We start from the raw sequence: 57,671 nt of genomic DNA on the forward strand, positions 1-57,671 counted from the left end.
GCGCGGCCGCTGAAGCGGGCGATCCAGCAGGAAATCGAGAACCCGCTGTCCAAGGCCATCCTGCAGGGCAAGTTCGGGCCGAAGGACGTGATTGCGGTCGATGTCCGCAATGGTGAACTGGTGTTCGAGAAGGGGCATTGACGTCGACTGATATCGGCAGTCACGTAGCTTGACGAGGCCGGAAGCGCGGCCAGCCATGCGGTCGGCTTGGCCGGTGCCAGGCCTTGTCATCGGCGTCCTTGCGGCAACCATGAGCGTGTCTGGTCCGCCATCGGCTTATGCTGATCGCCCGCTCACGCGCGGACAGGACCTACGACGTGGGCAGCCTGACGCTCAACAGCCTTTTCTAGACAAAGCACATGCGTGGCCAACGCATGCCTCCCAGGATTGCTCTTACTCTGTTGCTTATCGCTCTCATGACAGTCAACGCAAGGCTTTAAAAATTATGATCCAACAAGCTTGAACGATATAACCGCGATTGCAGCAGTCTGGCCGATTGATGCGCGCCGCTGCATGCTTCCATGCCAACTCCACCGCCGGCCTCGATCTGTCGCATAGCGTTTCGGTTCAGTCGCTCCGGAGCAGCCTTTGTCGCCGCATCAGGTTCCCTGGCCTGTCGACGCCGGAACCTGCAGGCCTGGCTTCGCCAAGCGGATTCACTGCAGATATGCTTCACGATAAATTCCTTTTCTTGACGCAAGAGTGTGGAAGCACTAGTGTGGGATTGCCGCGCCCTCGGAAAGATGCCGGGTTCATCCCATTACGTTGCTTCGAGCTACGACTGTCCATTCGGGAATCTGACGCTTTCCCTTGACGAGGATCGAAGAGAGCGGAAGAGAACAGCCTCGCCATAATTCGCAACGTTATAATCGCACTGCAAGATACCCAGTATCTTCCTAACCCTGATTCCTTTTTCCCCGGAACCAACCGTGCGCGGACCCGCGATATCCATTGACAAGATTAAGGATATCCTGCGCCTGAAAACGGACGTACGAAATTCGCACGAGCATATCGCGCAGTCCCTGGGTCTTTCGAAAGGGGCGGTCGGAAAATACGTCGGATTGGCGAGGAGCGCGGGACTTGATTGGGCCGTGGCGCGACGCATGAGTGAAGCCGAACTCAAGCAGCGCTTGCATGTTCGCCGCCAACAGCCGTTTCCCTATGTGCAGCCCGACTACGGGCATATCCATCTTTGTCTATGCCGCAGCGGCGCCACCCTCTTGAGCGAATGGCGGCGGTACAAGGACGATCATGCCGAACAAAAAATTTATCGTTACACCCAGTTCTGCGAGCATTATCATTCCTTCGTCCTGCGGCTCGGCTGCTCGTTGCGGCAAGTATTCAGGAGCGGCGAAAAGATGTTCGGCCATTTCGCCGAATTGGCCATTCCATTGTGCGATGGCGGGTACGCGCATATTTTCCTGGTGACGATGGGTGCGTCCAGGTTATCTTTCGCCTGCGCTGCCTCCAAAGACACGGCCCAGGAATGGGTCAGCTGCGCAATCCGGGCCTTGCATTTCTATGGCGGCGTGCCAAGGCTCATCATACCCGACGGCTCGATTGGGACGATGGCCAACGATGCAGCGCGCGATCATGAGATGGTGCTCAGCTTCGCCCGCCACTACGGCACCTCGGTCTTACCGCCTATCCCCAGGGAAGCGAGGCAGACGACGCGGCCTTTTCTGCCGGTCAAACTCGTCGAACGCTGGATCATGCGAAAGCTGTATCACCGGCAGTTTGCTACGCTTGCGCAAGTCGAAGCGACGCTCCAGCTTTGCCTTGCGCGGTTGAACTATCATCCGTTTCGCCAGTTGCCTGGCAGTCGCGCCAGCGCGTTTGCCGAGTGGGACCAGCCCGCCCTGGCCCCATTGCCGGCGCAAGCTTATGAGTTTCCGGAGCCAGGACCCGGGCCGCTGTCGGCGGAAGCATTGCATTCCGCGGTTCAAGACAAGCCGAAGATCAAGGTGCTTGTGGCAGATTCCAGTGCTGGCATGCGCTCCTACCTGGAACAGCTGTTCGGCAATGAATACCAGGTTATTTCAGCACCCAACGGCCCGCTGGCATTGCAGGCAGCGCTGGAACATCGGCCAGGGCTCGTGCTTAGCGGGCTGATCAGGCCAGAACTGGATGGTTTCGATCTGCTTGAGGCTCTGCGCGCCCAACCCTTTACCTCAACGATCGCGTTCATCCTGCTATTCTCTCGGTCGAACGACGATGCCGTTCAGGAAGAGATGCGCGCCGGTGCCGACGACTGGCTCACCAAGCCTTTCAGCGGACGCGAGCTGTTGAGCAAGGCACGAGGGATGCTCGCCCTGACGAGATCCCGCCGCGAAACGCAACGCAGCAATGCGCAATTGCATGCGGTTCCCCTGACTATTCTCGACGGCTTGAGTGAAGGTCTCATGGGGGTCGACGCCGAATGGCGGATCACCTACGTCAACTCCTCGGCCGAAAAGCTTGTTCGCCTGCCACGAGCCTGCCTGATCAACAGAAACTATTGGGAAGCCTTTCCTGCGCTGCGGAGAACGCTGGTGGAACTGGAATACCGCCGTGCCATGTCAGGCCGCATGACAGTGCGCTTTGAGTATTACGACGAGCATGACCAGGCATGGACCGAGATGCATGCATCTCCGATGGAAGATGGCGGGATTCTGCTGTGTGCCAACGACATAACCGACCGCAAGCGGGCGCAGGAAGTCTTGCAGGGCGCCGAAGCGCGGCTGAATGGCGAATTACAGGCGATGAACCGGTTGCAGCTTCTCGGAACCCGCCTGCTGGACATTTCGGACCTTGAATCCGCGCTTCAGGAAGTGCTGGGCGCAGCGACTTCAATGCTCGGTGCGGAAATGGGAACAATCCAGCTTTACAGACCGCAGACCCAAACGCTGGAAATCGTCGCCCAACAAGGGTTTTGCGAGGAATTTCTAACGCACTTCCATTCCAGGAAATGCGACGACACCACCGCCAGCGGCAGGGCTGCTAAACATGGCAAGCGCGTCATACTTCAGAATGCATACCTTGATCCCGCTTTTGTGCCACACAGGCCTGTACTTGCCTTAGCGGGCGTCCGCGCCTGGCAATCTACGCCCCTGTTCGGCCGTGACGGCCGCTTGCTGGGAGTGCTTTCCACCCATTTCCGCGAGCCGCACTATCCGCTGGACCGTGAATTGCGCATGCTTGACCTGTATGCGCGCCAGGCGGTCAGCCTGATCGAGCGCCTGCTCATAGAGGCGGCGCAGCGCGAACTGTAATTCTGTTCGCGATGGTCGTGAGTCGCACTATCGAGGGAGTGATGGCCCTGGATGCAGACTCCCGTTTCGTCTGTTTCAAACCGGCCGCAAGAAACGTGCTTGCCGAGGAAGGATCAACACGAACAGGTTGAACGGCAAACCGTAGCTTGCCGAAGCGTTTTGGGAGACGAGCGACGATATTCCGGAACGTGGCTTTCGGCGCGCGGCGCGAGCGAATACCAGGCCATCGCATCAAACTATTTCTTCACGCCGCGACGCCAAGGTCAAATTATCAATAAGGATTCTCCCTAGACAAAGTTGCGCGTTTAGGGAAAGCTCCGATTGCTTCCCACTTGGAAGCTGATACCATGGCGCGACGTAGTTCGCAGGATAGGTAGTTCGCAGGATATTTACAGGCACATACCTCCTTCATTCCCGGGCCGTATGCATCCACGTTATCGTTTTCTCGAAGCGGCGGCAGTGCAAGGAGGTTAACGGCAAGCATCAGGGCCTTCGATGTACGAATGGGCGATCCGTTAACTGTTTTCCTTTTATTTAAATCATGCCGGATCGGCACCTGAGCTCTTTTCTGAGACGCGTCTTCGGTGAAAAAATAAGGAGTGTTGCACTGCTACCTATGCGAGGACTTTGATTTTTTCTCCATGGATCGGAAACCGCGACTGTGTCAGTCTTGAACCAAAAGCTTGAGTTGAATACGCGCGTTGGTGACGTATTTGAAGTCTGGTCCAGAATATGCGGCTGGGTGGTGATCGCGGCCGGATCCGCCTCCCTGTTGGCCTGCGGCGCCAGGCTGCTTACATTATGCTGCCCCGTTTCCCGCCAACCGGCTTTCGTTTTTTATACGGCAGCCGTCAACATCCTGAGCGGCACCGCGCTGCTTCTGCTGGCCACGCCTTCCACATTCGTGGCTCGCCGCACCATCGGAAGGTTTTGCGCAGCTGTCGTTGCGATCGCCAGCGCGTTCCTGCTTTGCACCGATTTTTTAGCGGCAGCGGGCTTAAGCAAATATGTTGTCGCTGTGATGAACGAGATAGTTACTTCGCCGTTTCAAATCGGCGTACCCGATTCCGTCAGCTTTTTCCTCCTGGGCAGCGCGATGCTCCTCATCGACATCGAATGGAAAGGTATCGCACTTGGCCAGGCGCTTTCCTTGCCGGTAGCTGCCCTTTCCTTATTCACGCTCCTTCAGTATGTCTATGATCCGAGTACGGGACAATCGCCAGAGATATATGCCACCGCGATTCAATCCGGATGGGTTCTATTTCTGGTATCGACTGGCGTGCTGTTTCTGCGACCCGAATCGGAGCCAGTGCTGAGCGTTGCCAGCCAAAGCCCGGGCGGGACCATGTTGCGCAGGGCATTGCCCACGGGCGCGGTCCTCCTGGTCATCGGAGGATGGATCAGGATCAACGGCGAAAGAGCGGGCTTGTTCGACACGGAAACTGGAACCGCTCTCTTCGCCATCCTGATCGCAGCAATAACGATGCCTCTCTTATGGCTGCGCGCTCGCCTGATCAATCGCGTGGAAGTGGAACGCTTGTATGCGGTGAACAAAATCCGGGGAATGAATGCCGAACTGGAGAGGCGCGTCGACGAACGCACCTCGCAGCTCGCCTCGGCCAATCAGGCGCTCAGAGAAGAAATCGCGGGGCGCAAGCTTGCGATTGACGCACTTCAAGCCAGCGAGCAAGGCTACCAGTTCTTATTCGAATCCAACCCGCTGCCATTGTTCGTCTTCGACTCTGCAACCTACGGTTATACCGCAGTCAATCAGGCCGCGCTGGAGATGTACGGCTATACGCGCGAAGAGTTTTTCCAGGCGACTGCGCACGATCTGCTGCTGCCTCAGGAAGTCGCACGCCTGCCCGCCTATCTAAAAGAAACAACGGAGGGACAAAACAATGCCGGCATCTGGCGCTCGATGAAAAAGAACGGCACCGTGATCGAAACCGAAGTCTATCATCACATCGTGCTGCATGAAGGCAGGCCGAGCAGCTTGCTGCTCGTCCTGGACGTCACCGAGCGACGCAGAACGGAGATGGCCCTCCAGGAACACGCGACGCGGTTGCGCCTCCTATCCCAGCAGTTGCTCAACGTTCAGGAAGCGGAGAGAACCAGAATCGCACGGGAGCTTCACGATCAGATCGGACAAACTCTGACGGCTGTCAGATTCCAGCTGCAGAGCCTGCGCAAATCTGTCGACCAGGCGGTGCTGCAACGGCGCCTTGAAGACTGCATTCAGCTCTCGGGACAGGCTCTGGAACAGGTCAGGACGCTCTCGCTCGATTTGCGTCCGCCGGTTCTGGATGAACTGGGACTGACCGCGGCCCTGGATGCGCATGTCAGATCCTTTGCATACCGCACCGGCGTACATGCCGAATTTGCGGCCAGCGATGTAGCCAGACGTTTTGAAAAGGAAACCGAAATCGCCTGCTTTCGGGTGACACAGGAAGCGCTGACAAATGTCATGCGCCATGCGAAAGCACGCAACGTTCTGGTCCGGCTGCATCAATCCGACCGCGTGCTCAGCCTGGAAATAAAAGACGACGGCATCGGTTTCGATCCCGAAGCGACGCGGCGCCAAGCCTTGGCAGGCAAGAGCATGGGTCTGCTGAGCATGGCCGAGCGCGTGACGTTGGTGGGCGGACAATTCAATATTTGCGCCTGCCCTGACATGGGCACGACTCTGCGTGCAGATTTTCCTCTCGGCGAACGAGATGTCAATGCGGACGCCATAAAAGGCAAGAAGTGATTCGCGTATTGCTGGTCGACGATCATGTGCTGGTTCGTGCCGGCATCAACTCACTGTTGCAGACGATCGATGGCGTCGAAGTGGTGGCGCAGGCGAGCAACGGCGCCGAGGCGCTCCAACTGGTTGCGGAGCACCGCCCTGACGTGATTCTCATGGACATCGCCATGGACATCATGAACGGACTGGAAGCCACGGCGGAAATACAGCGCGGCTTCCCGCAGACAAAGATCGTTATCCTGTCCATGTATCTGAACGAAGCGTATGTGGAACAGGCGTTACGTGCTGGCGCCTCGGGGTATCTGTTGAAGGATTCCGAAACCGAGGAAATAGAACTTGCACTTGCGACCGTGGCGAGCGGAGAACTCTATCTCGGCCCGCGCGTACGCAAGCAATTGGTGGAGAGCTACCTGAGGCGTTCGCCCGATGTGCCCAATGGCCTCTCCAAGATGCCGGCGAAAGCTTCGATCGAACTGACGGCCCGCCAGCGTGAAGTGCTGAAGCACATTGCGGAAGGCTGGTCCACCAAGGAGATTGCGCAGCGGCTCGGCATCAGCCCCAAAACCGTCGAAGCGCATCGGACGCAATTGATGGAACGGCTCGGCATACGCGATATCCCGGGCCTTGTGCGCTATGCAATACGCGTGGGTCTGGTCACTCTCGAAAAATAAAAATTCCAATCGCTCCTTTTCCCTAGCGTTAACGCCCGGCAGTTGATCGGGGCCTTCCTGATAATGCTAGGGAAAAGCCTGATTGCGCCCGGCGGTGAAACAGGTAGCATCACTGCGTCCAAATCATCCCCGCAATCAGCAGGCAGCGTATTGAAATCAATCAAATCCGCTTCAAAAAGTGCAAGCAATGACGTCCATCCTGCATGCCGTAGTCACATAATCCATTAGTAAATGAGTCGTGCAATGATTATCAGCACCCCGCAACTACGTCGCTCTACTGGCATCCCCTATTGCGAAGGAATCCCGGGCGGCGGCTTGGTGCCGAACTGCGGGTATCCCCTGGCAGACGCTCCGGACGGCGAGACTCGGCTGGACTGCAGGATCGCGGCGGATTTGGGCTTGGGCATACGCAGCTTACAAATCGACAAGCTGCGCGGGCCGAGTTTTAAGTCGGGCCGCCATCGCATGCGCATCAAGGCGAACGGCATCAGCGTTTTCACGCATCGCATCGAACATATCACCAGCAAGAGCCTGAAGGCGACGGACCTTGGCGTGACCCCTCTTGCTGACACCAGCATGCTGCTGCGTCATGCTGAAATAGCGGGCCGGGCTACCAGGATCGTCGGCTGCCTGAAAAAAGTCATCGGCAACTTCGAATCAGCACTCCGCGCATTGAAGGTCGGCCCATCCGGCATAAACATCAGTGAACAACTCCGTCGCCTGCAACAAACGTTGACTCGCATGCCGGTCTTTGCCTGTGATTGATCTCCCATGATTCGTCCCTCCCCCCAAGAAGCGTCAATCGGCATTTGGATCGCGCGCGAAGCGGATCGAATTCTGCTCGCCCAACTTCTCACGAAAATGGGATATGGCGTGCAAATATTGACAGCGGCGGATATGGCACAGTTAAGTGCAGCCATCTCGCTGATTGTTATCGACGAGTCGAGCGCGCGCCGCAACGGCGAGCTTCTCCAGGACATGAAGAAGCGTGCGCGCCCCCACTATCTGCCGGTGCTGATGACATTGACGGGCAGTGCGCGCGCCATCCCTGCGCTGCATGCGGGCTGGGACGACGTGCTGCGCTTGCCCTTGGACAAAGAAGAGCTTCTGACAAGGCTGGAGGCGTTTTTGCGCCTGCGCCGGCATTCGGAAGAGGTCTTTCGGGAAAACACGCGGCGATTCCATGCCACTTTCGACATCGCGCCGGTAGGCATCGTGCACGTCGGCCTCGATGGCAAGATACTGCTGGCAAATCAGCGCTGGTGCCAGATGACGGGCTATACCGAAAGCGAGATGTCGTCACTGATGGCGCAGCATCTGTTGGCGCCGGACGAGGAATACGCCATCCCATCGATCATCAAGTTCCTGTCTGAAGCGGGTCCGTCCGCAACGCATTACTACGACAAACGCTATCGCCGCAAGGACGGTTCGATCTTCTGGAGCGCCGTCGCGATCTGCATGCTGCGCTGCGCTGACGAAAAGCCGAAGTATCTGATCGCCGCGGTGGAAGATATTACGGAGCGCAAGCAGATGGAGCAGGCTTTGCGGGAATCGGAACGCTTCATCCGGTCCACTCTCGACGCCCTGACCAAGCATATCTGCGTGATCGACGAACAAGGCAGGATCCTCGCTGTCAACAAGTCCTGGCGCGAATTCGCGCTGGCGAACGGCGCGCCACCGAACATGGCATGGGAGAACGTCAACTACCTGGCTGTATGCGATCAGGCCATCGGCATCGGCGCCAACGAAGCCCGTGCCTTCGCGGATGGCATCCGCGCGGTGAGCCGCGGCGAACGGAAGGAATTCAGCATCGAGTACACCTGCGACTCGCCGACGGAGAAGCGCTGGTTCATCGCTAGGGTCACGCGCTTTCCGGAAGACGGGCCGACCCGCCTGGTCATCGCGCATCACAACGTCACCAAGGCTAAGCGGACCGAACAGCATCTGGCCTACCTTGCCCACTACGACAACCTGACGGGTCTGCCGAACCGCGAGTTGCTACGGGACCGCTTGCATCAAACGATTGCGCACGCCGACCGCTACAAGCACAGCGTATGGGTAATCTCCGTCGACATCGACCGCTTCAAGCGGGTCAACGACACGATAGGCCTGAAAGGCGGCGATACGGTGCTGGAGCTTCTCGCGCGCAGGCTGCGCGCGTCCTTGCGCGAAACCGATACCGTCGCCCGATTCGGCGGCAACGAATTTGTCATGGTCCTGGCCTCAGAAGCAGACCAGAGCGTCGTGTCCGTCAGCCTGCAGCGCATCGTGGCGGCAGTGACCCAGTCCCTCAGCGTGGACGGCAACGAATTCTTTCTCAGCTGCAGCGCCGGGATCGCAGTGTATCCAACCGATGGCACGGTACCGGAAAAACTGCTTGAACATGCCAATACGGCCATGCATCGCGCCAAGGAACTGGGACGAAACAACTGCCAGTTCTATACGCCTTCGATGAACGAGTCGGCGCTGGAGCGGCTGCGCATGGAGCGGCACTTGCGCCACGCGCTCGAGCATGACGAATTCGTGCTGCATTACCAGCCGCAAGTCGATTTGCGCACCGGCCGTATCGTCGGCATGGAAGCGCTGCTGCGCTGGCGGCATCCCGAACGAGGTCTGATCCCGCCAAATGAATTCATCGGCCTGGCGGAGGAAACCGGGTTGATTGTGCCAATCGGTGCCTGGATCCTGCGCACGGCATGCATGCAGAACATGGCATGGCAAGCCGCGGGCCTGGACGAACTGCGCATCGGTGTGAACCTGTCGGCGCGCCAGTTCTCGCAAAAGAACCTGGTCGACATGGTCGCTACGGTATTGCAGGACACCGGTTTGCCGCCGCACCGTCTTGATCTTGAACTGACCGAAAGCCTGGTGATGACCGATGTCGACCATGCGATCGCGGTGCTGAACGACTTGCGCAGCCTCGGTGTGCAATTGTCGATCGACGATTTCGGCACCGGATATTCCAGCCTTTCCTATCTCAAGCGCTTTCCGATCAATGTGCTCAAGATCGACCGGTCCTTCGTTCAGGAAATCGCGCCGAAGTCCAACGACGCGGCAATTTCGGACGCGATCATTTCAATGGCGCACCGCCTTGGCATCAAGGTCATCGCCGAAGGGGTGGAAACAGAAGCGCAATGCGAATTCCTGTCGCGCAACATGTGCGATGAAATCCAGGGCTTCCTGTTTTCCAAACCGCTGCCCGCGAAGGAAATCGAAGAGCTCCTGCGCGAGGGGCAGCGCCTGCCGGACCACCTGCTACGTCTGCATAAGCCGCCGCGAACGCTGCTTCTGGTGGACGATGAGCCCAATATCCTCGCTGCATTGAGGCGGCTGGTGCGGCGCGACGGCTACCAGGTGTTCTCCGCATCCGGCGGCAAGGAAGGCCTGGAGTTACTGGCACAGCATGAGATCGATGTGATCGTCTCGGACCAGCGCATGCCAGGCATGACCGGCGTGGAATTCCTGCGCACGGTCAAGACGATGTATCCGGACACGGTGCGCATCGTGCTGTCGGGATTTACGGAACTCCAGTCCGTCACCGATGCCGTCAACGAAGGCGCAATCTACAAGTTTCTGACCAAGCCCTGGGACGACCAGCAGTTGCGCGAACATATCGCGGAAGCGTTTCAGCACAAGGAAATGGCAGGCGAAAATCACCGTCTCAACCTCGCGGTGCGCACCGCGAACCAGGAGCTGGCGAAGGCCAACCGCCAGCTGGAAGATTTGCTCGCGCAAAAACAGCAGCAGATCAAACGCGGTGAAGTCAGCCTCGATATCGTGCGCGAAGCGCTGCTGCATGTCGGCCAGCCGGTCATCGGCCTGGACGACGACGAGCTCGTGGCCTTTGTCAACATCGCCGCGCAAAATCTGTTCAGCGAGGCCGGCCCGGTGCTCGGCGCCGACGCCGCGCTTCTGATACCGCAGGTGCTGGAAGCAATACGCGGCACGACCGAGGGCGATAAATGCAGGGTGGTATTGAATGGCATGCGCTTCAATGTCGTCTCGCGCAGCATGGGGCACGGCACCGAATCGCGCGGGAAGCTGCTCACCTTGACACCTTGCGAGGAGACGGTTCATGGCTGAACTGGACGGCAAGAAGAATAAGCTCACCGTGAAACTGGTCTATTACGGGCCGGCCTTATCGGGCAAGACGACCAACCTGTCCCGTCTGCACGACCTGCTGGCGCCGGAATTAAAGGGCGACATGATGATGTTGGACACTGACGGCGACCGTACCCTGTTCTTTGATCTTCTGCCACTCGGATTCACTGCGCCCTCCGGCTTGCTGGTGAAGTTCAAGGTATTCACGGTGCCCGGACAGGTCGCGCATGATGGCACCCGAAAAGCGGTGCTGTCGCGCGCCGACGGCGTTGTCTTCGTCGCCGACTCGCAGCGCAACCAGGCAGTCAATAACGGCGCAGCGTTCGAGAACCTGATGTCAAACGCCGCCACGGTTGGTCTGGACACTGCCGCCCTGCCGCTGGTTGTTCAATTCAACAAACGCGATATGCAGGACATCCTGAGCGAGCAGGAGATCCATGCGCGCTGGTCGGCCGCGACATGGCCCCTGGTATTGGCATCGGCGATGGAAGGGTCGGGCGTCATTGAGACATTCGTCGCCTTGCTGAGCCGCATGTACGACCGTCTCGACGGCATGTTCTCGCTTGCTTTGCAACATGGCCTATTGCGCGAGCAATTCATCGCTGCCGCGACGAGAACGTCATGAACGTCTGCCTGGATCACCTTGACCGCGACTTCACGCTTGCCGAGCTGCTGCGCGCGCTGCCTCTTGCCAGACTGGAAGCCTCGCTCAACGGCTCGCTCGGCGAACACTGGGTCATCGAGGAAGCTGACGGCACGCCGGTCATGGGCCCGGGCCTGAAGCCCGGTATGGTCGCCATTGATGCGCCCCTGCGAATCGACATCGAAACCAGCGGCCGGCTTGTGGCGTCCGAATCGGCTCACAATCAAGTCGAATCCTGCGCGGCCTGGCTGCAGATGGTGCTGGCCGGCGCATATCGCTATCGGATGGCCTCCCACGTGCACCTCCATGCGGTTCACGCAGACTATGAAGAATTGCAGCACAAACATGCCGAACTGCAGGCTTCGGAAGCACGCTACCGCGATCTTTCCGCGCAGCTCGAACAGCGCGTGAAAGCGCAGGTAGCGCAGATCGAACGCGCGCAGCGCCAGGTCTACCAATCCGAGAAAATGGCGTCCGTCGGCAGCCTGGCTGCCGGCATGGCGCACGAGATCAATAACCCGATCGGCTTCATACGCAGTAATCTCACCAGCGCCTCCGCCTATTTCGACCAGATGCGCCAAGCGCTAGAGGAGCTCAGGTGCAGCCATGATGGCCGGGTCGACCCGGTGTGGAAACGCTGCGATCTCGATTTCACCCTCGAGGATTTTCCCGTCCTGCTGGCCGAGTCGATCACCGGCGCCGACCGCATTGCGCGCATTGTGGCCAATCTCAAGGCTTATGCCAGTGTCGATTGCCAAGCCTCCGCAAAAACCGATCTCAACGCTGCGGTACGCGCGGCGGCTGCAGTGCTGGCCGATCAATGGCCAGGCAAGGTTGCGCTTGAATTGGACCTGGCGCCCCTGCCGCCGATCGACTGCGATCAGAGCCGCATGAACCAGGTGCTGTTTTCGCTGATTCAGAACGCCTACCTTGCCCTGGGCAAACAGGGTGGCGCCATCCGGATTGCCAGCCGCGCAGCAGCTGGCGAAATCCGCCTTGATGTACGAGACAACGGGAGCGGCATTGCGCCCGATATCCTGCCGCGCATATTCGACCCTTTCTTTACGACACGCGAAGTCGGCAAGGGTATGGGGCTGGGGTTGACGGTCAGCCGCGATATCGTGGCGGCCCACGGCGGGCACATCGATGTCGTAAGCAAAGTCGGCGCCGGCAGTTCGTTCACAATCCGCCTGCCGATCGCGGATGGTGCAGCGTGAGCTATGCCCAGCTTTTCACCGGCATGCAAGCGCCGGCAGGCGGCAGCGTACCGCAGGCCCGGCGGAATCGCCTTTTACTGGTCGACGACGAACCCAATGTGCTTTCCGCTTTGCGCCGCGTGTTCCATTACGAGAACTATGAGGTGGTTTGCTGCGAGGATCCTGCGCAGGCCCTGGAACGGCTCAAACAAGAAAACTTTCAGGTCGTGATCAGCGATTACATGATGCCGGGCCTTAACGGCGGTGACCTTCTCAAACAGGTGCGTGCGATCCAGCCCGACATGATCCGCATCATGCTGACCGGCCACGCCGACGTCAACGCGGTGGTCGGTGCGATGAAGGCGGGCGCGGTTTATAAATTCATACTCAAGCCGTGGAACGACGACGATTTGCGTGTCACGGTTGCGCTGGCGCTCGAGCAGCACGCGCTGCAGCAGAAAAACCGGGCTCTCGCGACCGAGAACCAGGCAAAGACCAAGGAAATCGAGCAGCTCGCCAGGTACGGCGTGTCCAACCGCAGCCAGCTCGCCGTCATGCTCAACAAGCGCGGCCTGCTTAATACGCAACAGGTGCAGGAACTGATGCGCACGCGTCAGCAGCAGCGCACGGAGCCGGTCGTGAAACTGATCGTCGACCGCGGTTGGGCAAGCGAAAAAGAGATATACGACCTGCTCAGCAAGGACCTGATGCTGCAGCAGGCTGCGCTTGATGAGTTCACCGTCGACGTCGCAGTAGCGGCGCTGATTCCTGCCCTGCTTTGCCAGCAGCAGTTTGTCATGCCGCTGCAGATCGAGGGAAAGCGGCTGACGCTGGCCATGGCCGATCCGCTGGATGCAGGTCTCGTGGCCGACCTGCGCTTCGTCACGGGCCTGGAAATCGCGCCCGTGCTGGCAACAATGGCAAGCATCCGCGCCAAAATCGCCGAAGTCTACATGCTGAGCGCAAACGATATCACTGAGCTGGCAAGCAACTTCGGTTCGCCCGATCCCTACGAAGGATTGGAGATCGTCATCGAAGACGACGGCGATGCCCAGTCGATCGAGGAATTGTTGCAGGCGACGGACGAACCGCCCGCCATCCGTCTGGTTAATTCGATCCTTCTGGAAGCCATCCGGCTCGGCGCATCCGACATTCACATTCAGCCGCGCGCGAAGAACGTGGTCGTACGACTGCGCATTGACGGCGTGCTGGTCGACAAGATCCATATTCCGCATGGCATGCACCAATCCCTCGTGTCGCGCATCAAGGTCATGGCTGAGCTCGACATTTCCGAGCGGCGCCGCCCGCAGGACGGGCGCCTGGCGGTGAAGACGCCGACCCGCGTGGTCGACCTGCGGATTTCCACCTTGCCGACCATCAACGGGGAAAAGGTAGTAATGCGCATTCTCGACCGCAATTCCGCGGTCCAGAGTCTCGACGCGCTTGGCTTCAGCGCGGAGAATCTGGCGAATATCCGCCACGCCAACGACAAGCCGCAGGGGATCGTGCTGACCACGGGACCGACCGGCAGCGGGAAAACCACGACGCTCTACAGCCTGCTCCAGAGTAACGCGACCTCGCACAAGAACTACATCACAATCGAAGATCCGGTCGAATACTATCTCGATGCCGCCGGCCAAGTGCTGGTCCGCGAGAAGATCGGCCTGACCTTTCCATTGATTCTGCGCGCCATCCTGCGCCAGGACCCCGACGTGCTCCTGATCGGCGAGATCCGCGATGTCGAAACCGCCGAAGTCGCCTTCCACGCCGCATTGACCGGGCACCAAGTGTTTTCGACCTTGCATACCAATTCCGCAGTCGCGACCATTTCGCGCCTGTTTGACCTCGGCCTGAAGCCCTTCGTCGTGGCGAGCGCCCTCGAAGCGATCGTTGCCCAGCGCCTGGTGCGGCGCATTTGCGACGAATGCCGCGCGCCGGCAAATGCCGACACCGAACTGCTGCAGCGACTGGGCGGCAAGTTTGCAGAAAGCATGGAACAGGTCTTTGCCGGTAGCGGCTGCCCGACCTGCTACCACTCCGGCTACAAGGGGCGCGTCGGCCTCTACGAAGTACTTCTGCCGGACCGGCACCTACGACATCTGATCGCCTCGCAGGCCGCCGTCACGGAAATCACCGAATATGCGCGCGAACATGGATTCATCACCTTGCGCGACGACGCCTTCAACAAGGTCAGCCTGGGATTGACCACGCTCGATGAAGTGTTCCGGGTGCTCGGACCGGAATGAAACTAAGCGAATTCGACAATAGAGGAAGCGGCCATGATGAAGATCTACAAGGAACTGGACCTGGATGCTGCCATCGCAGGCATGGTGCTATCCCAGGCAATAGTCGACCGCCAGGGCGGGACGCTGCTACCGGCGGGCACCGTCCTAACCGACGCGCTTCTCGCGTCCTTGCGCCGCCGGGGCATCGATACGATCTGCGTCGTCAACGACGACCTGTCGAACGCGGACCTGCAAGCGGAACGGGAACGCGTGCAGCGGCGTCTGGCCAATCTGTTTAGAAAAAGCGGCGCCGGCAGCGCCTTGTGGCAGCACGTTAACGACTATCGATTAGGAAGCACGAAATGACTGCGATCTCGCACGACGATCTGGGAAAAAATATCCGCAGTCTGCCTTCACTGCCGGTAATCGTCATTGATCTGCTCAACAGCTTCGAGCAGGAGGATATCAACCTGAACGCTCTCGCGGAGAAGGTATCGCGCGACCAGGCGCTGGCAGCAAAAACGCTGCGCCTGGCCAATTCCTCGTTCTACGGCCTGTCGCGCAAGGTTGCCACGATCCAGCAGGCAATCACCGTGCTGGGCTTCGACAGTGTCCGCGCGTTGATTACCGCGGCCGCGGCGACCGATGTTTTTTCTTCGAGCGTTCATCCCGCCTTCGACTTCAAATCGTTCTGGCAGCATGCCGCCAGCACGGCAGTCTGTTCCAAACTGCTGGCACGCTCAATGAATCTCAACCAGAACTACGCCTTCATCACCGGCCTGTTGCACGACGTCGGCACGCTGGTGCTGGTGACGCGCTTCCCCGAGCAATATGCGGCAGCGGTAGCCTACCGCATATCGCATGACTGCCACCAGGACGAGGCGGAACGGGTGACGCTCGGCCTTGACCACACGGTCGCCGGACAGGCACTCGCGACGCACTGGAAGTTTCCCGTGCTGATGCAAATGGTCATCGCCAACCATCATGCGCCAAGATCGCAGGACTTGGGCGATATCGCAAGCGTGATTCACGCAGCCGATGCCATTGTGCATGCCCTCGATCTGCCGCGTAAGGAAGACGCAATGGTGCCGACGATCGTCGAAAACGCCTGGAACAGCCTTCGCATCCCTTCTGCGACGCTGCACGCAGTGTTCCGGCAGACCGAGCTGGAATTTGAAGAAGTGTGCCAGCTGCTTCTCGCTTGATCAGGCCGGAGATGACGATGAAAACGATCCTATCCAATAAAAACCAGCATGGCGGCGCCGGGGATTCCGCCCGCGTGGACGAACTGGAGGAACTCGTCGCGAGGCGGACTTATCAGCTGGAGCAGGCCAATAGCCTCCTGGAAGAAGACATCAGGAGAAGGGAAACGGTGGAGGCCGAACTCACGCGCCGCAACAGGGAATTAACCGAATTGAACGCCAAGCTCTCAATGGCACAGGAACAGTTGGTGCAGTCGGAAAAGCTGGCCTCGATCGGTCAGCTCGCCGCCGGGGTCGCCCACGAAATCAACAATCCGATCGGATACATATTTTCCAATTTCAGCTCCCTCGAAAATTATATTGCCGATCTGATGAAGATGCTGACAGCGTACGAAGAGGCGGAGCAAAACATCCAGCAGCCCCTGGTGGTCTCCGCGCTCACCCATCTGCGCGAGCAAATCGAACTGGATTTCCTGAAGGAGGACATCCCGGTGCTGATGAAGGAATCGAAAGAAGGCATCGTGCGTGTGCGCAAGATCGTGCAGGATCTGAAAGACTTTTCCCGCACCGACGCCAACCAGGAATGGCAGTGGGCCAATCTGCATCAGGGCATCGATTCGACGTTGAATATCGTCAACAACGAAGTGAAATACAAGGCGGACCTGGTCAAGCAATACGGCGATATCCCGGATATCGAATGCTTGCCGTCGCAGATCAATCAGGTGGTGATGAATATGGTGGTCAATGCTGCACATGCGATCAAGGACAAGCGCGGCGCCATCACGCTCAGCACCGGCGCCGACGGTGAAAACGTCTGGATCAAAATCGCGGACAACGGCTGCGGCATTCCGAAGGAAAACCTGTTACGCATCTTCGACCCATTCTTCACCACCAAGCCGATCGGTACCGGCACCGGCCTGGGTCTCTCGCTTTCATACGGCATCGTTCAAAAGCATCGTGGGAGTATCAAGGTCGAAAGCACGGTCGGCATGGGGACGACGTTTTGCATCACGCTTCCGATCCGGCACAGCGCACCGGAGGGTAGCCGATGAATGCAGCCCCGGCCATGACCCTAGCGACGCGTCAGGCTGCGCGCATTCTATGCGTGGACGATGAGCCGAACATCCTGTCCTCGCTGCGCCGCCTGTTTCGCAGCCAGGGATACGAGGTGCTGACTGCCGACAGCGGCGCTTCCGGGCTGGCATTGCTGGAAAGGGAAGACGTGGATCTGATCATCTCCGACATGCGCATGCCGGAAATGGACGGCGCGCATTTTCTGGAGCGTGCCCGCTGCCTGTGCCCTGGCGCCCTGCGCCTGCTCCTGACCGGCTATGCCGACGTGCAGTCGATCCTGAACGCAATTAATCGCGGCGAAATCTACCGCTATATCACCAAGCCGTGGGACGATACCGATATCCTCCTGGTCGTGCGGCACGCACTGGAGCGTCAGGCGCTGGAAGAGGAAAGACGGCGCCTGGAAGGCCTGACGCGCAGTCAGAACGAAGAACTCAAGGCAGTCAACGCCGAACTCGAATCCCGCGTGAAGCAGCGCACGGCCGACCTGACGCAGGCGAATGAAAAGCTCAAGACCAGCTTTCTCACGTCGATCAAGGTATTTTCCAACCTGATCGAAACCCGCGGCGGCAATCTTGCCGGCCATTCGCGCCGCGTCGCCGACCTGGCGCGCAAGATTGCATTGCGGATGGGACTCGGGACACAAGAGACGCAAGATGTCTTTGTCGCCGGCCTATTGCACAACATTGGGAAGATCGGCTTTTCCGACGAAATGCTTGCCATGCCGGAGTGGCGGATGAAGGGAGACTGTCTCGCGCTCTACCGGAAGCACCCGGCGCGCGGCGAAGAAATGTTGATGCCATTGGAGGATTTACGCGATGCGGCCAGGATCATACGTTCGCAACACGAGCGCTTCGACGGCGAAGGTTTCCCCGATGGCCTGTCCGGCTTCAACATACCCGTCGGCGCACGCATACTCGCGCTTGCAAGCGACTACGATAATCTGCAAATAGGCGGGCTGGTGCAGCGCGAGCTGCGGCCGGAAGAGGCGGCGCCGCTCATCCTACAAAGCAAAGGCAAGCGCTACGATCCGGTCGTGGTCGAAGCCTTCCAGGAAATCGTCAGCGGCGCAAGCACCGTCATCGCCGAGACCTTGCTGGACGAGGCGGCAAGCCCGGCTGAACTGCGTGCCGGAATGATCGTCGCGCGCGACCTGCTCAATCGCGATGGTTCGCTGCTCCTGTCGGCTGGCAACAAACTGACCGACCGCTTGATCGAGCAGATTGCCCGCTTTGAGAAATCGACTGGCAGTCCGCTTACCATCCATGTGCGCAGGGAAGGGAAAAAACCATGAGACGATTTTTGCTTCTGGACGATGAAATCAACGTCCTGTATGCGCTGAAGCGCGCCTTGCGAGCCTGTCTTTCTGAAAAAGACATGAGCGTGGAAATCTTCACGGAGCCCGAACAAGCCTTGCTGCGCAGCGGCGAGGTCGCATTCGATGTCGTGATTTCCGACTATCACATGCCGCAGATGAATGGCGTCGAATTCCTGGCAATGGTCAAGGGCTTGCAGCCGGATGCTGTGCGCCTGATCCTGAGCGCGTCGACCGAGTTCGAGACGGTCATGAGCGCCATCAACCGCGCGGAAGTATTCCGGTATATCCCCAAGCCATGGCTAATCGAGGATTTCAAGGCGACGCTGGCGCTGGTCCTGGAGCGGCGCGACCAGCTAATGGCGAATCAGCGGCTGGCCGACGAGCTGCGCGTGCAGCGCGGCCAGCTCACGCCGCAGGAACTGGAAGCGCGGCGGCTCGAAGCAGAAGAGCCGGGCATCACCAAGGTCAACTGGGGGCCGGACGGTTCGGTCCGGCTGGAATGAACGGTACTCCCGCCGCATTATCCGGCGGGAAAGAAGCCTCGACCGAGGTGCCTTGTCCGGGAGCAGAGCGAATAGCGCAGCTTCCTCCGATCAGTTTCACGCGCTCGGCCATGTTCAGCAATCCCATGCTCTTGCCCGCCAACGCGCGTCGATAGGCTTCCTCCCGATCGAAGCCGACGCCATTATCGGCCACCCGCAGCTGCAGCCTCCCCTGTTCCAGGAAAAGCCGGACCGATATGCGGGTAGCCTTGGCGTGGCGTACCGCATTGGTCAGCGCTTCCTGCGCCACGCGAAAGCAGGCGATTTCGATCTGCGGCGACAATCGCTGCAGCCGACCAGCGTCGAATTCGATGTTTTGCCCCGACATCTCCGCGAGATTCTTGACATGCGCGTCCAAGGCGCCGGCCAAGCCAATTTCTCCCAGCAGGGGCGGCCGCAAGTCGAGCGACAGGTTGCGAATGCGATCGAGCAAGCCGGCGGCAAGCTGTATGCAATCGGCAAGCTTTGCTTCCCAGCCCACACTCCTGGCGGCGCCACGCATGCTTTGCAAGCCGAGCTTCAGCGCCGTCATCATCTGGCCCACTTCATCATGCAGTTCGGCCGCAATCCGGGCCCGCTCCGCTTCCTGCACATTCAATAGCTGATACGACAGCACCCTGAGCCGCGCTGCGTAATCCCGCTGCGCCTGTTCTGCCCGTCGTCGCTCCGTTACATCCAGCGCAAGGGTCAGGCTTTGCGGCCTGCCCTCTATCGTTGCACCATGGTAGAAAATATCGACGTCGAACACCGTGCCGTCCTTTTTCTTATGACGCCAAACGCCCGCATGGTGACGGCCCAGGCGCGGGGCTTTGTAATGTTCTGCCAATAACTCGGCTTCGTCTTCGGGACGAATCCGATCGGCAGTCATCCCAAGGAATTCATCGCTGGTATAGCCGTATTGCTCCAGCGCGGCCTCATTGACTCCTATAAAACGCAGGGTGATCTGGTCGACCACGTAAAGCGGCAGCGGATTGCACTCGAAGAGAAAGCGGTAGTTCGCCTCGCTTCTTTTCAGCGCGTCTTTCGCCGCTGCCTGCTTCTGGATTTCTTTTTTAAGTTCGCCGATGGCCATTTCGAGCTGTTTAGTGCGTTTGGCAACACGCGATTCGAGCTGCGCATTGAGGTCGCGAAGCGCTTCTTCGGCGTCGCGTCGATAGGCATCCGCTCCGTCCAGCCACTTTGTGCTCCACCAGATCACAAATGCCATCGGCGCGGCGATCCCGATCACCCCAAGACACGTCCCCAGTTCGCTGCTGAAAAGGCTCACCCGGTGGCCCGTTGCAATCAGCCAGCTAACTGCCATCACCAGCACCAATTGCGCGGGAATAAGCCGCCGCAACACGAAACCCTGCGCGTTCCGGCAGGCCAAGCGCGCCAACGGTCCGCGGTCTGGATGAGCGAACAGGATGCCAATGCAGAGAGCGAGGAAGACGATGGCAGTATCGAGCGGCATCAAAGGCGGCTGGGCCTGATCGCCATGCACTCCGACAACGTACAAGCTCATGCTGATGGATGCCAGGGCAAGGAAGGCCGCAGGCATGACCAGCAGTTGGGAAATCGATACGCCGCGCGACTGCGCGTTAAGCAACAGCAATGCCGCACCTAGCATGCATGTGTCCAGCGCCGCCGATACCGTCATGTGTATAGGGCTGCGGCCGGCCATGCCGACTCCTTGCGGCAAAAGGATCCCTTCGATGCCTACATCGACTCCTGCTGAATGCTGCGCTAATGAAACAATGCCGACAACGATAACGGCGAGCGCGAGAATCTCTCCAATGACCCAAAGGAAACGCCATCCCTTGGCGTGGTTGATCAACAGCAGCGCGCCGCTACCGAATATGGCGACCAAGGCAACGCCCCCCGTCATATGCATGCCCCATGATGCGGCATGTTTCAGCAGCACACCGTCCATCCCGGATCCCGCAAGCCCGATCCATCCCGCGGCGAAGACCAGCTTGCCGCATATACCGGACCACTTCCGCAACCTGGCGGCGACATGCGGGTCGGAGCGAATGCGCGCATTCACAAACTGCCGAACTTTTTCGGCCATGATTTCCTCACCCCGTGTCCGCTTGTCTGTTCATGCTAATCGCTTGGCCGGTCATGGACTTGCGGAATACCACAGAATTACGGCATCGGGAATGCGGTGTGCCGCATCGACCATGTCGACGTTTTTCACGCATAGCAAGCAGAGCCCGATCGTGGGTTACAGCATGGCGCAATCGCGGAAATTTTCATGACGTGGGAGAAAACCGGAGTGCGGGCCCTGAGCGTCCCCATGCGGCCAATGCGGTCTTGCATCCCTGCCTGCAGCAGGACCTGGCCGCGATTCTGCAATGTTTGCGTCAACCTTTGCCGGTGACGTGATAACGGGCTGAACCATGGACAGGGGGCACCCTGGCGGCTGGAAGCGCAGGTATGCCTCACGCGAGCGCCGCTTCCGCCGGCATTGCGTCTGCTCCTGGTCTGGCACAACCTGCAAGTACACTCGACACCTGATCTCATCGGGCGACCCTTATCGCACGGCATCATGCCGCTTGCTGCCCCGCCGGGCCGGTGATGGCTGAGCATGGTCCGCCCCTATTCGACGGGCGTACCCTTCAGGCGGGTAACGTAATCCGGAGAAACAGGTCCTCCTTGATTTCCCCAGCTTGCACGGATATAGGAAACAACAGCCGCCACTTCGCTATCGGAAAGCGTTGTACCGAATGGCGGCATGCCGTAGGGTCTTGGATTGCCTGCAGTACCGGGGGGATATCCGCCGTTGAGGACCATGCGCACCGGGTTCATGGGCACTTCAACTGCAAGCGACCGGTTCCCCGCAAGCGGTGGATAAGCCGGAGGAGCCCCTTTTCCGTCCGCACCATGGCATGCGGCGCATTGCTGTTCGTAGAGTTTGAATCCCTGCTTGAGAATATCGTTATCCGCCCGTGCCGAATCGGGTTGCCTCTTCACTGAATTATCAACCGATGCTGGAACCGACTTCAAATAAACGGCCATCGATTGAATATCTGGTGTCGAGAGATGCTGCAAGCTTGTGCTGACCACGTCGGCCATCGGACCGAAGACGCTGCCGCGCTGCGATACGCCGGTTTTCAGAAGATCGACGATATCCTTCTCTTCCCATGCACCCAGGCCGGCATCCTTATCCGCTGTCAGCGCCGATGCATACCAGTTCTGCATCGGGATCATGCCGCCGCCAAGGCGCTCTTCGGCGATGCTGCCGCCAAGCGCATTGCGGCTGGTGTGGCAGGCGCTGCAATGACCCAGTCCCTGTACTAAATAAGCGCCGCGATTCCATTCTGCGCTTTTGCTTGCCTGGGGCTGGAACTCTCCCGGACGGAAGTAAAGCGTTCGCCAGAACGCGAGCATGATGCGCTGGTTATACGGAAAGCGCAGATCGTGCTCCTGATTTTCCTGCTTGACCGGAGCTTGCGCCTGGAAATAGGCAAACAGCGCATCCGAATCCGCTCGTGTGATCTTCGTATAGTTCGGGTAAGGAAATGCCGGGTACAGGAAGCTGCCATCTCTGGATTTGCCGTTATGAATCGCACGCCAGAAGTCATCCTGCGTCCACTTTCCAAGACCCGTGTCGTCGGGAGTCAGGTTTGACGAATAGATCGTGCCGAACGGCGTGGAAATGGGTCGGCCGCCGGCATATTGTTGGCCGCCCCGCGCCGTATGACAGCCCATGCAATTGCCGGCACGAGCCAGGTACTCGCCGCCGACCAATTGTTCGTCTTTATTGCTGACTGAGCGACTTGGATGATCATTTTCCGGAGCATGCACCAGCTGTATCCCGATGACCAGCGCGGGCACAGCAATGACCAGGGCGATAAGAATTAACAGAATGCGCTTCATAGGGCAGCCATTTATTGCGGTGCGCTGCCACAAGGTGTCGGCAGTGTGATCGATGTGGCGAGCGCGGGCGACATGTCATCCGGCACGGCCTGCGACGCCAGCCAGGTCGATACTGCGGCGATGTCCTCCGGCTCAAGCTGCCTGCTGATCTGTGCCATGCAGTCCGGCGCATGTGCTTTTCGCGCGCCGTTTTTCCAGGCGCCGAATTGGGAGTTCAAATAATCGCGGGGCAATCCCACCAGGCTGGGAATTGCGGGAAGCGCGCCGGTCAGCCTTTCGCCGTGGCAGGCAATACAGGCGGGAATGTTCTTCGCCTTGTCGCCCGACATGACCAATACCCGACCACGCTCCAGCACTGCCGGCGCGGCATTCGCAGCCTGCGCAGCCGCATACGGCGGATGCAGGTCAGAAAAATACTGGGAAATCTCCTTCAGATAGGCGTCGGACATATGGGCAACCATATAGGTCATCAACGGATATTGCCTGCGTCCTTCGCGGAAATTGACCAGCTGGTTATACAGGTAGCCCGCTGGCTTACCGGCAATCCGCGGGAAGTACCCGGCACTGGTGGCACGTCCTTCCTTGCCATGGCAGGCCGCACAGGCGAGGACCCGCTGTGCGACCGTATCAGGAACGTGGACCTGTTGTGCGCTTGCATTCACGCCCGCGAGCATTGCCGTCACAGCGACGATATAGGCAACGCATATGCTCCATGCGCGTCCCAGTGCGCACGGGAGAAACGGCCTCGCTTTGGATTTTTCGTGCAGGATGCTTTTCATTAATTTAACTAACATGCGAAAGGTATTGGCCTGCCGCTTCAAGCGCGTTAAAACAGCGGCCATTCAAGTGCCTGGCATGATTGTGCTGGGTCGTCGCCATCGAAAACAGAATCAGTTGCCAAATATTTTTGCATACCAGATTGAATGTGCTCCCGTTCAGGCGCTGCCGTTCGGGCGCTGTACTGGAATCCGGACAGGCACCAACCCGCCGCGCTACTAAAACAGCAATACGATCGTCGCTGCCGGAGTGGGAAATCCGCTTATCTGATACGGTTTTAATTTCGCCTTCTGCATCTGTTTTTCACTTCAACCCTGACCGACAATGCAGTTAAATGAACAGGGCAATGACGTCGCCCCGGCACGTGGCATTCGACGTCCGGCGGGGTTCGTCATCATAGGTTGCAAGGTATCAGGCGGAAAAAATGTATCAATACGATGAGTATGACGAGATGGTGGTCAAAGAGCGCGTTGCGGAGTTTCGCGATCAGGTCAGTCGACGGCTGTCGGGCGCGCTGTCCGAAGAAGAGTTCCTGCCTCTGCGTCTTCAGAACGGGCTGTACATGCAGAAGCATGCCTATATGCTGCGCGTCGCCATTCCGTATGGCGTCCTTTCGGCCAGCCAGGTCAGGATGCTGGCCCATATCGCCCGTAAATATGACCGCGGGTACGGCCATTTCACCACCCGCCAGAATATTCAGTACAACTGGATCAAGCTGGAGGAAGCGCCTGACATTCTCGAGGAACTTGCCACCGTCCAGATGCATGCGATCCAGACTTCAGGCAACTGCGTGCGCAATATCACAACCGAGCAGTTTGCCGGCGTCGCCGCCGATGAAATCCTCGATCCGCGGCCACTTGCAGAGATTCTTCGCCAATGGTCGACATTTAATCCGGAGTTTGCATTTCTTCCGAGAAAATTCAAGATTGCGATTTCCTCATCCGCGGAGGATCGTGCTGCAGTACGGATGCATGATATCGGCGTTTATCTGTACCGCAACGATAAAGGCGAGCGGGTGCTGCGGGTCTTTGCCGGCGGTGGTTTGGGCCGCACGCCTATCCTTAATTCGCAGGTTTGCGAAGATCTGCCTTGGGAACATCTGCTGACTTATATCGAGGCTATCCTCCGCGTCTATAACCGGTATGGCCGCAGGGATAACAAGTACAAGGCGCGCATCAAGATCCTGGTCAAGGCGCTTGGCGTGGAAGCCTTCGCCGCCGAAGTGGATAAGGAGTGGCGCCATCTGCAGGATGGCCCAGCCACGCTGACCGAGCAGGAGTATGCGCGGGTTGCGCGCTATTTCGCTCAGGACCGCTACGAAGTTCTTGGCGCGCATGATTCGATGCTCGAGAAGCATCTCGCAGAGAACAAGCGGTTTTCACAATGGGTGAAACGTAATGTGCGTCCTCACAAAGTTTCCGGATACGCTACGGTGACCCTATCGACGAAGCCCGGCGCCGCCATGCCCCCAGGCGATGTGACAGCGGACCAGTTGGAGCACATTGCGACCTGGGCGGAAGAGTTTGGCTTTGGTGAAGTACGGATCGCGCACGAGCAGAACGTCATCCTGCCGGATGTCCGCCTGCGCGACCTTTACAGCCTGTGGTTACGCGCTGTTGACCAGCGCCTTGCCACGGCCAACGTAGGACTTCTGACCGATATCATCGCCTGCCCTGGCGGCGATTACTGCTCGCTTGCCAATGCAAGATCGCTTCCGGTTGCAGCGGCGATCGCGCAGCGCTTTGATGATCTCGACTTTCTCTGTGACCTGGGCGACTTGTCGCTGAATATTTCCGGCTGCATCAATGCATGCGGGCACCATCATATGGGCAACATTGGCGTGCTGGGTGTGGATAAGGATGGCGAGGAGTGGTACCAGGTAACGATCGGCGGCTCTCAAGGCAACGAATCGGCGCTGGGACGGGTAATCGGCCGTGCTTTCCGGGCAGAAGAGATGCCGGATGTCATAGCACGCCTTGTTGAAACCTACTGCCAATTGCGACTTGAGGATGAACCGTTCTCCGACACGCTTCTTCGCGTCAGCCCGGAGCCCTTCAAGGCAAACGTGTACCGGCAAGCGGCCGAACCAAACGAAAGCATTCCATGTCCACGATAATCAGAATAATCGACGGCATTCCCCGTATCGTCGCCGACGAATGGGAAGTCCTGAGGCCGGAGTCGGCGGTCGCAAGTGCGTACGCGTACCAGATCGTACCGCTGGCCCAGTTTTCCTCAGCGTTGGATCAGGGCGTCGCGTCGGATATCCGTGCCGTATGGATTTCACCAGAAAACGATTTCGAACCGCTCATAGCGCACCTGCTTTCGCTGGAAATTATTGCGGTCGACTTCCCCAGCTTTCGGGACGGCAGGGGCTACAGCATTGCGACACTGCTGCGCACGCGGTATGGCTGGGCAGGACAGCTCCGTGCCATCGGCGATGTGCTGCGTGATCAGCTGAACTTCATGCGACGCTGCGGGTTCGATGCATTTGCGATTCGGCCAGACAAGGACATCCAGGACGCAATGAAGAGCTTCGGTCATTACTCCGTCAGATACCAGGGCGCGGCAGACGACCCGCTTCCACTATTTCGACGCCGCTAGCAGCCTGCCGGTAGGCAACCGCACAGGAAGGCCGGTCCAACATTATTCCCCCCTTTTAATCCACTATTGGAGTTACGCGATGACAAGCAACGATGCGGGAAAACCACGACAACGCTCCTTCATGGCCACCATGGTGGCTATTGCGTGGTCGTTTGTCGGGCTGCGCAGCAAGAAAGACTTTGATGTGGATCGGGAAGGCGGCATGAATCCGGTCTATGTCATCCTCGCCGGCTTGATCGGGACAGGCATCTTTATCGGCGTGCTCATGTTTTTTGTCAAGCAGGCTGTCGCTTAAGCAACCGCCAACTGGCTGCCACAGGGAGTCGTACTTGTTCGCAAACTTTGCCGCATCTCCTGGCGATCCCATCCTGTCATTGCAGCAAACCTATGCGGAAGATCCGCGCAGCGACAAGGTCAATCTCAGCATAGGCATTTACCACGACGAGGCTGGCCGCGTTCCCCAGCTCAAGTCCGTCAAGCGCGCACAGGCGCGCTTGCGAAGCATTGACGCTCCATGTGTTTATCAGCCGATGGCCGGCGCCGCAAACTATCGCCAAGCGGTGCAGACACTCTTGTTCGGAGCTGGCCATACCAAGGTCACTGCAGGTCATGTAGCGACGATACAGACGGTGGGCGGCTCCGGGGCGCTGAAAGTCGGGAGCGATCTGCTCAGGCGGCACTTTCCGGATGCCGAAGTCTGGATCAGCAATCCTACCTGGGACAACCATGCGGCCATTTTTGAGGGCTCAGGTTTTCCAGTCAAGCGGTACACCTACTTTGACTCCCAGACACAGGGCGTGGACTTCGAGGCGATGTCCGCCTGTCTTCGCACCTTGAGGCGTGGTTCGATCGTCCTTTTTCATCCATGCTGCCATAACCCCACCGGGGCGGACCTGACCAATGCGCAGTGGGATCGGATTATTTCGATAGTCACCTCACGAGGGCTCCTACCGTTTCTCGATATTGCCTACCAGGGTTTTGGAAGCGGCGTGGAAGAAGATTGCTATGCCATCCGTGCAATGGCTGATGCCGATGTTTCATTCCTGGTCAGCAGCTCGTTCTCCAAGACCTTTTCCCTGTATGGAGAGCGCTGCGGGGCCCTTAGCATCGTCTGTGCAAGCGCGGACGAAGCGGCCCGCGCATTGAGCCAGAGCGAACTCGCCGTACGGCGCAATTATTCCAGCCCGCCGACCCATGGCGGGCAACTCGTGGCGACCGTGCTGCTGGATGCAGAGCTGAAAGCACTCTGGATTCGCGAAGTAGACGCCATGCGCGAGCGCATCGCCGAAATGCGCCGGCAGCTTCATGATGCGATGCGCGTCGTACAGCCCGGCGGAAATTTTCGCTATCTTCTCAAGCAGCGCGGAATGTTTGCCTACACAGGCCTGTCGGCGGACCAGGTGCGAGCGCTTCGCACGAACTCCGGGATCTATCTCGTTGATTCCGGGCGACTGTGTATCGCCGGGCTGAATACCGGCAATATACAGCGCGTCGCCGTTGCTCTGGCGGCGATGACGCTACAGCACGCTGCGTGAACGGCGCCGATTCGCAGGCCGTCCTTCATTCAGCCAGCGCACGGCGAACCCGGCAGTGAATCAGCAGGTCCATGCACCGGCGATGAACTGCGCAGCCATCGCTTCCCCGACTGCCCGAAACAACACAAACTTCATCAAAGTGTTCAATGCCGGTTCGCTCTTCATGTTCCGCGACTTCACGTAGCACGTTGGAAAAGAGGATGCGGATGCGCGCTGATCGCGGTGGCGTACGCAGGCCGACCGTGGCGTTAGCGCGTTTTGAGGCGAGCGGCTGGACACCGGTCATGTCAGGCCGCCTCGGAAATTGGGCATCAACGTTGTGACGCTGGCAGCTGCGAAGCGCGCACCGCGATGGGACGAAGCCTACGTACCAAGACCGGCGGCGCGCATCAGCACTTTCATGCCAAAGGCCAGGAGGCCGAGTGCGCCGACACTGCAGCTCCAGATCAGCAACAGCCAGCCCAGCTTCACGTGCCACCGTTTTGCCGGGTCACGCGGTTTGTTCATCAGTGATAGCCCTCCCCGTGCCTGACCTTGCCGCGGAAAACATAGTATGACCACACGGTGTACATCAGTATGACCGGAATGATCAGCAGCGCCCCGACCAGAGCAAAGCCCTGGCTTTGCGGCGGTGAGGACGCCTCCCAGATGGTGATTGAGGGCGGAATAATATTGGGCCACACGCTGATGCCCAATCCGCTATAGCCAAGAAAGATCAGTGCGAGCGTGCAGAGGAATGGCGCCACATGCGCCTTTCGATTGACCGCCTGCATGAGCAAATACGTCGCGGTTAACACCAGAACAGGTACCGGAGCGAACCAGAACAAGTTAGGCATGCTGAACCAGCGCCGGGCAATGGCTTGGTCGGACAGGGGTGTCCAGACGCTGATGATCGCAATTACCGCAAGCAGTGTCCACGCCAGCCGGCGAGTAAGCTGAAACGCCCGCTGCTGAAGCGCTCCTTCCGTTTTCATGATCAGCCAGGTACTGCCGAGCAGTGCATAGGCGACCACGAGGCCGACGCCGGTAAAAACCGAGAAGGCGGAGAGCCAGTCAAATGCGCCCCCTGCATAGGCCCGGTTAGCAACCGGGAAACCGTTAATGTAGGCGCCAAGTGCAACGCCCTGGAAAAAGGTCGCCAGTATGGACCCGCCAATGAAAGCCTTGTCCCACAGGTGGCGCTCATGGTCGCGCGCCTTGAAGCGGAATTCGAATGCCACGCCACGGAAGATCAGGCCGACCAGCATGAGGATCAATGGCAGGTACAAGGCGCTCAGCACAACGGAATAAGCAAGCGGAAATGCGGCCAGCAAACCGGCGCCGCCGAGCACCAGCCAGGTTTCGTTGCCATCCCATACCGGCGCCACGGTGTTCATCATCACGTCGCGCTCATCCTTGTCGGGAAAGAATGGATACAGGATGCCAATGCCGAGATCGAACCCATCCATGATCACGTACATCATGATTCCGAAAAGAATAATGATCGCCCAGATCAGCGGTAAATTGATACCCATATCCTCAGCTCCTGCCATCGACCGTTGGTCGTTCTTCATCGGGCTCGGTTGCGGCGGAGAGCGGCCGCATCGGGGTGCGTTCCTGCCCGGGCCCGCCATCCGGCTGAAGTCGGCCTTCATGGTAGGTCGGCCCCTGCCGGACCAGTCGCATCAGGTAACCGACGCCCGTGCCGAACACCGCAAAATACACCACGATGAAAATTGCCAGCGTAATGCTCAGCTGTCCTGCGCCGTGCGCAGATACGGCGTCACTGGTGCGCAGCAGACCGTACACCGTCCATGGCTGGCGGCCAATCTCGGTCGTGAACCATCCCGCCAAAATGGCAATGATGCCGGTTGGCCCCATCCACAAGGCGAAGCGCAAGAATGCACGACTGTGCCAGAGTGTCCCTCGCCATCTGAGCCAGGCGCTCCATAAGCCCAGCACAATCATCAGGGAACCGAGGCCGACCATGACGCGGAATGTCCAGAACACTACCGTCGCGTTCGGCCTGTCTTCCGGCGCAAACGATTTCAGCGCCGGGATCTCGCCATCCCAGCTGTGCGTGAGGATCAGGCTACCCAGACGCGGAATTTCAACGGCATAGTGATTCTTCTCCGCCTGCATGTCAGGCCACCCGAAGACAACCAGCGGCGTGCCTTCCCCCGCACTCGCTTCCCAATGTCCCTCGATGGCGGCCAGCTTGGCTGGCTGATTTTCAAGGGTATTCAGTCCATGGAAATCTCCGATGACGGCCTGCAGGGGAGCGACAAACAAGACCATCCACAAGCTCATGGAAAACATTTTCCGGATTGCTGCGTTATCCCGCGCGCGCAGCAGGTGCCACGCAGCTGAAGCGCCGACGAACAGCGCCTTGGCCAGAAAGGCAGCCACGCTCATATGCGCGAGACGGTAAGGAAACGAAGGATTGAAGATCACTGCCAGCCAGTCCATGGGAACGACGCGACCATCGATGATTTCGTAACCTTGGGGCGTCTGCATCCAGCTGTTCGACGCGATAATCCATGTGGCCGAGATCAGGGTGCCAAGGGCAACCATGGCAGTCGAAAGAAAATGCAGGCCCGGCCCCACGCGGCTCCAGCCGAAGAGCATGACGCCCAGGAAGCCCGCTTCCAGAAAGAAGGCCGTGAGGACTTCATAGGCGAGCAGCGGCCCGGTAATGCTTCCCGCGAAATCGGAAAAAAAGCTCCAGTTCGTACCGAACTGATAGGCCATCACGAGGCCCGATACGACACCCATGCCAAAATTGACGGCGAATATCTTGGACCAGAAGTGATACAGGTCCCTGTACGTTTCATCGCGCGTGCGAAGCCAGAATGCTTCGAGCACGGTCAGGTAGCTGGCCAGGCCGATGGTGATGGCTGGAAAAATGATGTGGAATGAAATCGTGAACCCGAACTGGATGCGCGCGAGTTCCAATGCGGTAAAGCCCAACATGATGATATTTCCTCGTGTGCATCTACGCCGTCATGGCGCAATCAGCACCTGGCATGGTAGTGCGGCACCCCGCGAAGCAACAGAATCAGTTACCACCAAAAAGACCATATCAGATGAAGACATCCGAACTGCCTTGGCCTGGAAATTCCTGTACAGTTGCTTTCGAATCAAGCACGCCAGGAGCGCTCGACCTTCGAGCCGAGCAGCTTCCATTTCGTTGCGCTTTGCATAGCACTTGTTGAGTATCCTCCTAAACGGTTTATCGCGACCAGAAAAATCCATGAAACGATATGAAGCTCTGGCAGAAGAGATCGCGCAGTCAATTCGAACCGGCGTGATGAAGCTTGGCGACAGGCTGCCGTCCGTGCGACAGGCCAGTAGCAGCCGCGGCGTCAGCCCTTCGACCGTGTTCGAGGCGTATTACTTGCTGGAGGCGCGCGGCCTGATCCGCGCGCGTGAGCGGTCTGGTTATTACGTCATTGCCGGCGCAAAAAAGATACTCCCGGAACCTGACCTTGTATCGCGCCCGGATGAAGAATCGATGCAAGTGGATGTCAGCCAGCTGGTGTTCGAAATTCTCGAGTCTGCCAGGACCCGGGATGTCGTGCCCTTCGGCTCCGCATTTCCCAGCCCGATGCTGTTTCCGCTGCCGCGGCTCGCAAAATCGATGGCGTCCAGCGTTCAAAGCATGGACCCATGGAGTACCGTCGATGACATCACGCCGGGCAATGCCGCCCTGCGCCGGCAAATAGCGCTGCGTTATCTTGCGGATGGCGTGCATATACATACCGATGAAATCGTGATCACAAACGGGGCGCTGGAGGCATTGAATTTGTGTTTGCAAGCCGTGACCCGGCCAGGGGATACGGTGCTCATCGAGTCGCCGACGTTCTATGCCGCGCTGCAGGCGCTCGAACGCCTTGATCTGAAGGCGGTGCAGGTGCCTACCCACCCGCGCGAAGGCATCGATCTGGACGCATTGACCCTGGCCCTGGAGAGACATCAGCCAAAGGCGTGCTGGCTGATGACTAATTTCCAGAATCCGCTCGGGAGCTTGATGTCGGATGAGAAAAAGAAGGCGGTGGTCGAGCTTCTGGCGTTGCATAACGTTCCGCTGATCGAAGATGACGTCTATGGCGAACTCTACTTCGGCAGCAAACGCCCGCTTCCCGCGAAAGCATTCGACAAGAAAGACCTCGTCATGCATTGTTCATCGTTCTCCAAGTGCCTTGCGCCGGGGTATCGGGTTGGATGGGCCGTGCCGGGACGGTTCACAAGGGATGTCACGCGGCTGAAGCTGACAAGCACCTTATCGGCATCTGCGCCGGCACAGGCGGCGCTTGCCGACTATCTCGCCAAAGGCGGCTATGATAAGCACCTGCGCCAGTTGCGCCACGTCCTCTCCGTGCAGCAGAGTGCGATGATCCAGGCCGTCGTGCGGCATTTTCCGCGCGGGACAAAAGCGACCAGGCCGGATGGCGGTTATTTTCTGTGGGTTGAACTCCCTCACGATGTCAATTCGCTGGAACTCCAGCGGCAAGCCCTGTCCCTCGGCATTAGTGTCGCGCCCGGCCCCATGTTTTCTGCACGCCGCGAATTCAGGAATTGTCTCAGGCTTAATTACGGACATCCATGGGACGACCGAACCGAGGCGGCAATTGCGACTTTAGGGCGCTTGATTGCCGCCAATCTGGAATCGAACCGGCCCGTTTTGACACCCGGCACGACTCCCCGCAGCGATCCTGTTGCCATCGACAAGTAAGTCCTGGCGCGAGACGGTGCGAAGCCGCCTTCGTCACCCAGTCAGCGAAGGCGCTGCTACTCAGCCACCGCGTGCCGAGTGGTCCGCTTGCTGATCAGCTGCCATGCACAGAAGGAACTGCCTAGCGCCAGCCCTGCCGACAGCAGCATGACCCAGCGAAACCCATGAACAAACGCCTGGTTGATCGCGACGCGGACCTGATGCGCCTCGGCCTGCGTGGCCGCCGCCGGCGTCTCCATCGCCGCCAGCCTGCCCTGCTGTCTGGTGACTTCCTGCATGAGCGCCGGCCTCAGCCCATGCGTCATGCTGGAAAGCTTGGCGTTGAATGCAATGCTCATCACGATGCCGAACATGGCAATCGCCAGCAGCGAGGCGAGCCGCGACACGGCATTGTTGACGCCGGAGGCGGCGCCCGCCAGGCCGGGTTCCAGCGCGTTCATCACCGTCGTGGTTAGCGGCGCCACGCTGATTGCCATGCCCAGGCCCAGCACCAGCAAGGCGGGGAAGAACGTGGTCCAGTAACTTCCGCCGGTGGCCGGTAATGCGAACAGAGCAAAGCCGAGCGCGGCGATGGCGGGGCCGATGACCAGCGGCCGGCGCGAGCCATGCCGGTCCACCAGCGTGCCGGCCCAGCCCGACAGCACGGACATCGTGAGCACAAATGGCAGCAGCGCAGCGCCCGCTTCGAACGCGGTATAGCCCTGCACCTGGATCAGGTTGAGCGGCAGAAAATAAAGGCTGCCGCCCAGGGCGGCATAAAGCAGCAGCGTCAGCAGATTGGCGCCGCTGAAATCGCGCGAGCGGAACAGGTGCAGCGGCAGCAGCGGCGCCGGATGCCGGCGTTCCTGCCAGATGAAGACAGCCAGCGCCAGCGCGGCCAGGGACAGCAGGTACGCGACCCGTGCATCGCGCCAGCCGGCCTCGCTTGACAGGATGAGCCCGGACACCAGGCTGCCCAGTCCAATGATGGCCAGGGCAGCGCCGGCCCAGTCCAGCCTGCCCTGCTGCCGGCCCCGGCTCTCGGGCACATGGCGCCAGGTCAGGTATAGCACGATCAGCGTCAGCGGAAGATTGAGCAGGAAGGCGGCGCGCCATGACCAGTGTTCTATCAGAAAGCCGCCAAGGACGGGGCCGAGCGCCGCGGTGATCGCCGTATAGCCGGACCAGATGCCGATTGCCTTGCCGCGGATTTCCGGTGCGAACGAGGCGCTGATCAGTGCCAGGCTACCCGGCACCAGCAGCGCGCCGCCGATGCCTTGCACGGCCCTGGCCCAGATCAGATGGGACACCGAGCCGGCCATGCCGCACCAGACGGACGCTGCGGCGAATAGCGCGATGCCGACCAGGAAGACGCGCCGCCGGCCGTAGCGGTCCCCTGCGCTGCCACCGACCAGGAGCAGGGATGCAAGAAACAACGCATACGATTCCACGACCCATTGCACTTCGACAGCGGTCGCAGAGAATTCCTGTTGCAGCGCGGGCAAGGCAACGTTGACCACCGTGCCGTCGATGAACACCATGCTCGAGGCCAGTATCGTTGCCGCCAGTACCAGCGGTCGTGCCCGTGGACTGCAAGGCGCGTCAGCCGGGCTGGCGTGATTGACGGATGGATGCGACGTGGATATGAAGCGACGATTCATGCTGCGACTCCGCGCGTGATAGGGAGTAACGGACGCACGGGCAAGACCAGTGGCGTCATGCCGGATATTCCGGCTGCCGCCCGTTTGCGCGCATGCCTTCGTCCTGCTGCCGTTTGCGCAGCCAGGCATGACAAACGATCCGGTTCTGCCGTAATCTAACATTTCGCCGTCCGGCCTGTGCCGGCGTGGAAAGCCCAGCCTGGAGGATCGTCATCATGGATAAGCACGAAAAATCGTCCGCATGGCCGGCACTGGACCTCGACGCCTGGAGCGGAACCTGCGCAACGCTGCACAGGTGGACGCAAGTGGCCGGCAAGGTCCGGCTGGCCCGGACCCCATGGCTCAACCACTGCTGGCATGTGACGCTGTATGTGACGGCCGCCGGGCTGTCCACGTCGCCGGTCCCGCATGGCGACCGCGTGTTTGAAATCGAGTTCGACTTTGTGCGGCACCGGCTGGAGATACGCATCAGCGACGGCAGCCGCGGCGGCTTTGCGCTCGAGGCGATGTCGGTGGCTCGCTTTTACCAAAGCCTGATGGAGGAAATGTCCCGGCTGGGCATTCCGGTGCGCATTGCGCAGACGCCGAATGAAGTGGCCGACCCGATTCCGTTTGCGCAGGATGACGTGCATTGCGACTACGACCCCGACTATGCAAACCGTTTCTGGCGGGTGTTGCTGCAGGCCGACCGGGTATTCAAGCAATTTCGCGCCCGCTTTGCGGGAAAATGCAGCCCGGTCCATTATTTCTGGGGTGCACCGGACCTCGCCGTGACCCGTTTTTCCGGGCGCAGGGCGCCGCGTCATCCGGGCGGCATACCGAATCTGCCGGATTCGGTGACCCGCGATGCGTATTCACATGAAGTCAGCAGTTGCGGCTTCTGGCCTGGCGGTGGCCCGATACCCTATGCCGCCTTCTACGCTTATGCCTATCCGATGCCGGCTGGCTACCCGGAGGCGCAGGTGGAACCGGGCGAGGCTTACTACAGCCACGAACTGGGCGAGTTCATCCTGCCCTACGATGCCGTCCGGCTGGCCGCGGATCCCGACGCCACGCTGCTGGCCTTCCTGCAATCGACCTATGCAGCCGCCGCCGGGCTGGCCGCCTGGGACCGGGATGCGCTGGAATATGCAGCAGATTTCCAGGCGCCGCCGCCCGGATAAACCGACAACGCCCCGAACCGACGCCAGGCTGCCGGCTGCGGTGCATTGCATGCGGCATCGATCCACCGGGATACTTACGTTCGCCAGCCGCGTTCGATAACACAATCGTTGCCTGCCTTAGGCAGAGCGCTCCCATCCCCGGCTATCTGCATTTCAGGCGCCAAAGGCATTGTTTTCCGCTGGCGCCTGGCACGGGTAGGCGTTCACGAGCCTTGCCGGGTCGCTTCCGCTGGCGCAGTTATCTTTATCAATGGCCTCCGGAAGCATGAGCTGAACCACGATTGCGGTAACGCCTTCGGAGTCCTGGGAAATGTATTCCAGCTGCGCGCGCACATCGCTGATCAATCCGCTTTCCGCGAGGCGAGCACTTGTGGCATGAGGGACATACCCGACGAAATACCGCTTGAGCTTGCTCACGCCGATTACTTTGATCAGGGCGCCAGGTTCAGGATTTTTCGCGTCGACTTCAAGCTCGACTGCGATGACGCTACAACGCGCGAAATCCTGTGCTGCCGCCCTTCGGCTGTGCAATCCGTCAATGCGCAGCCCGGACGCATACAGCTGAAAACCTGGAGGCAGTGCGGGCGTTTTTGCAGGGATGCATTGGATAGGCTGGCTGGGGGAGACAGGCACCCTGTCCAGGCTGGAGATCCGTCGCTTCAATCGGTCAAGCAGGGAACGGCTTATGCTCCAGCGTTTTAACGAGCCATCGCTCTGCTGTACAACAGAAAGTTTGAGCATACCGGGACCGTGTCAATTTGATCAGCAGACGAAGATGTTATTTTATCAAGATTATGGTTTTGATAAGTTTCAATACTGCAACCTATTGCGCTGGAACAAGGTGCGGTGTCGGTAGGAGACGTTCCAGCCTCCGTGAATTCGCCGCCCGTTTCTGCTATATTTCCCGGCATTGGAGTTGCACTGAAGCAATGCAGCAAGGTCGTCATTGCGGGAAGCACTCCGGTAGCAACCAATCGGACAGGCTATGGAAGTCGACAGCAACGTTTATCAAACCTTATTGGAATCCACCAAGGCGATTCCCTGGAAAATCGACTGGAAGTCGATGCGCTTCAGCTATATCGGGCCGCAAATCCAGGACCTGCTCGGCTGGTCCGCTGACAGCTGGATCGGCGTGGAAGACTGGGCCAACAGGATGCATCCGGACGACCGCGACCGGGTCGTCAATTTTTGCGTGGCGCAGTCGCAGAATGGCGTGGACCACGAAGCCGACTATCGAGCCCTGACCAGCAACGGTTCCTATGTCTGGATACGCGACGTCGTCCATGTCAAGCGGAACGGAAGCGGCGAGGTGGAATCGCTTGTCGGCTTCATGTTCGACATCACTGAGCGCAAGCAGAATGAAGAGCAGCTGCTGGCCCTGCAGAAGGAACTGGAAACCCTGTCGTTCCGGGACGGCCTGACCGGCGTCGCCAACCGGCGCATGTTCGACGCCGTGTTCAGCAAGGAATGGACGGCGGCGCAGCATAGCGGCGAACCGCTGTCGCTGGTGCTGCTCGATATCGACTTCTTCAAGCAGTACAACGACAGGTATGGGCATATCAGGGGCGACGATTGCCTCAAGAGGGTGGCGCAGGCGCTGGACGGCGCGGGCAAGCGCCCGCACGATTTCTTTGCGCGTTACGGCGGGGAGGAATTCGTCATGGTGCTGCCGCAAACGGATGCCGCCGCCGCCCGGCAGATGGCTGAGCGATGCAGGATACTGGTGCTGAGCGAACGCATTGCGCATGAGGACGCTGTGGGCAGCAAGGTGCTGTCGATCAGCCTGGGCGCGGGGACGATTACGCCGGGAAGCAGCGATGCGCCTGACACTTTCTTCCACCTGGTGGACCAACGGCTGTATGCGGCGAAGATGCAGGGCAGGAACCGGGTGGTGTTCACGGACGCGGTGGCGCAGCCGTAGCGTTGCTCCCGGCAGCCGCAGCTACCGCTGCAAACGGCTGTAGTCGGGCGGCAGATGCGCGGGCCGGATGGCGCAGAGGCGAACTGTCCAGGAAAAGCCTTCACTTCTTGGACAGGATGAAAAGCGTGGCGAGGATGCACAGCGAGCCGATCCAGTCGACCAGCGCAAACGGAATGTGCAGCCACATGACGCCGACAAGGGTTGCGGCAAGCGGTTCCGCGCAGGCCAGCAGGCTCGTCTTCTGCGGACCTATCCGTTTCACCGCGGCGAGGTAGGCATAGAAAGACAACAGCGTGCCAAAGACAATGACGAAGCCTGCGGCCGATACCGTCTGCATGTCCCATATGCCCGGGACGTCCCAGGGCCTGCTGGCCAGGCTCAGCACGAGGCCGCCGACCACCATGCTCCAGCCGACGACATGGGCGGCATCGTTTTCCTTCAACAGCCGCACCGGCTGTATCGTATAGAACGCCAGCGCGATGGCCGAACTGATGCCCCAGAACAGCGCCAGGCCTGAAATCTTCATGCTGGTCAGGTCGCCATGCGTGACGAGCAGCAGCGTTCCCAGGCAGGCGAACAAGATTGCCATGCTCTCCAGCGACGATGGCATGCGCCGTCGAACGATGGAAAAGTACAGTGCGATGAACACCGGCCCGAGGTACTGGAGCACCGTGCCGGTCGCCGCATTCGAATGCTGGATGGCGGCAAAGTACGTGTACTGGACCGCCAGCATGCCGAGCACGGCGAATATCAACAGATCGAACGCCGAGCGCCATGAGCGCCAGATATGCCAGATCTTCGCCCTCGCGCGGCAGGCCGAGTACAGCAGCAGGGCGGCGCCGGCAACGAGCAGGCGGACGCTCACCATCCATTCAATGTCGATCTGCTTGCGCTGAAACAGGAACTGGGCGCAGACACCGGAGATGCCCCACATGATCGCCGCCGATATGGCGAGAAAAAATCCTGGCTGTATTTGCGGCACTACGTGTTCCTGATCGGCGAAAATTGACAATGACATTGCCGGCTTTGAACGGCACCGCGCATTATTGCATGCAGCCCATCCCGCAATCAGGCGCGTTGCGTGCGCTGGCGCCGGCATGGCGGTCTCGGCCCGAAAATCGGGGAATCGGCATCTGGCCACGGGCCAGTGCCTTGCCGGGCAAGCCGGACCTGTAACCCGTCAGCGATCGGCCGGCAAGTCTGCGCCGGGCGTACGCTGCGGTGCGGCGCGCGTTTTCCCCGGAACCGCCATCAGCGACCAGCCCGCATTGCGCAGTTCTTCCTTCATCGTTTCCACGATCCATCCGCGCCGTTCGAGGTCCATCCGGCTGCGGATTGCGCCGACGCTGATGGCCGCATAGGTGCCCGGCGTTACCTGGAACGACAGGCCCACGCCGCTGACGCCGGTGGCGACCAGATTGTCGGTGCTCGCATAGCCCTGCTGGCGGATCTGCGCCGCGAGCTGGACCAGCTGCGCCAGCGACCTGCGCTCCGGCGGCAGTTCGCCGGCATGCCGGGTCTGGAATTCCGCCAGTTCGCCATCGGACAGCGTCGCCATCAGGGCCGTGCCCGCCGAGCCCACGCCTAGCAGGCGCAGGCCCCCGACCTTGAGCACCAGGGCCTTGATCGGGAAAGCGCCTTCCTCGTAATGCACGCAGTGCGCGTAATCGCCGTTGCGCACCACCAGGTAGACCGTGTCCTCGGTGCGGCGGGCAAGCCGGATCATCATTGGCCGGCAGCGCTCCATGATCGGCGCACGGCTCATCGTCGCCAGCCCGAGCTGCATCGATTCCAGGCCCAGGCGATAGAGCTTGTCCTCGCCGCGCGCAAGCATGCCGCTCTGCACCAGCGAGCCGAGCAGCCGGTATGCAGTGGCGCGGTCCAGGCCGGTCGCCGCCACCAGCGACGCCAGCGAAATGCCGCGCTCGTGGTTGAGGCCGACGAGCTTCAGCAGATGGATCGCGCGAAACACGGACTGCGCGCCCGGCATGCGTTCACTGCCCTGTTCAATGTTCATATTATGAACTTTCATGCGGGTTATCTTCGTCGACTATACATGCAAGCCAGGCTCTACGCGGAGCCGGCATCGTCATCCGTTCACATTATGAACGAATTGGCACTCAGCAGTTTACGACCCCGGGCAGGAATACCGATACTCTTACCGACGTTGAAAAAAATGCCCGATATCAATCTGGAGACAAACATGAAACGCACATCGTTGATCGTCGCAGCCTGCGTTGCGCTGGCTGCCCCCGGCCTGGCCGCGGCGCAATCGGGCGACCTCTGGCCCAACAAGCCCGTCAGGCTGCTGGTCGGCTACCCGCCGGGCGGCGCCTCCGACACCATCAGCCGGTTGATCGGCCAGGAACTGGCGCGGATGAACAACCAGTCATTCATCATCGAGAACAAGCCAGGCGTCGGCGGCATGCTCGCCATGAGCCAGGTCGCCCGCGCGCCCGCCGACGGCTACACGCTCGGACTGGCCGTCAGCGGCAGCCTGACCACCGGGCCGCACCTGCAAAGCCCGAAGCTCTACGATCCGCTGACCGATTTCCAGACGATCGGCATGCTCGCGAAGACGCCAATGGTGCTGCTGGCCGGTCCGACCAGCGGATACGAGACGGTGGATGCGGTCGTGCGCGATGCGCAGAAGCGACCCGGCGAGCTGATGTTCGCGTCCGGCGCCCAGGCCTTCGAGCTGGCGCTGCAGCTGTTCAAGTCCAAGGCCCATGTGGATATCACCGCGGTGTCCTACCAGGGCGGCGCGCCGGCGTCCATCGATGTCATGGCCGGACGGGCGCAGCTGATGGTCGACACCATCGGCGCGCAGCAGGCGAATATCAAGGCCGGCAAGCTGAAGCCCCTTGCGGTGCTGGACAGCACGCGCTCGCGCATCATGCCCGAGATACCGACGATGGCCGAAGCGGGCGTGAAGGGTTATGAAGCGCTCGGCTGGGCGGCGCTCGTCGGTCCGAAGGGCATGCCCGCCCCGGTCGTGGAGAAATTGAACGGCCAGCTGCAGCAGATCCTGAAATCGCCGGAAATCAGCAAGAAGCTCGAGACGCTGGGCTTCGAGCCCTGGCCTGGCACGCCGCAGTTCATGCAAAAGACCGTCGCGGCCGAATACGCAAGCTGGGGCGAAGTGGTCCGCACATCCGGCATGGCCAACCGGTAGCCCCGGCCGCCAGCCGCCAAGATCCTGCGCCGATCAACAAGCCCGTCCGGCGGCCGCCCACGCCGGCCGCCAGCCTTCCCGCATTCCTAAAAAGAGATTATCGATGACGACTTCTTCTATTCCCAGCCAGCACTGGACCGCCCAGCTCGACGCGGCGCTTCCGGCCGCAAACATCCCCACCCTGCTGATGATGCTGGTGCACCTGACCGGCAACAGGCGCTGGCTGTCGGAGCGCTATCAGTGCACGCATATCCGCGGCATCGACGACCACGACAGCGGCGGCCTGGCCACCGATGTCCAGCAGGAAGTCCGCGACGCCGCCCGCGACGCCGTGCTGGCCTGGAAAGCGGGCCGGCCGGCCGCCCTGCCCGCTCCCGAACTGGCGCAGCTGCTCGACATGCTGCAGCGGAGCGTCGGCGAGGCGGTGCCGGCCTCGTACGGGCCGATGGTGGGCGCATGGCTGGGCCTGGACCCCGAATTCCAGATCGACCAGAAGGAACAGTACCGGGCGCTGAAAGCATTCCACGTGGTCGTGATCGGCGCCGGCGTGGCGGGGCTTTGCGCGTCCATCCGGCTGCACGGCGCCGGCATAGCGCACACGGTGATCGAGAAAAATGCGGAGGTCGGCGGCACCTGGTATGAGAACCGCTATCCCGGCGCCGGGGTGGACACGCCCAACCACATCTACTCGTATTCGTTTGCGAAGGCAGACTGGACGCGCTACTTTGCGCTGCGCGAAGAGATCCAGGCCTACTTCGTCGAGGTGTCCCACCGGTTTGGCGTGCGCCCGCATATCCGCTTCAACACCAAGGTGGACTCCGCCGTCTACGACGAGGAATCGATGGCGTGGACGGTGCGCGTGACCGGCGCGGATGGCAGGACGGAGGCATTGCGGGCCAATGTCGTCATCAGCGCGGTGGGCCTGCTCAGCGTGCCCAAGATGCCCGACCTCGAGGGCCTGGACACCTTCGCGGGGCCCTGTTTCCACAGCGCCCGGTGGCCGGAAGGACTCGATGTGCGCGGCAAGCGCGTGGCCATCATCGGCAACGGTGCGAGCGCAATGCAGATCGTGCCGGCCATTGCGCCCGATGTGGCGCAGCTCACGGTGTTCCAGCGCTCGAAGCAATGGGCAGCGCCGTTCGAGCGCTTCCAGAAACCGGTTCCGGCCGCGGCGCGCTTCCTGCTGAAGGAGCTGCCGTTCTACCAGCAATGGTATCGGCAGCGTCTCGCGTGGATCTTCAACGACCGGATCCACGCGTCGCTGCAGATCGACCCCGAATGGCCACATCCCGAGCGGGCCATCAACCGGCGCAATGACAAGCACCGCGAATTCTTCATCGATTACGTGAAGGCCGAACTCGGCGACAAGCAGGAACTGCTGGGGGACGTGCTGCCCAACTATCCGCCATTCGGCAAGCGCATGCTGATGGACAATGGCTGGTTCCGCACGGCGACGCGGGACAATGTGCGCATCGTCAACGAGGGCATCGACAAAATAGAGCCCAACGCCGTGGTCACGAAGGACGGGCAGCGTATCGAGGCGGACATCCTGGTCGTGTGCACCGGCTTCGACGCGGTGAACCTGCTGTCCTCGTTCACGCTGCTCGGGCGCGGCGGCCGCAATGTCCGCGAACACTGGGATGCCGAGGGCGCGCAGGCCTATCTGGGCGTGGCCACGCCCGACTTCCCCAATTTCTTCATGCTGGCCGGACCGAATACCGCGCTCGGACACGGCGGCAGCGTGGTGGCGCTGCTCGAGACCCAGGTGCAGTACGTGATGTCGCTGCTCAAGGCGGCGCTCCAGGATTACGGGCAGCATTTCGAGATCGAGGTGCGCAGGGACATCCACGATGCCTACAACGGCCGCGTGCAGGACGCGCATGCAAAAATGATCTGGACCCACAAGGGCATGTCGAACTGGTATCGCAACAGCAAAGGGCGCGTCGTGGCGCCGACGCCGTTCCGCAATGACGACTACTGGCACATGACGCGCAACTCCGGCCTCGCCGACTATGTGATTAGCGGCGGCGCAGCGAAACCTCCGGGCGGCGGCCGGGAGCGGGTCGCGGGAGAGGCGTCATGACTGCGCCGCATGTGTTGAATGACGGCGCCAGCCGCCACGCGCAGAAGCGCGAGCCCGGCCCGCACATGCTCAGCGGCCTGCGCATCCTCGACCTCGGCACGATGGTCGCCGGTCCGGTCGCGGCCACGCTCTTCGGCGACTTCGGCGCCGAGGTGATCAAGGTGGAAGTCCCGCGCCGCGGCGACACGGTGCGCGACCTCGGCCCGTTCGTGGGCGGCAAGTGCCTGTACTGGAGCGTGGAGAACCGCAACAAGAAATCGATCACGCTGGACCTGCGCAAGCCCGAGGGCCGCGAACTGCTGCTGCGGCTGGTCGAGGAAGCCGACGCCGTCGTGGAGAACTTCCGGCCCGGCACGCTCGAGAAGTGGGGACTGGGCTGGGAGGACATGAAGGCGCGCAATCCCGGCCTGATCCTGCTGCGCATCTCCGGCTTCGGGCAGACCGGCCCGTACCGCGAGCGGGCCGGCTACGACCGCATTGCGCTGGCGTTCGGCGGCCTGATGGGCATCACGGGATTCCCGGACCGGCCGCCGGTGCGCATCGGCACGTCCATCGCGGATTACCAGTCAGCCATCCTGGGCGCGTTCTCGCTGATGATGGCTATCTACCATCGCGACCTCCATGGCGGCGAAGGCCAGCAGATCGACCTCGCGATGTACGAGTCGATCATCCGCTTCACCGAAGTCCTGGTGCCGGCCTATGACCGTCTCGGCACCGTGCGCGAACGCCGCGGCAACACGCATTTCGCCGCGGCGCCCGGCGAGCATTTCCGCACGTCGGACGGACGCTACGTCATCCTGACCGTCTCGGCGGACGCCGGATTCAAGCGGCTCGCCGGCGTGATGGGCCGCCACGACTGGCTGACCGATCCGCGCTTCGCGACGCATGAGCAGCGCTGGCAGCATGTCGACGAACTTAACTCGGCCCTGGCCGCGTGGATCGAAAACCAGCCGGTCGATGAACTCTGCGCGCGGCTGGACGACGCCAGGCTCGCATACTCGTTCATCTACAGCATCGAGGACATCATGAACGATCCGCACTACCGGGCGCGCGGAACCATCGTTTCGGTGCCGGATGCGGAAATCGGTCCCGTCAAAATGGCCGGCGTGGTGCCGAAATTCCCGGACCGGGAGGAAAAGGCCATCGAGCCGGCGCCGGACCTGGGCCAGCACAATCACGAGATCTATTGCGGCCTGCTCGGCTTGTCCGACGCGGAACTGGCGGCGCTGACCGAAGCGGAAGTGATATGACCCGCGCCCTCGTGCTTGGCGGCGGCGGCGTCGCCGGCATCGCCTGGGCCACCGGGATCGCGGCGGGCCTGGCCCGCTCCGGCGCCGACATCGGCCAGGCCGCCGTCATCGTCGGCACGTCGGCCGGCTCGGTCGTCGGCGCGCAGCTTGCCTGCGACGTCGATATCGAGACCATGCTGGCGCAGCAGCTGGCGCCGCCGGCCGGCTCGCGCGAACAGCTGCGGCCGTACTCGCAGCGGGAGGCGGACGCGCGCAACCGCCAGTTGATGGACAAGGTCGGCGGCTACCTGAGGGCGGCGCGCAAGCGCATCGGCGCCCATGCGCTGCGCAGCCAGACGCCGCCGCTCGCCGAGCGCCGCGCGATCGTCGCCGCGCGGCTGCCCCAGTCCGACTGGCCCGCGCGCGCGCTGCGCGTGGTGGCGGTCGAGACCGCCACGGGCGACCACGCGGTGTTCGACCGCGGCAGCGGCGTCGACTTCATCGATGCGATTGCCGCCAGCTGCGCGGTGCCCGGCACATGGCCGGCCGTGCCGATTAATGGCCGGGCGTGGATGGACGGCGGCATCCGCTCGCTGAGCAATGCCGATCTCGCCGCGCCGGCGCACTGCGTGCTGGTGATTGCGCCGCTGGGCTACGCGGAAGGCAATCCTGTCAGCGGCCATCTGCGGGCGGAAGTGCGCGCGTTGGAAGAAGGTGGCGCAAGGGTCGCCGTCATCGTTCCTGATGCGCGCTCCATCGACGCCATGACGGACAATGTGCTCGATCCCGCGCGTTGCGCGCCGAGCGCCGAGGCCGGCATCGCGCAGGCGCTGCGCATCGCGCCGGAGATTGCTTCGTTCTGGAATGACGGTGCGGCAACGTGTTGACGCTGGCGCCGGGACTGGCGAATGTCCGGGGACCGGAAGCCGCGTGTGGTTTGCAGTGCTGTCGGTTCAAGGCGTCCGCCCTGCGGGTAAGCGGATGAAGCTATCCATCAAAGTCGATCTGCCCGGAACACCCGACAAGATGCGTTTTTCAAGTGGGGCCTGCAAATAAGGCCGCAGCCTGATCTAAACCCCAAGTCATGGCGGCCCGGATGAGATCGACGGTTCCCCTTCGTCTACGTGGTTCGCAGGCTCGCAGGGTGTAATAAGCGTAGCGCATTACACCATCGGCCAATCAGCAATCTTCGCCTGTTCGCAACGAATGGTGTAATACACTTTCGATTATTACAGCCTACGGAGTTTCATAGCGGCCTTGTGAACCGGGATTGGTACAAGCGGAAGCATGCCTCATGAATCGAAGACGATCGTCCGCAGCATACGCGTAGTCGCCGGAAATGATGTAACCATGCGATGGTGCGTTCAATAACGTGGTGTACAAACATTTCGAGCCGAGCAGGTTGCGCTATTTCTGGATACTGCCTGGCCCGACCTGTTTTCCGCCATGGGATAACAGGGTCTGGAACATGGAATGCGCGGATTGCATAGCCTTGCTGGCGGCCTGATAAGCCTGCTGGCCGCGCACCAGATTTGCGACTTCCTCATCCGGACTCAAACCCGACACCGACTGCTGCTTGGCTATAGCCGCCGACAGCGCATTGACTGCCACTGCGGTAGCCACCCTGATCTCAACCGCCTTGCCGCCGATCGCGCTCACCATGCTGGAGTGCGATTCCTGCAGGCTGCTTGTCTTGCCGTCCAGGACGGAAGCGCTTTGCAGTGCACGCAATGCCAGCGCATTGCGATTGTCGCTGCCGCCAGCGCCTTTCTCGAAACTGAACGTGTCGCCATCGGCTGGCGCCCCCGAGGCCGAGAAGGAGATGCCGCCGAAGGAAATGACCGCGCCCGGCGTATATGGCACCGGCACACCGGGCCCATAGACGATTGCTTCCTTCTCGGTGGTGACTGTCACCGTCAACGGGATGGGAAAGCCGGAAAACGATTTCGTGGCTGCCGAATAGGCGATCGTGGCTGGCACCGGCGCCTGTATGGCAAACTTTGGCGCAGGCGGCGCAGCGGTGTCGTCGATGATCGCCGAGACGCCGCCAAAGCTCATTATTTCCCCGGACCGATATGGTACGGACTGGCCAGCCGGGTAAATCGTGGTGCCAGCACCATTTGTCACGCTGACCGGCATATCGGAAGGGAAACCTGACAACGTGCCTTCGCCGCTCGAGTACATCAGCTCGACCGGCTTGCCGAGCAGCGTGCCCGATTGGGTCGTTGGCGCCGTGATTGCGCCAGTGCCTGCGTTTCGGCTGCCAGCCGAAGCCAATGCAGCGCCGCCGGCAGCGATGTCGTTCGCACTGTTGATCGCCACGCGCATGTCCCGAGCGCCATTGACGGTGGGCTGGACCAGGAAGGAGTCGCCGTTTCTCGGTGTCCCCTGGACGCTGAACTCGATGCCGTCGGCTACCATGCCGCCTGCTGCGACTGGATTGAATGTGGTGACGTTACCGTCGGACAAGCGCGTGAGCGTATAGGCCGCCTGCAGCGTATCCTCGTACTGCAGCCGGTAGTTGGAGCTTGTCAGCGCAGTCACATCGGTAATTGCCGCACCGGCAACGGCGTCGCCGCCGTTACGCGCATCGATCTTGACAACCGGCCTGGCCACGTCGAAAAAGTCGCTGCCCGGATCGCCCGTTGCGGTCGCACCCTTGGCATGCTGCTCGTTGAAAGTCACGCCAACTGCGATGGCGGTACGCCCCAGCGAGTTCTGGGCGGTGTCGAGCGTTCCGGCCCGAAATTCCATCAATCCACCCAGCGAGCCGCCGGCCAGCAGCTTTTCATCAAGCAGCGAGGTGGCGCCGGTGGAGGATTTGTAGCCGACTTCCGTGCTGGAAGAGTCTGCCGGGGACGGCGCGGTAAAGAGCGACGCGGCATTGCTACCGATGACCAGGGACTGCCCCGAGCTGATATAGACGTCATAGTTGCTATCCTGTTTGACGACCGACACCTTGACCTGCTTGCTGAGTGCCAAGATGGCCTTATCGCGCGCATCCAGCAAGTCAGTGGACGCCTTGCCGGCCTTGCTTTCTGCGGACGTGATGGCCTTGTTGAGCGTTGCCACCCGTTCCGACTGGATATTGATGTCGTCAACGCTGGCCCGAATCCGCGAATTGACGTCAAGGCGCAGGTCGTGCAGCCGGCTGGAGATGGCGTCGAAGCGCGACACCATGGCGTGGCCGCTTGAAATCATCTGCTGACGCGCAGACGTGTCGTTCGCATCGCTTGCCACCGCCTGTACCCCGGCAAAGAAATCCTGCATGACAGGAGAGATGGCGGCCTGTGGATTGGCCAAGATATTGTTGATCTGGTCTATATTGTCCTTGTAGGTGGAGAGCTGGCTGTTGGTGGTTTCCGCCGCCCGTACCTGGTCGGTCAGGAACTCGCTGTACACCCGCCTGAGGTTGGCAACCTCGCTGCCCTTGCCAACGAATCCGGCACCGGTATCCTCTGTGCCAACGGAGGCGGTCTCCGTCACCTGCCGGCTGTAGCCCGTCGCCGACGCATTTGCAATGCTATGCCCGGTCGCGGCTAGTCCGACCGACGTGGAATTCAATGCACTCGAACCGATGTTCGGAATACTCATGATCTTCACCTACATGGATTGTCATCATCATTAACGGCATCGATAGCAAAAACTTAATTGTTATTCGACAACACACGAGAAATTAATGATTGCCCAATAGCTGTGCTGATAGGCGTTCCACGCGAGTGGAGCAGTTTCCAGAATAAACCTTTAACCCGCCGTTCGGCCGGTCTGCCTCGCTGCGCGAACATCCCGCGCGAAGATCTTGCATAAAAGTATGCGCCGCCCTTTCCCTTGCATCCTGGATGAGGCACGCCTGCAGCGGCTAAGGCACCGCCAGCGCCGTTGCTATCGACTCCGGGAGAGCGCCCGATACTCTTCCGAACGCTTCGTGTCGCCGATTTCGCTGTACAGAACAGAAAGATTATGCGCTGCCAAAAAGCTGCCCCTTCCCATGACGGTGCCGTCGAGGTCGGGGCAGTCGCCCAAGCGCAGGCACTGTAACCAGCTCGTTTCGGCGATGGGCAATAACCGCTCCAACGCCAGGTCGGGCCGCGTTGCCGCGTAATCCAGATGCACGTCTCCCGTAACGAAAAAGAAGTCTGGTGAATGCTGCCAGTTATCGTATTCACTCTCGATGACGCTAATGGCCAGCTCATGCAATTGCAACTTCTTTAACGTGTAGATCGTTCTGATTACCAGATCGTGCCGATAGGACTGGTAACCAGGAGTGTTTTGCATGGATAAACTGTAATAATGCAAGGCAGACTCGAAGTCACGCTTGATCTCCAGCTCCTTCCCCGCCTGATACAAAAGATAGCCGTCGTCGGGCGACTCCTCCAGCGCCATGGCAAGCAGCGCGTCATTGCGGCCCGCCTTGCTGTCCAGTTGCTGTTTCCGGTAGCCGTCATGCCCTACCCGAATTTCGAGACGCTTACGCGGCAAGGTCGAGTCCACCTGTTCGTGAATGCGCCCGGCGTAACCTACGCCGGCCGGTAGAAGGCGCGATATCCAGTTGGTGCTGGTTTCCACAGTGCCGGCCAGATCGAAGCTACTGGCGACCGGAAGCGTTCCGACAAAGCCGCCAGCGGCAGGAAGCGCTTCCCGCAAGCCGTGTGGCACAGCCACGATCCACTCATCCGCGTCCAGTACCAGGTTCCAGTGCGCATCCGAATATGCAAGCGCGACATTGCGGGCCGCTGCAAAGTCGTCGATCCACACGAAAGAATGGACCTGCGCGCCCAGGTCGCGCGCGATAGCCATGGTGTCGTCGGTGGAGCCGGTATCGAGCAAGATGATCTTGTCGACCATTCCCGCTGCGCTTTGCAGGCAGCGGGCTATGCAGTGGGCTTCGTTGCGGGCGATGACCACCAAAGCCAGTGTGATTTGCGCAGCGCTGCTGCCAGTCGGGCTATGTGGGAACTGCGAGTTGAGCGGACTTGCTGCCATAGATGTTCTCGATTCGATCGCCAAGGCCGATGGCATTGGCCGGCGTGGCCAGGATCGCCATTCTCGCCTGTATCAGCGGCGTCGACTATTTTTTTGGCGGCAAGGATCTACCGTATGAAGATTGCCTAGCTGAGCCTTTGATGACCGGCGAGGGAGCCGTGGGCTGCGGGTGAAAAAGACAGTGTGAACGTCCACTTCGGCGCGGCAAGGTTCGGCTGCAACCCTATCATGCGCGAAACGGACCGCCAGGCAAACCATCAAGCTGGTGCGCGACACGCGCCAGTTGACGATAGGACTGGAGATCGCCGGCTTCGCCGCGCATCATGAGTTTTTATAAAGAGCCGCGAGCTGCTGAGAAACCGCGTTCGACTGCGCCTGCATTCCCGACAGTTTGGCGTCGAGTGCGGAATACTGGGTGTACAGATTCTTTTCCTTGGCATTGAGCCGGGTTTGCATATCCGCTTCCCGCGCGGTGACTGTCTTCAGACTTGCACTGAGGCCGTCAGTACGGCTTGTAAGGACACCGTTATCGCCAAGAATCTGGGTTGCTATGTTCGTGAGCCTCGTACCAATCCCGCCTGTTCCTGTAAACACCTGTGTAATCGCAGTCGGATCAGCGGTCATAGCCTTGGACAGCTTGCTGTCGTCGACCGACATCGAACCATCGCTCTTGAACATGATGCCCAGCGACGCCAGGGTATTGAAACCAGTCACGCCGGGAACGGCGCCTGTCATCTGTGACCGCACATTGTTCAGTATGGTGCGCGCACCGGAGTCGCCGGTCAGTGCGGAGGCGGTTTTGGTGGCCGCATCATAAGCCGTCAGCTTCTTGATTGTGGAATTGAGGGCACTGACCGCTGTGGCGAAGGCAGTAATGTTCGATTTGACGGTCGAGTCGTCGCGGGTGACGTTCACCTTGATCGGATCGGCACTGACCGCGCTGAGCGTGAGCGTCACACCCGAGATGGCATCGCTGACCGTATTGGACGGCTTGGTAACGGCAATGCCGTCAACGATAAAATTCGCATCTTGCGCTGCCTGATGTGCCGCCGCCTTGCTGCTGTCGAAGATGTCCAGCGCGCCGCCGGCGGTGATCGTGACGGCATTGGCTTCGCCAGTCTTTTGCCCGGTCACGACCAGATGATTGATTTTGCCGTCATTGACGATGGTGGCGGAAACGCCTGCATTCGCCTTGTTGATCGCCTGGGCGATGCCCTGCATCGAGGTGTCAGCAGTCGAGATATTGACCGGAGTCCCGCTGCCCACCTGGATTGACATCGTGCCGCTGCCAATCTGGGTGGAGGCACTGGCCAAGCCGTCAAACTGCTGCCGGTCGGCGCGCGCCAGCTGCTGCACGGTGATGGAATAACTGCCGGATACCGCGGTGCCGCCAGCGGACACGCCAAGGGTGGTCGGGGCGCTCGATACCGCCGTTTGCGCATTCAGGGCATCCACCGTGAGTTTGCTCAACGCCGTCTTGAACGTGTCCATGGCGCTCTTGATCTGCCCATAAGCGGACAACTGGGCGTTGTACTTGGTTTCCTTTTCTTTTAAAGCGTTTAGCGGTGCTTTTTCGACAGCCATCAATTGCGACACGATGCCGCTGACATCAAGGGTAGAACTTACCGTCAAGCCTGCCATAACCACTCCTCCAGGATCCGAACAACAACTGTCTTTTGGGCGAACCACGCCATTCGAGCCATTTTATGTCGCATTGCAAATCGGAAGCAATTGCGAATAAGTAACGTTTACGGGCCTTATTCACCGTATCGGGCCGCTGAAACGACGACAGGCATGTCTCCATGCCTGTCACTTTGGCCCGACTGATTTCCGGGCCCGGAGCCACGTCGATTAACGCAGCAGGGAGAGCACGCTGTTCGGTGCGCTGTTTGCCTGGGCCAGCATAGCCGTACCAGCCTGCTGCAGGATGTTGCCGCGGGTCATGTTAGCGGTTTCCGCAGCGAAGTCGGTGTCCATAATCCGGGACTTGGCTGCCGACTGGTTCTCAACCGAGATCTGCAGGTTGCCGATCACCGACTCGAAACGGTTCTGAACTGCACCGAAGTTTGCACGTTCCTTGTTGATCTCGGTCAAGCCCTTGTCGATCGCGTCGATCGCCGTTTTCGAGTTGGTGTTATTCGCGCCGTCGATCTTGATCGCACCTGCAACTGCTGCCGTGGTGTCGGTCAGGGCATTGGTCTTCACGTCGATCTGGTCGGTAGCTGCATTAGTGCCTGCGCCGACCTGGAAGGTATGCACACCAGCCACGCCGCCGCCGGTGCCGAGAACGTCACCGCCGTTGAACTTGGTACCTTGCAGACGGGTCACTTCAGCTTGCAGTTGCGCGAATTCTGTTTGCAGATTGTCACGGTCGCCAGAGGTGTTCGTATCATTGGCAGACTGAACAGCGAGGTCACGCATACGCTGCATTGCGTCGGTCATCTTCGACAGGGCGCCTTCACCGGTCTGAGCGAACGAGATGGCATCATTGGCGTTACGCAGTGCGACCGTGCTGCCGCGGATTTGCGAGTCCATGCGGGTGGCGATAGCCAGGCCTGCAGCGTCGTCTTTTGCACTGTTGACGCGCAGGCCGGACGACAGGCGCTGCATCGACGTTGCTTGGGCACCAGCAGAAGCAGCCAGGTTACGTTGGGCGTTGAGGGACGAAATGTTGGTGTTGATAACGGCCATGGTCTTGCTCCTTAAAATGATTGAATAAACCCGAGGGTTTTGTCCGGTGCCAGCGTTATGCTAGGCAGTTGAACCTTTTACGGGTGCTTTGAAAATTCCTTTAGCGAAAAATGATGTTTTTCATGAGAAACATTAAAAAAGATGGTTTTTAGGAAAAATGGCGTTCTGAGTATAAAGATTGACAACAATCGGCCGTCATTCGCCGCCCGCACCCCTGATGAAAAACTGCCGGATCGGACGCATCAGCGCGTCTGCGCGTTCATCTCCGGCGTTTCCAGGTCGGCAACGACCGGGGGAATGTGGTCTAAAACCTGCCGCCCTACCATCAGCTTTCAAAAAAAACTGGGGAAAACCGCGAGCGGATGTCCTGGGACGAGGATGCGCACTCTTTGCCAAGCATATGGCGCACACCTTCAAGGTCACTCGCGCAACATGATGCTCAACGGCGGCGCGCCCGGAACTCTTCCATGAACGACACCAGGGTCTCCACCGCAGAAATCGTCAACCCATTGTAGAGGGACGCCCGGATGCCGCCGACGCTGCGGTGGCCGGCGAGTCCCGACATGCCGGCGTGTGCCGCGGCGGCCAGGAATTGCGACTCTAACTCCGGAGAAGACAGGGTGAACGCCACATTCATCTTGGAGCGGTCGCTTCGATGCGCGCGCGCCTGATAGAAATCGCAACTGCGGTCAAGCGCCTGGTAGAGCATGTCCGCCTTGGCAGTATTGATGCGGTCCATTGCGTCAAGCCCGCCGATCTCGTCGCGCAGCCAGCGGGTGACCAGCAGGATGACGTAAATGGCGAACACCGGCGGCGTATTGAAAATCGAGTGCGCCTTGATCTGGGCGCGGTAGTCGAGAAAACCGGGCAAGTCGGTCGGCGCGCCATCCAGCAGCTCATCCTTGACAACGACCACGGTGACACCGGCCGGGCCGATGTTCTTCTGCGCGTGCGCGTAGATCAGCGAAAACCGATCGAACTCGCCCGGGCCGGCCAGGAAGTCCGAAGACATGTCGCATATCCGCGGCACGTCGTCGCGCCCAATGACACGGTGGAACTGCAGGCCTTCCACAGTTTCGTTCGACGCATAGTGCAGGTAAGGCGCGTCGACACTGAAATCGAGTTCATCGTCCTTCGGCAGCCGGGTAAAGCCCATGTCCTCGCCGCTCCAGAGCATCCGCACTGGCCCTTCGCGCTGCGCTTCCGGGATGGCCTTGCCGGTCCAGTAACCCGTATGCAGGTATTCGGCAGCATATTCCTTTCCTCGCAAAAGCGTCATCGGCACCATCGAAAACTGCTGTGTGGCGCCGCCCTGGAGGAACAGGACGTGATAATTTGACGAAAGTCCCATCAGGCTGCGGATATTCGATTCCAGCTCGGCCACCACGCCGGCGAACCAGTCCGAGCGGTGGCTGATGCCCAGAATGGACAAGCCCACTTCCGGCACCGCAATAATCGATTCCTGCACCTGCTGCAAGACGCTTTCAGGCAGCGCACCGGGGCCGCCGGAAAAGTTCAGGCTGTTGCGGCGATTGGCCGGTGAGGAAATCATGGGCAGTCGATCGATTTTCATAAGGGCGAGCATAGCTCGTCGCCCGCATGCCCATTCTCGAAAACAAGAGGGTATTCATTACGTTGATTTCGGCATGCCGGCAGCCATAGGTAAACGGGTGCAATTGGCTTTTAACGCCTTGCTGAATCGACCGGCGTATCCGAGCACATTGTAATCAGGTACGAGTTGAAAAATTGTCAGCATCATCCACACACGGTTGCACAAGTAAATCTGCGTCAGCCTTGACAGTCGTGGCGCCGTTTTCCCCGCGCAGCCGAGCAGCCCGCAAAGGACGTACCCCAAAGCTGGCGAAGCCAACAAGTTCAAGGCCAGGCTGACCGGAAAATTGTCCGCTCGAAAGGCTATTGCCCGTGCCTGCCGCCGTCATTGCAGCAGGATTTGTAAGCACTTCCCAACAGATGCCATCGGAAACGGTCGCCGCTGTTGCCGTTATTTGGATCGATCCGCCTCAGCTGATAGATAATCCCCCATTATCTATTTCATGCTGGCGCCGATCGCTGGCCAGCGAACCCATCATGACCGAATTCGTCGAGAATACCTACCAGCCGCTTGGCATGGCCGCGATCATGCGCCATGCCTTCAGTGGCGAGAGCATGCTGCCGCTGTCGGACAAGATCATTGCCCATCTCAACACCTGGCAGGAAGATGCCAATGCGATGATGGACCTGTCGCTGATTTTGCAGATGACCGGGCACCACGATGTGGGTATGGCCATGCTGAATCAGGCCTTGTCGCTGCAGCAGGTGTTTACGCCCATTCCAGCCAGGCCCGGCCAGCTCCGGGTGACGGTGTTCATGGCGGCTGGCGACCTGATGGCGAATACACCGATCGAGCTGCTGGTCGAAAATAGCGACATCGCTCTGACGCTCGTCTATATCGGCGAGAACATTCCGGTCGTGAAGGACCTGCCGCCTTGCGACCTGATGTTTACCGCCGTCGGCCATGCGCCTGAGAACGCCGCAGTGCTATCCAGGTTGGCCCAGACTCTAGGCCATTACCCGCAAGCGTACGACATCGTGAATCACCCGGAGCGTATCGCCATGCTTGCGCGCGACAGTGCCAGCAAGCTGCTGCGCGACATACCGGGGCTTATAATGCCGCCGACCGTACTGGCCCAACGTCATGCCCTGACTGTGATCGCCGCAGGCGAACAGCGCCTGGAGATGGTATCGCCGGGCGTGGACTTCCCGGTGATCATCCGCCCGGCAAACTCGCATGCCGGAAAGGACCTCGAAAGGATTGACGCCGCGCCCGAGCTGGCGGCCTACCTTGCGGTTGTCCAAGCAGACGATTTCTACATCGCGCCTTTCATCGACTACAGCAGCGCCGACGGCCAATTCCGGAAATACCGGGTCATTCTGGTGGAGGGCAGGCCCTTCCTGGCGCACGTGGGAATCTCGTCTCACTGGATGGTCCACTACCTCAATGCCGGCATGGCGGAGAACGCCGAAAAGCGCACCGAGGAAGCCAGGACGATGGAATCCTTCGGTACCGGCTTTTCTCTGCGCCACGGGGCTGCATTGGCCGCCGTTGCGGAACGCACGCAGCTTGCCTATGTCGGCGTCGACTGCGCCGAGACGCGGGAAGGCAAGCTGCTGATCTTCGAAGTGGACAGCAACATGGTGGTGCATGACCTTGATTCGCCCGAGCTCTATCCGTACAAGCATGCGCATATGCAGAAACTATTTTCCGCATTCGAAGGCATGTTGAAGGCCCAGTCGCAATCTCGTTGAGCCGCGGATAACAAGCTGGCGTGATTCCATGTAATCGTGCGCATTTACTGCCGTGCCCGATACCGCCGGCTCCGCAACTTGATCCTTCCGGGCTCATTGGAGCGAACGCAGTCTGCTCCAATGAGCCTGCCAGCGGCGCACTACGACGTCTCGACGGCATCCGTGCGGTGGCGTGCCTGCCCGTACTCTGTCACTTAGTTACTTTACCTACGGCTCGCTCCAGGATAGTCCGTCACGCATACGCTCTGGACGACCTCGGCGCACTCGTGCAAGCTCAGGGACTTGCCATCCAGTTCTCCCGATGGCAATCGTATGTCGTCTGCCTTCCTGGATGATAAACCTGCGGCACATCTCATTCACCAATCAGGTTCGCAAGAATCCATACACCTTTTCCAGCCTGGCCCAGCCGCTGTTCCTGAGCGCCTTGTTCACGTTGGCTGCAAAATTCGCATCATGCTGGAAGCATCGGCAATATACCTGGACCGTGCGCACCATCGCATCCGCATCCGGCAGCGCTCCGTCGGTATTGCACTGGGCCGCAAGGACCATTCGCAGCAGGCCAAACCGCGATACCAGCTGCAGATAAGCGTCGTACGGTGTCGTGCCAAAAAATGGGAAAAGGTCGCGGAACATCTCGTTCAGAATGTAGTTCTCGAGCAGGTGGGGGGCCGCCTGCAACGCCTCCGGTAGAAGCGCTATACCGCTGCTGTAGCGCTCGACCATCTGCTCGATGGCAATGGCCTCATCCACCCTGTCCGCGCCAAATCCGGCCGCGATCGCGCTGAAAACCTGGCGCTGGGAATCCGACGTCCCGCCGGCTTTCTTCAATTGCCATAGCGACGCAAACACGCGACCTTGAAGTTCATGGTTGGGCTGCATCCCCGCCAGTGCATCGATTGCCATGCCGTTTTCGATCATCTCGACAAAACCATTCAGCAGCGCCGCTACGCCGCCCTGCCCTTCCGCGGCCAGCGTCGTCGTCAAACTCTCGCAGAAGGTGCCGAGAATAGCCAGTTTTTGCCAGAGTTCCATGCCGGCGGTGCGCATCAGCTGCAGGCAGAAGATACGGATCTCGTTCATTGCATCGACCGACAACCCGTTTTTCGACTTCATGTCACTGACCATATCGGGCCGAACTGTAATCTCCGCTTCGACAAAATCAAAGGCATCTGCATGCAGGAGTGCCTGGCGGGCCGCTTCGGGGCAGGACAGCGTCAGCGCCTGCTCATGATTGCCTGCGAAAGTACGGGAGCTTCTCGGAAAGGTAAAACAGGTATTGGACAGGTAGCTCTCGTTCATATTCTTTTGCACGGAACACAGGCTGTCCTGCAGCATTGGGCAATTATGCGTGCCCGGTTCAAGTTCGAAGCGCGCATAGTTGCCGTCGCTTCCCTGGCTGCGTATGCGCGTCACGTTCTTCGCCAGCAGCGTCGATACTGCCGGATTCCTGGTCTGCCGATAGGCGTTGAAGGTTTTCTTGTCGACCGTTACCCGCCACCCTGCGCAGCAAGTGTCCGGGCAGGCCGATCCGACACAATTGAAGCGGCTGACATACTGCGGCACCAGCGCAGGGAGCTTACGAGTGAGATGGAGAACATTCATAGTGGTAGAGCCAATGTAATGAGGAATAAGGTATCGCTTTGCCAAACCCATTATTCCAGCCACATCGCGATTCCCATACGGAGAAAAGCAGCGCCAATCGAGCCTATCTTTGCGGCTGAAGGCATCGATGCGGGTGGAAGATGGAATGGCGACGAATGCGGCATTAGAATAACGACATCGTTATTTTCCTTAATTGGGTTGGCAATAACAGTTGCCAGCGCTGCGACAATCTTTCCGCGAGAAAAGGTCAGAAGCCGAGATCCTTTTAAATTGGAGCTGCAAAGTGAACCGTCAGCCCAACAGCGTCCTGCCCATTTCAAACCGCTGCGACCAGTACCGGTTGCTCATCTTGTCGACCCTGACCTTGCCGCGACTGCTAGGCGCGTGAATGAACTGCCCGTCGCCAAGGTAGATTCCGATATGCGAAAAGGGGCTGCCCAGGGTGTTGAAAAACACCAGGTCGCCGGAACGCAGATTCTGTACTGATACCTGCCTTCCCTGGCGCGCCAGCGTTGCCGCATTGCCCTTCAACGGCATGTCGACCGCATGCGTATAGACAAAAGTCACGAGGCCCGAACAATCCAGCCCAGCGGTCGGATTCTTGCCGCCAAAGGTGTAGTGGGTTTTAAGAAGCATCAGGGAAAACATGACCACTTCCTGGCCAAGACGCGAAGCGTTGCCCTCATGTCCAACGATTTCCGACTTCATGCTTGGCACCGGCGTATATGCGGAAGGTTCCGGCGGTACGGTCCCACAACCAACGACAGTAAACAGCAGGGTGGCGGAGATGGCTTGTTTCATGATGAATGGCTGCCTCGGTCCAGGCGGACGGGAAACGTCCAGGACGTCCGAGAGCGCGCCGGGCGCTTTGGCAAGGCCAATATCGCGTTGGGAGCGGCCGGCCGCTAATTCGGCTATCAGGGTTGCAAACTCCGCCGCGGGCACGGTCGGCACGTGGGTCTGCGGGTCGATCCGCTGGCCGACTGTGGCACGGACGGAGTCGCCTGCTCGATCATTGAAGGCGCTGGCGTCGCCATTTAATCCCTTGGCGATCACCATGGATTTCCCGCCATTCCAAACGGCGCCATCCAACCGTGTCGTCGTGACGCTCAACGGCGCGCCCTCTCCTTTTCCTGATAACTTTTCGACGCAAAGCGTTGCGGTAAATAATTCTCCTGCAGTCAACATCATCGCCTTCATCATTGCCGTCGATCGAATCCCGATGCCGCCCATGCTTACCCTGGCGCAGGAAGCTGAATTGGCGAGCCTGTTCAGCCGTTCGCGAATCAGATGTAATTGAATAGGGAAAGGCCCGAGACCTTGGCGAAGCTCTGCTGCGATGCCTGGAGGATGGTCTGCTTCTGGGTGAGGTCGGATATCGCCTTTACATAGTCCAGGTCCCGGATGCCGGAAAGCTG

At 59.9% G+C, this 57,671-nt stretch carries 46 protein-coding genes (1 of these 46 running past the window's edge); 27 read left to right on the forward strand and 19 right to left on the reverse strand.

The genetic code is table 11. The features are described from left to right. The 14 genes from QOL82_RS24155 to QOL82_RS24220 all read left to right on the forward strand — a co-directional run. The coding region (locus tag QOL82_RS24155) for a hypothetical protein (RefSeq protein ID WP_283444942.1) at nt 1–141 on the forward strand (141 nt) is incomplete at its 5' end. A 962-nt stretch (nt 142–1,103) separates the two neighbouring features. Then, nucleotides 1,104–3,251 (forward strand): GAF domain-containing protein, encoded by a 2,148-nt coding sequence (locus tag QOL82_RS24160; RefSeq protein ID WP_283444869.1) that lies wholly within the window; start codon nt 1,104–1,106, stop codon nt 3,249–3,251. A gap of 670 nt (nt 3,252–3,921) precedes the next feature. Continuing rightward, complete coding sequence (locus QOL82_RS24165; RefSeq protein ID WP_283444870.1) at nt 3,922–6,003, forward strand: PAS domain-containing sensor histidine kinase; 2,082 nt, start codon at nt 3,922–3,924, stop codon at nt 6,001–6,003. Continuing rightward, nucleotides 6,000–6,671 carry a response regulator transcription factor gene (locus QOL82_RS24170; protein ID WP_283444871.1) on the forward strand — a complete coding sequence of 224 codons (672 nt, stop codon included), beginning with the start codon at nt 6,000–6,002 and terminating at the stop codon, nt 6,669–6,671. Before QOL82_RS24165 ends, QOL82_RS24170 begins: the two co-directional genes overlap by 4 nt. Before the next feature lie 243 nt (nt 6,672–6,914). Continuing rightward, nucleotides 6,915–7,436, forward strand: a complete 522-nt coding sequence (locus QOL82_RS24175; RefSeq protein ID WP_283444872.1) for a P-loop NTPase family protein — start codon at nt 6,915–6,917, stop codon at nt 7,434–7,436. Nucleotides 7,437–7,442: 6 nt separating this feature from the next. Further along, entirely contained in the window at nt 7,443–10,754 is a 3,312-nt protein-coding gene (locus QOL82_RS24180; RefSeq protein ID WP_283444873.1) for an EAL domain-containing protein, read from the forward strand. Continuing rightward, nucleotides 10,747–11,397, forward strand: a complete 651-nt coding sequence (locus QOL82_RS24185) for a GTP-binding protein (RefSeq protein ID WP_283444874.1) — start codon at nt 10,747–10,749, stop codon at nt 11,395–11,397. The genes QOL82_RS24180 and QOL82_RS24185 overlap by 8 nt, the downstream gene beginning before the upstream one ends. Next, nucleotides 11,394–12,632 (forward strand): sensor histidine kinase, encoded by a 1,239-nt coding sequence (locus QOL82_RS24190; protein ID WP_283444875.1) that lies wholly within the window; start codon nt 11,394–11,396, stop codon nt 12,630–12,632. The genes QOL82_RS24185 and QOL82_RS24190 overlap by 4 nt, the downstream gene beginning before the upstream one ends. Next, the gene (locus tag QOL82_RS24195; RefSeq protein ID WP_283444876.1) at nt 12,629–14,857 is read left to right on the forward strand and encodes an ATPase, T2SS/T4P/T4SS family; all 2,229 of its coding nucleotides are present in this window, start codon (nt 12,629–12,631) and stop codon (nt 14,855–14,857) included. The genes QOL82_RS24190 and QOL82_RS24195 overlap by 4 nt, the downstream gene beginning before the upstream one ends. A 33-nt stretch (nt 14,858–14,890) precedes the next feature. Next, entirely contained in the window at nt 14,891–15,202 is a 312-nt protein-coding gene (locus tag QOL82_RS24200; RefSeq protein WP_283444877.1) for a hypothetical protein, read from the forward strand. Further along, complete coding sequence (locus QOL82_RS24205) at nt 15,199–16,041, forward strand: HDOD domain-containing protein (RefSeq protein WP_283444878.1); 843 nt, start codon at nt 15,199–15,201, stop codon at nt 16,039–16,041. The genes QOL82_RS24200 and QOL82_RS24205 overlap by 4 nt, the downstream gene beginning before the upstream one ends. Before the next feature lie 17 nt (nt 16,042–16,058). Continuing rightward, nucleotides 16,059–17,090, forward strand: coding sequence for an ATP-binding protein (locus QOL82_RS24210; protein WP_283444879.1), 1,032 nt, complete (start codon nt 16,059–16,061; stop codon nt 17,088–17,090). Further along, nucleotides 17,087–18,406 carry a response regulator c-di-GMP phosphodiesterase, NosR family gene (nosR, locus tag QOL82_RS24215; RefSeq protein ID WP_283444880.1) on the forward strand — a complete coding sequence of 440 codons (1,320 nt, stop codon included), beginning with the start codon at nt 17,087–17,089 and terminating at the stop codon, nt 18,404–18,406. The genes QOL82_RS24210 and nosR overlap by 4 nt, the downstream gene beginning before the upstream one ends. Further along, nucleotides 18,403–18,933, forward strand: a complete 531-nt coding sequence (locus QOL82_RS24220; RefSeq protein ID WP_283444881.1) for a response regulator — start codon at nt 18,403–18,405, stop codon at nt 18,931–18,933. The genes nosR and QOL82_RS24220 overlap by 4 nt, the downstream gene beginning before the upstream one ends. On the opposite strand, the gene QOL82_RS24225 is transcribed toward QOL82_RS24220, so the two are convergent. The 3 genes from QOL82_RS24225 to QOL82_RS24235 form a co-directional block, all read right to left on the reverse strand. Next, nucleotides 18,896–21,022, reverse strand: a complete 2,127-nt coding sequence (locus QOL82_RS24225; RefSeq protein ID WP_283444882.1) for a PAS domain-containing sensor histidine kinase — start codon at nt 21,020–21,022, stop codon at nt 18,896–18,898. The two genes, QOL82_RS24220 and QOL82_RS24225, sit on opposite strands and share 38 nt — an antisense overlap. A gap of 530 nt (nt 21,023–21,552) precedes the next feature. Next, nucleotides 21,553–22,833: a cytochrome c gene (locus tag QOL82_RS24230; protein WP_283444883.1), complete on the reverse strand. Its 1,281-nt coding sequence runs from the start codon at nt 22,831–22,833 to the stop codon at nt 21,553–21,555. An 11-nt stretch (nt 22,834–22,844) separates the two neighbouring features. Next, nucleotides 22,845–23,675 carry a c-type cytochrome gene (locus tag QOL82_RS24235; RefSeq protein WP_430438539.1) on the reverse strand — a complete coding sequence of 277 codons (831 nt, stop codon included), beginning with the start codon at nt 23,673–23,675 and terminating at the stop codon, nt 22,845–22,847. Nucleotides 23,676–24,034: 359 nt separating this feature from the next. Here QOL82_RS24235 and QOL82_RS24240 point away from each other — a divergent pair, with 359 nt between their 5' ends. The 4 genes from QOL82_RS24240 (at nt 24,035) to QOL82_RS24255 (ending at nt 27,746) form a co-directional block, all read left to right on the forward strand. After that, nucleotides 24,035–25,726, forward strand: coding sequence for a nitrite/sulfite reductase (locus QOL82_RS24240; RefSeq protein WP_283444884.1), 1,692 nt, complete (start codon nt 24,035–24,037; stop codon nt 25,724–25,726). Next, on the forward strand, nt 25,714–26,211 hold the full coding sequence (locus QOL82_RS24245) for a DUF934 domain-containing protein (RefSeq protein ID WP_283444885.1): 498 nt from the start codon (nt 25,714–25,716) through the stop codon (nt 26,209–26,211). Before QOL82_RS24240 ends, QOL82_RS24245 begins: the two co-directional genes overlap by 13 nt. A 79-nt stretch (nt 26,212–26,290) precedes the next feature. Further along, nucleotides 26,291–26,506: a DUF2970 domain-containing protein gene (locus QOL82_RS24250; RefSeq protein WP_283444886.1), complete on the forward strand. Its 216-nt coding sequence runs from the start codon at nt 26,291–26,293 to the stop codon at nt 26,504–26,506. A 34-nt stretch (nt 26,507–26,540) separates the two neighbouring features. Continuing rightward, nucleotides 26,541–27,746 (forward strand): amino acid aminotransferase, encoded by a 1,206-nt coding sequence (locus tag QOL82_RS24255; RefSeq protein ID WP_283444887.1) that lies wholly within the window; start codon nt 26,541–26,543, stop codon nt 27,744–27,746. A 25-nt stretch (nt 27,747–27,771) separates the two neighbouring features. On the opposite strand, the gene QOL82_RS24260 is transcribed toward QOL82_RS24255, so the two are convergent. From QOL82_RS24260 to QOL82_RS24275, 4 genes are all read right to left on the reverse strand, one after another. Next, nucleotides 27,772–28,032: a hypothetical protein gene (locus QOL82_RS24260; RefSeq protein ID WP_283444888.1), complete on the reverse strand. Its 261-nt coding sequence runs from the start codon at nt 28,030–28,032 to the stop codon at nt 27,772–27,774. A gap of 77 nt (nt 28,033–28,109) precedes the next feature. Beyond that, nucleotides 28,110–28,253, reverse strand: coding sequence for a DUF2474 domain-containing protein (locus QOL82_RS24265; RefSeq protein ID WP_283444889.1), 144 nt, complete (start codon nt 28,251–28,253; stop codon nt 28,110–28,112). Next, nucleotides 28,253–29,260: a cytochrome d ubiquinol oxidase subunit II gene (gene cydB, locus QOL82_RS24270; RefSeq protein WP_283444890.1), complete on the reverse strand. Its 1,008-nt coding sequence runs from the start codon at nt 29,258–29,260 to the stop codon at nt 28,253–28,255. The genes QOL82_RS24265 and cydB overlap by 1 nt, the downstream gene beginning before the upstream one ends. Nucleotides 29,261–29,264: 4 nt before the next feature. Further along, nucleotides 29,265–30,698, reverse strand: a complete 1,434-nt coding sequence (locus QOL82_RS24275; protein ID WP_283444891.1) for a cytochrome ubiquinol oxidase subunit I — start codon at nt 30,696–30,698, stop codon at nt 29,265–29,267. Between the two features lie 280 nt (nt 30,699–30,978). Here QOL82_RS24275 and QOL82_RS24280 point away from each other — a divergent pair, with 280 nt between their 5' ends. Then, nucleotides 30,979–32,460 (forward strand): aminotransferase-like domain-containing protein, encoded by a 1,482-nt coding sequence (locus tag QOL82_RS24280; protein ID WP_283444892.1) that lies wholly within the window; start codon nt 30,979–30,981, stop codon nt 32,458–32,460. A 56-nt stretch (nt 32,461–32,516) separates the two neighbouring features. Here QOL82_RS24280 and QOL82_RS24285 read toward each other — a convergent pair whose 3' ends face one another. Beyond that, on the reverse strand, nt 32,517–34,100 hold the full coding sequence (locus QOL82_RS24285; protein WP_283444893.1) for an MFS transporter: 1,584 nt from the start codon (nt 34,098–34,100) through the stop codon (nt 32,517–32,519). Nucleotides 34,101–34,315: 215 nt separating this feature from the next. Here QOL82_RS24285 and QOL82_RS24290 point away from each other — a divergent pair, with 215 nt between their 5' ends. Next, on the forward strand, nt 34,316–35,263 hold the full coding sequence (locus QOL82_RS24290; RefSeq protein WP_283444894.1) for a DUF5996 family protein: 948 nt from the start codon (nt 34,316–34,318) through the stop codon (nt 35,261–35,263). Nucleotides 35,264–35,416: 153 nt separating this feature from the next. Here the strand turns inward: QOL82_RS24290 and QOL82_RS24295 are convergent, their stop codons facing one another. Then, nucleotides 35,417–36,004, reverse strand: coding sequence for a hypothetical protein (locus QOL82_RS24295; protein WP_283444895.1), 588 nt, complete (start codon nt 36,002–36,004; stop codon nt 35,417–35,419). 244 nt (nt 36,005–36,248) lie between these two features. Here QOL82_RS24295 and QOL82_RS24300 point away from each other — a divergent pair, with 244 nt between their 5' ends. Next, nucleotides 36,249–37,184 carry a GGDEF domain-containing protein gene (locus tag QOL82_RS24300; RefSeq protein ID WP_283444896.1) on the forward strand — a complete coding sequence of 312 codons (936 nt, stop codon included), beginning with the start codon at nt 36,249–36,251 and terminating at the stop codon, nt 37,182–37,184. A gap of 100 nt (nt 37,185–37,284) precedes the next feature. Here QOL82_RS24300 and QOL82_RS24305 read toward each other — a convergent pair whose 3' ends face one another. Then, the gene (locus QOL82_RS24305; RefSeq protein WP_346772313.1) at nt 37,285–38,283 is read right to left on the reverse strand and encodes a DMT family transporter; all 999 of its coding nucleotides are present in this window, start codon (nt 38,281–38,283) and stop codon (nt 37,285–37,287) included. Between the two features lie 81 nt (nt 38,284–38,364). After that, nucleotides 38,365–39,201, reverse strand: a complete 837-nt coding sequence (locus QOL82_RS24310) for an IclR family transcriptional regulator (RefSeq protein ID WP_283444898.1) — start codon at nt 39,199–39,201, stop codon at nt 38,365–38,367. A 186-nt stretch (nt 39,202–39,387) separates the two neighbouring features. On the opposite strand from QOL82_RS24310, the gene QOL82_RS24315 reads away from it, so the two are divergent. The 4 genes from QOL82_RS24315 (at nt 39,388) to QOL82_RS24330 (ending at nt 44,558) form a co-directional block, all read left to right on the forward strand. Then, the gene (locus tag QOL82_RS24315; protein ID WP_283444899.1) at nt 39,388–40,359 is read left to right on the forward strand and encodes a Bug family tripartite tricarboxylate transporter substrate binding protein; all 972 of its coding nucleotides are present in this window, start codon (nt 39,388–39,390) and stop codon (nt 40,357–40,359) included. A 103-nt stretch (nt 40,360–40,462) separates the two neighbouring features. Beyond that, the gene (locus tag QOL82_RS24320; RefSeq protein ID WP_283444900.1) at nt 40,463–42,442 is read left to right on the forward strand and encodes a flavin-containing monooxygenase; all 1,980 of its coding nucleotides are present in this window, start codon (nt 40,463–40,465) and stop codon (nt 42,440–42,442) included. After that, complete coding sequence (locus tag QOL82_RS24325; protein ID WP_283444901.1) at nt 42,439–43,692, forward strand: CaiB/BaiF CoA transferase family protein; 1,254 nt, start codon at nt 42,439–42,441, stop codon at nt 43,690–43,692. Before QOL82_RS24320 ends, QOL82_RS24325 begins: the two co-directional genes overlap by 4 nt. After that, nucleotides 43,689–44,558, forward strand: a complete 870-nt coding sequence (locus QOL82_RS24330) for a patatin-like phospholipase family protein (RefSeq protein WP_283444902.1) — start codon at nt 43,689–43,691, stop codon at nt 44,556–44,558. The genes QOL82_RS24325 and QOL82_RS24330 overlap by 4 nt, the downstream gene beginning before the upstream one ends. Before the next feature lie 520 nt (nt 44,559–45,078). Here the strand turns inward: QOL82_RS24330 and flgK are convergent. From flgK to QOL82_RS24355, 5 genes are all read right to left on the reverse strand, one after another. After that, the gene (gene flgK, locus QOL82_RS24335) at nt 45,079–47,265 is read right to left on the reverse strand and encodes a flagellar hook-associated protein FlgK (protein ID WP_283444903.1); all 2,187 of its coding nucleotides are present in this window, start codon (nt 47,263–47,265) and stop codon (nt 45,079–45,081) included. 288 nt (nt 47,266–47,553) lie between these two features. After that, nucleotides 47,554–48,654 (reverse strand): glycosyltransferase family 2 protein, encoded by a 1,101-nt coding sequence (locus QOL82_RS24340; protein ID WP_283444904.1) that lies wholly within the window; start codon nt 48,652–48,654, stop codon nt 47,554–47,556. A gap of 321 nt (nt 48,655–48,975) precedes the next feature. Beyond that, nucleotides 48,976–50,295: a flagellar filament capping protein FliD gene (fliD, locus tag QOL82_RS24345; protein ID WP_283444905.1), complete on the reverse strand. Its 1,320-nt coding sequence runs from the start codon at nt 50,293–50,295 to the stop codon at nt 48,976–48,978. 210 nt (nt 50,296–50,505) lie between these two features. Next, nucleotides 50,506–51,345: a flagellin N-terminal helical domain-containing protein gene (locus tag QOL82_RS24350; RefSeq protein ID WP_283444906.1), complete on the reverse strand. Its 840-nt coding sequence runs from the start codon at nt 51,343–51,345 to the stop codon at nt 50,506–50,508. Between the two features lie 439 nt (nt 51,346–51,784). Beyond that, complete coding sequence (locus tag QOL82_RS24355; protein WP_283444907.1) at nt 51,785–52,897, reverse strand: phosphoserine transaminase; 1,113 nt, start codon at nt 52,895–52,897, stop codon at nt 51,785–51,787. A gap of 371 nt (nt 52,898–53,268) precedes the next feature. Here QOL82_RS24355 and QOL82_RS24360 point away from each other — a divergent pair, with 371 nt between their 5' ends. Further along, complete coding sequence (locus QOL82_RS24360) at nt 53,269–54,651, forward strand: ATP-grasp domain-containing protein (RefSeq protein WP_283444908.1); 1,383 nt, start codon at nt 53,269–53,271, stop codon at nt 54,649–54,651. A gap of 363 nt (nt 54,652–55,014) precedes the next feature. Here the strand turns inward: QOL82_RS24360 and fliB are convergent, their stop codons facing one another. Together fliB and QOL82_RS24370 are read right to left on the reverse strand one after the other, a co-directional pair. Further along, nucleotides 55,015–56,253, reverse strand: coding sequence for a flagellin lysine-N-methylase (fliB, locus tag QOL82_RS24365; protein WP_283444909.1), 1,239 nt, complete (start codon nt 56,251–56,253; stop codon nt 55,015–55,017). A 291-nt stretch (nt 56,254–56,544) separates the two neighbouring features. Next, nucleotides 56,545–57,312: a C40 family peptidase gene (locus QOL82_RS24370; protein ID WP_283444910.1), complete on the reverse strand. Its 768-nt coding sequence runs from the start codon at nt 57,310–57,312 to the stop codon at nt 56,545–56,547. Here QOL82_RS24370 and QOL82_RS24375 point away from each other — a divergent pair. Then, nucleotides 57,311–57,553, forward strand: coding sequence for a hypothetical protein (locus QOL82_RS24375; RefSeq protein WP_283444911.1), 243 nt, complete (start codon nt 57,311–57,313; stop codon nt 57,551–57,553). The genes QOL82_RS24370 and QOL82_RS24375 overlap by 2 nt on opposite strands. Here the strand turns inward: QOL82_RS24375 and flgL are convergent. Beyond that, nucleotides 57,540–57,671 carry the 3' end of a flagellar hook-associated protein FlgL gene (flgL, locus tag QOL82_RS24380; protein ID WP_283444912.1) on the reverse strand. The gene runs 1,077 nt beyond the window's last position, so only the last 132 of its 1,209 coding nucleotides appear in the window; its start codon lies off the right edge, out of view — the gene reads right to left on this strand; it ends in the stop codon at nt 57,540–57,542. The two genes, QOL82_RS24375 and flgL, sit on opposite strands and share 14 nt — an antisense overlap.

Source organism: Noviherbaspirillum suwonense (assembly GCF_900182955.1).
GTDB lineage: Bacteria > Pseudomonadota > Gammaproteobacteria > Burkholderiales > Burkholderiaceae_D > Noviherbaspirillum_A > Noviherbaspirillum_A suwonense.

Coding starts and splice junctions, on each gene's coding strand:
- QOL82_RS24160 (WP_283444869.1), top strand. CDS start 1,104: ATGAGTGAAGCCGAACTCAAGCAGCGCTTGCATGTTCGCCGCCAACAG.
- QOL82_RS24175 (WP_283444872.1), top strand. CDS start 6,915: ATGATTATCAGCACCCCGCAACTACGTCGCTCTACTGGCATCCCCTAT.
- QOL82_RS24180 (WP_283444873.1), top strand. CDS start 7,443: ATGATTCGTCCCTCCCCCCAAGAAGCGTCAATCGGCATTTGGATCGCG.
- QOL82_RS24185 (WP_283444874.1), top strand. CDS start 10,747: ATGGCTGAACTGGACGGCAAGAAGAATAAGCTCACCGTGAAACTGGTC.
- QOL82_RS24190 (WP_283444875.1), top strand. CDS start 11,394: ATGAACGTCTGCCTGGATCACCTTGACCGCGACTTCACGCTTGCCGAG.
- QOL82_RS24200 (WP_283444877.1), top strand. CDS start 14,891: ATGATGAAGATCTACAAGGAACTGGACCTGGATGCTGCCATCGCAGGC.
- QOL82_RS24205 (WP_283444878.1), top strand. CDS start 15,199: ATGACTGCGATCTCGCACGACGATCTGGGAAAAAATATCCGCAGTCTG.
- QOL82_RS24210 (WP_283444879.1), top strand. CDS start 16,059: ATGAAAACGATCCTATCCAATAAAAACCAGCATGGCGGCGCCGGGGAT.
- nosR (WP_283444880.1), top strand. CDS start 17,087: ATGAATGCAGCCCCGGCCATGACCCTAGCGACGCGTCAGGCTGCGCGC.
- QOL82_RS24220 (WP_283444881.1), top strand. CDS start 18,403: ATGAGACGATTTTTGCTTCTGGACGATGAAATCAACGTCCTGTATGCG.
- QOL82_RS24225 (WP_283444882.1), bottom strand. CDS start 21,022: ATGGCCGAAAAAGTTCGGCAGTTTGTGAATGCGCGCATTCGCTCCGAC.
- QOL82_RS24230 (WP_283444883.1), bottom strand. CDS start 22,833: ATGAAGCGCATTCTGTTAATTCTTATCGCCCTGGTCATTGCTGTGCCC.
- QOL82_RS24235 (WP_430438539.1), bottom strand. CDS start 23,675: ATGGCCGCTGTTTTAACGCGCTTGAAGCGGCAGGCCAATACCTTTCGC.
- QOL82_RS24240 (WP_283444884.1), top strand. CDS start 24,035: ATGTATCAATACGATGAGTATGACGAGATGGTGGTCAAAGAGCGCGTT.
- QOL82_RS24245 (WP_283444885.1), top strand. CDS start 25,714: ATGTCCACGATAATCAGAATAATCGACGGCATTCCCCGTATCGTCGCC.
- QOL82_RS24250 (WP_283444886.1), top strand. CDS start 26,291: ATGACAAGCAACGATGCGGGAAAACCACGACAACGCTCCTTCATGGCC.
- QOL82_RS24260 (WP_283444888.1), bottom strand. CDS start 28,032: ATGACCGGTGTCCAGCCGCTCGCCTCAAAACGCGCTAACGCCACGGTC.
- QOL82_RS24265 (WP_283444889.1), bottom strand. CDS start 28,253: ATGAACAAACCGCGTGACCCGGCAAAACGGTGGCACGTGAAGCTGGGC.
- cydB (WP_283444890.1), bottom strand. CDS start 29,260: ATGGGTATCAATTTACCGCTGATCTGGGCGATCATTATTCTTTTCGGA.
- QOL82_RS24275 (WP_283444891.1), bottom strand. CDS start 30,698: ATGTTGGGCTTTACCGCATTGGAACTCGCGCGCATCCAGTTCGGGTTC.
- QOL82_RS24280 (WP_283444892.1), top strand. CDS start 30,979: ATGAAACGATATGAAGCTCTGGCAGAAGAGATCGCGCAGTCAATTCGA.
- QOL82_RS24285 (WP_283444893.1), bottom strand. CDS start 34,100: ATGAATCGTCGCTTCATATCCACGTCGCATCCATCCGTCAATCACGCC.
- QOL82_RS24290 (WP_283444894.1), top strand. CDS start 34,316: ATGGATAAGCACGAAAAATCGTCCGCATGGCCGGCACTGGACCTCGAC.
- QOL82_RS24295 (WP_283444895.1), bottom strand. CDS start 36,004: ATGCTCAAACTTTCTGTTGTACAGCAGAGCGATGGCTCGTTAAAACGC.
- QOL82_RS24300 (WP_283444896.1), top strand. CDS start 36,249: ATGGAAGTCGACAGCAACGTTTATCAAACCTTATTGGAATCCACCAAG.
- QOL82_RS24305 (WP_346772313.1), bottom strand. CDS start 38,283: ATGCCGGCGCCAGCGCACGCAACGCGCCTGATTGCGGGATGGGCTGCA.
- QOL82_RS24310 (WP_283444898.1), bottom strand. CDS start 39,201: ATGAACATTGAACAGGGCAGTGAACGCATGCCGGGCGCGCAGTCCGTG.
- QOL82_RS24315 (WP_283444899.1), top strand. CDS start 39,388: ATGAAACGCACATCGTTGATCGTCGCAGCCTGCGTTGCGCTGGCTGCC.
- QOL82_RS24320 (WP_283444900.1), top strand. CDS start 40,463: ATGACGACTTCTTCTATTCCCAGCCAGCACTGGACCGCCCAGCTCGAC.
- QOL82_RS24325 (WP_283444901.1), top strand. CDS start 42,439: ATGACTGCGCCGCATGTGTTGAATGACGGCGCCAGCCGCCACGCGCAG.
- QOL82_RS24330 (WP_283444902.1), top strand. CDS start 43,689: ATGACCCGCGCCCTCGTGCTTGGCGGCGGCGGCGTCGCCGGCATCGCC.
- flgK (WP_283444903.1), bottom strand. CDS start 47,265: ATGAGTATTCCGAACATCGGTTCGAGTGCATTGAATTCCACGTCGGTC.
- QOL82_RS24340 (WP_283444904.1), bottom strand. CDS start 48,654: ATGGCAGCAAGTCCGCTCAACTCGCAGTTCCCACATAGCCCGACTGGC.
- fliD (WP_283444905.1), bottom strand. CDS start 50,295: ATGGCAGGCTTGACGGTAAGTTCTACCCTTGATGTCAGCGGCATCGTG.
- QOL82_RS24350 (WP_283444906.1), bottom strand. CDS start 51,345: ATGGCCGTTATCAACACCAACATTTCGTCCCTCAACGCCCAACGTAAC.
- QOL82_RS24355 (WP_283444907.1), bottom strand. CDS start 52,897: ATGATTTCCTCACCGGCCAATCGCCGCAACAGCCTGAACTTTTCCGGC.
- fliB (WP_283444909.1), bottom strand. CDS start 56,253: ATGAATGTTCTCCATCTCACTCGTAAGCTCCCTGCGCTGGTGCCGCAG.
- QOL82_RS24375 (WP_283444911.1), top strand. CDS start 57,311: ATGGATTTCCCGCCATTCCAAACGGCGCCATCCAACCGTGTCGTCGTG.
- QOL82_RS24370 (WP_283444910.1), bottom strand. CDS start 57,312: ATGGTGATCGCCAAGGGATTAAATGGCGACGCCAGCGCCTTCAATGAT.